Raw genomic sequence first — 55,015 nt, forward strand, 5'->3', positions numbered from 1 at the left:
ACCCGCATCCCCGTCACCGGCGCCAACCCGAAGGCCAAGCGCGTCGAGTTCCGCGTGCCGGACCCGTCCAGCAACCCCTACCTCGCGTTCTCCGCCATGCTCATGGCCGGTCTGGACGGCATCAAGAACAAGACCGAACCGCCCGCCCCGATCGACAAGGACCTCTACGACCTGCCGCCGGAGGAGTGGGGCGACGTCAAGCAGGTCCCCGGCAGCCTGCCCGCCGTCCTCGACGCGCTTGAGGCCGACCACGACTACCTGCTCGACGGCGGCGTGTTCACGCCGGACCTGATCTCCACCTGGGTGGGCTGGAAGCGCGCCAACGAGGTCGACCCGGTGCGCCTGCGCCCGACCCCGCACGAGTTCGCCATGTACTTCGACTGCTGAGCTGACAACCCTTTGGGTTCACCCGACGGGCCGTCGATCGCCGCCGCATGCGAGCGATCGACGGCCCGTCGTGCTCGGTCTGCCGGGCGGCCGCCGTCCTGGCCGTGCGTGGCAGGCCTCAGCCGGCAGTTTTGGCGATGATGCCGGCCATCTCGTCCTGACTGAAGGCCCGCATGGTCGTGGTACGGACGTTGCCCGCCCCGCCGAGCTGCAGGAGCGCCGCAGCGGCGGTCTCCTCGTCGGGCGCCTCGACGACGGCCACGAGGTCGTACGGACCGACGGTCCAGTGAAGGCTCACGAGCTTCGCCCCGACCTTCTGGGTCGCCGCGGCGAAGGCATCGGCGCGCTTCGGGGTGTCCCGGTAGGCACGGATCCCCTGATCGGTCCAGTTCAGCAGCGCGATATACGTCGACATGGCCCTTCACCTCCACGAAGAGACCTCATCGTAAGGTTAATTCCGGGCATAACGGCCGGAATCTGGGTCAAGTGCGCACCGCCAGGGGCTATCGGCTCGGACCGGCGCCGCGACAGCGGGGCCGGTCCGGCCGGTTCGCGTACCCGTCAGCGGGCGAGCAGCGCGTCCAGCTTGGTGAAGGAGCTGCCCCAGCCCTGCTCGGCGCCGGACCGCATCTCCGGCGCGAACGGGCCCTGGCGCAGCACCAGCCGGGTCCGGTCGCCGGGCTCGGCGTGGAACTCCAGCCGCAGCGTGAACCGGGTGCCGTCGGGCACGCCCGGCACGCCGTGTGCCTCCTCGTAGCCCACCAGCAGCTCGTGCTCCACCACCTCGGCGAAGGTGCCGTCGGCCGGCGAGGTCATCGCGGGGTCCTCGTCGTTGACCATGACGAAGCGCTGGTGGCCGCCGACCCGGACGTCCATGTCGACGGTGTCCCGCGGCACGGACCAACCGACCGGGGCGAACCACTCGGCGAACTGGTCCGGGTCGGTGAACGCGCGCCAGACCAGCTCCCGCGGGGCGTCGAAGACCCGGGTCATGACGAGTTCCTGGGTCGCCTGCGTGTCGGTCATGCTGCTGTCCTCTCTCATCGGTCTTTCCGTTCGGTCTGCGCCTGGATCCGCCTGAGGTGGGCGTCGAGCCGGTCGAAGTTGGCGTCCCAGAACTGCCGGTAGCGCTCCATCCAGGCCGTCGCCTCGCGCAGCGGCTCCGGGTTGAGGCTGCTGGACCGCCACTGCGCGCTCCGGCTCCGGGTGATCAGCCCGGCGTGCTCCAGCACCTTCAGGTGCCGGGAGATCGCCGGAAGGCTGATCGCGAACGGCTCGGCGAGCTCCGAGACGGTGGCGTCCCCCTCCGCGAGCCGGGCGAGGATCCCCCGGCGGGTCGGGTCGGCCAGCGCCGCGAAGATGACGCTGAGTCGATCCTCGGCCATTGCTTAACCACCTCGTTAATTAACGGATGCGTTAAACATAGAGGCCGGGCGGGGCGGCGTCAACCACTTCGGGGGAAGTTCAGCGGGCGCGGCGGGCGCGGATGGCCGCCACCACGACGGCCAGCACCAGCGCGGTCATGAGGATCGCCCCCGGCGCCTTGGTGAAGCGGGCCAGGTTGGTGCCGTCCGGCAGGGCGAGGAACGCGGCCACCGCGCAGGGCGCCACGAACCACACGGTGCGCGCCACGGCGACCGTCGCCACCACGAGCAGCGCCAGGGGCCAGGTCGCGTACCAGGGGTGGAAGACCGGGGCGAGCAGCACGGTGGCGGCCAGCGCCAGACCCGCCCCGGCCAGGGTCACCCGGGGCCGGGCGGCAGCCAGCCGGGCCGCCCGCTGCCGGACGTCGCCCAGCCGGCGCAACGCCGTCCACGACCGCCACCAGAGCAGGACCAGCAGCACGGCGAGCACGGCGAGCGCGACCGCCCGGACCACGGGCACCGCTTGCGGGTCCCGGCCGGCCAGGGCGCCCGCGTAGTCGACCACCAGACCGACCGCGGTCGGCGGGGACGTCCACTGCTCGGAGTCGCCGCTGCGGGCCAGGCCGCGTACCCACCCCAGGCCCAGTCCGGTGGCCAGGCTCGTGAGCACCAGCGTGGCCAGCACTCCCCCGGCCAGCCAACCGCCGTCGCGCAGCAGCGCCCGCCACGTGTAGCGGCCGAGCACGGCGGCCAGCGCCGCGAACGGGAGCACGACCACGGCGACCGCCTTCACCGCCACCGCCAGTCCGAGCAGCACCCCGGCCGCGAGCAGCGCCCGCGGCCGGCCGGGCCGGCGGACCAGCACCAGCAGGCCGAGCAGCAGCAGCCCGAGCCCCACGGCATCGTTGTGCGCGCCGGCCACCAGGTGCACCCCGACCAGCGGGCAGGCCAGCGCCAGCCAGGCGGCCCGGCGGGTCGGCACCCCGGCGGCCCGGGCCAGCCCGGGCAGGCAGAGCGCGGCCAGCAGCACCCCGGCCAGGGCCACCACCCGCAGCAGCACGATCGCGCCGACCAGGCCGCCCCCGAGCAGCACGGCCAGGCCGGCGAGCAGCACGAAGAACGGCCCGTACGGTGCCGGGGTGTCCCGCCAGATCGGCGACACGCTCTCCGCCCACGGGCAACCCGCGGACACCACACCGACCCGGTACGGGTCGACGCCGTGCGTCCAGGACCAGCCCTGGCAGGCGTACGAGTAGACGTCCCGGCTGCCCAGCGGCGGCGCGGCCAGCAGGGGGAGCAGCCAGAGCCCGGCGGTCAGGTACGCCCACCGGGCCGACGGCGCGCCCCAGCGCAACGACCACCAGGCACCGACCAGCAGCACCGTGCCGGCCAGCCAGCAGCCGAGCACCGCCGGGCCGTGCGGGGCGCGCCAGGCGGCGCCGAGGCTGGTCACGGCGGGGGTGTCGGGCAGCGCGCCGCCGAGCCAGCCGGCGACGGTCAGCAGCACCGCACCGGCGAGTCCGGCGTACCGGGCGAGCGCGGGCGCCACCGGCCGGACCGGTCCGTCGGGCAGCGCGCCGGGCTCGCTCACCGGCACCTCTCTCAGTCGGCTCCTCGGTCGGCGGGGACCGGCCGGCGGGCCGCCCGAGCCGAACGTACCAACCGGACCACCACCACGATCACCAACAGCGTCATGAGGGGCGCGCCCGGCATCTTGCTCCACCGGGGCAGGCCGGTGCCGTCGGCCAGGACGAGGAACGCGGACACCAGCGCCACCAGCGCGAACCAGCCGGTCCGGCGGGCGGTGGCGGCGAGCACGGTGAGGGGCCACATCCAGTACCAGGGGTGGAACAGCGGCGAGAGCGCGACCGTGGCGGTCAGCGCGAGGCCGGCGTGCCAGAAGGGTTCCCCGCGGCGCAGCGCCCGGAACCAGAGCCAGACCAGCACCGCCACCAGCACCACCACGGCGATGCCCCGGGTGACCGGCAGCGCGTCGATGTGCGCGCCGAAGATCGCCGCGACGTACCCGGCGGTCTGCCCGACCGCGGTGGGCGGTGAGGTCCAGGCCACGACGAGGCCGCCCTGTTCGAGGCCGCTGATGAAGCCGAAGTTGAGGCCCGCGGCGAGGGTCACGGCGACCACCGTGGCCACCGCCGCGCCGACCACCCACGCGCCGTCGCGGACCAGCGACCGGATCCGGTACGGCCCGACGATCGCGGCCAGCGCGGCGAACGGCACCACGACCAGCGCCGTGACCTTGACGGCGGCGGCCAGGCCGAGCAGCAGCCCACCGGCGAGCAGCGGCAGCGGCCGGCCGGGCCGGGCCGCCACCACGGCCAGCCCGGCGATAAGCAGCCCCACCATGAGCGCGTCGTTGTGCGCGCCGGAGACCAGGTGCACGGGCACCAGCGGGCAGGCCAGCGCGAGCCAGAGCGCCCGCTGCGGCGGCACCCCGCAGCGACGCGCCAGCACCGGCAGCGCCCAGGCGGTCAGCGCCACCCCGGCCACCGCGAGCAGCCGGAACAGCGCCACACTGCCGGCCAGCGACCCGGCCGCCGACACCACCGCCCCGGAGAGCACCACGAACAGCGGCCCGTACGGTGCCGGAGTGTCCCGCCAGATGTAGGAGATGGTGTCCAGCCAGGGGCAGGGCAGCGCCGACACGCCCTGCTCGTAGGGGTTGATCCCGGCCGAGTAGCTGGCACCCTGGCAGGCGTAGGCGTACGCGTCCCGGCTGCCCAGCGGCGGCGTGAACAGCATCGGCAGCAGCCAGAGCGCCACCGTGACGAGCACCCAGCGGGTCGACGGCGCCCGGTCGCGCAGCGACCACCAGGCCCCGGCCAGCAGGGCGGTGCCGACCAGCCAGAGACCGATGACCAGGGGCCCGTTCGGGCCCTGCCAGATGCTGACCGGGGTGGGGCGCAGTTCTCCGTGCGGCAGCGCGCCGCCGAGGTAGGCGGCCACGGCGAGCAGCACCGAGCCCGCCAGGCCGATCCAGCGCGAGAGGTGGTGAGGCACGCCGGACATGCTGCCAGTACGGTGGGTCGCGATCAGGAGGTGGGCATGCGGGGCGGTCGGGTGGTGGCGGTGACCGCCGCGTCCGCGCTGGTCCTCGCCGTGCTGTATCTCACCCTTCCGGCCACCGGCTCGGACCTGTCCGCCCAGGTGGCCCGGGCCGGCTTCTTCGCCGCGCACGGGCCCGCCCTGGTCGACCTGCGCTGGTACGGCGGGGTCCACCCGTGGGGCTACAGCCTGGTCTCGCCGCCGCTCATGACCCTGCTCGGGGTCCGCCCCACCGGCGCGCTCACCCTGCTCGCCTCGGCGACCGCGTTCGCCGCCCTGCTGGTCCGGACCCGGGTGCCCCGGCCGCAGCTGGGCAGCCTCGTCGGGGTGCTCACCATCGCCGGCAACCTGGTCTCCGGCCGAGTCACGTACGCCCTCGGGGTCGCCTTCGGCCTCGCCGCACTGCTGGCGCTGACCCTGCCCACCGGCGGTGCCGGACGCGCCCGGTGGTGGCGTCCCGTGCTGGCCGGCCTGGCCGCCCTGCTCGCCTCGGCGGCCAGCCCGGTCGCCGGGCTCTTCGTCGGCCTGGCCGGGGCCGCGCTGCTGCTCACCCGCCGGTACGCCGACGGCCTGCTGCTCGCCGTGCCCGCCGCCGCGCCCCTGGCCGTGAGCGGGCTGCTCTTCGGCGAGGGCGGCTGGATGAACATCAGCCGCACCGACACCGTGCACGCCGTGGTGACCAGCCTGCTGGTGGCCGCGCTGGTGGCCTACCGGCCGGTGCGGGTGGGCGCGCTGCTGTCGGCGGTCGGGGTGCTGGCCGCCGCGCTGCTGCACACCCCGGTCGGCCTGAACGCCACCCGCCTCGTGGTGATGTTCGCGCTGCCCGTGCTGGCCGCCACGGCGACACTCCCCCGCCGCCTGACCGGCCGCCTGCCGAGCCGGTCGGCGGTGCGGCGGCCGGCCGCGGCGGTGGCGCTGGCCGCGCTGCTGGCGGCGGTCTGCGTGTGGCAGCCGCCCGTGGTCACCGCCGACCTGGCCAGCGCGGACGATCCGACGGCCGATGCGGCGTACTTCGCGCCACTGCGGGCCGAACTCGACCGCCGCGGGCTCACCGGGCGGGTGGAGGTGCCGCCCACCCGCAACTACTGGGAGGCCGCCCACCTCGGCGAGGTGCCCCTGGCGCGGGGCTGGCTGCGGCAGGCCGACATCGCCCGCAACCCGCTCTTCTTCACCACCGTTCCCGGCGCGCCCGGCACCGGCGTCCGGCTGACCACCGACACCTACCGCGCCTGGCTGACGGAGAACGCGGTGCAGTACGTCGCCGTGCCCGACGTCGAGCTGTCCTGGGTGGGCCGACCAGAGGCGGACTTGGTGCTGGCCGGCCTGCCATACCTCACCGAGGTCTGGTCGGCCCCGCACTGGCGGCTCTACGCGGTGGCCGACCCGACCCCGCTGGTCGGCGCCCCGGGCGAGCTGGTTCGCCAGGACGCTGCCACCGTGACCTTCCGCACCGCCGGCCCCGGCGCGGTGCCACTGCGGGTACGCCACGACCGCTGGCTGACCGTCTCCGGCGGGGCCACCCTCGCCCCCGACGGCGACTGGACGATCGTGACGGTGCCGCGCGCGGGCACCTACACCGTCAGCAGCTGACCCGGCCCGACCGCGTCCGCCGCCATGATCACGCTGATGGATGCCGCGACGATGCCGCATGCGGGACACTTATCGGCTGATCTGGGCGGGCCACATGTCCGCTACGACCCTGATGACAAACGACCGTGACCATGCCGCGCGGCGGCACATCCGACCCGGGGATCGACCGGGCGTGGAGGCCGCGAGCCGCTACAAACTTGATGACGTGGATGAGTCACCGGCGCCCGTCGCCGCACACGGCTCGGGTGATCCACCTACGTCATCAAGTTCCTAGTCGGCGGCGAGGTAGCGGACGACCCGGCCGGACTCCTGGCGAGCGGCTTTCGAGCTGATGTCGCCGCCGACTCACCGATCCCTACCCCCCGTTAGGCCGGGAGGCCGCCCGGGCGGCACCGCGGCTGAGTCGTTCCCGGCAGTTCGAGCTGAGGTCGCCGCCGGCTCAGCCCGACGCCACCTCTCCGACCGGCAGGCCGCCCCGGGGTGGCGGCCGCCGTTGAGTCGTTTTCGGCATCAGCTCGACAGGTGCGTGTGCGAGGTCAGCCGGCCAAGACGCGAGCGGTGCGGGAGGAGCGGCGACGACCCGAGCCGTGCAGGCCGATGGCCGACGGTCAGGACGGGGCGTCGAGGACCCGTTCCATGGCGGCCCGGGCGCGGCGGCCGGTACGCAGGTACTCGTCGAGGAACTCGCCCGGGTCGTCGCCGCCGAGCAGCCGCACCACGCCGGCCAGTTCCAACCCGTGCCGCGGCAGCTGGTCACCGGCCCGGCCGCGGACCAGCATCAGCGCGTTGCGGACCTGGGCGGCGAGCGTCCAGCCGGCCGCCATCTCGGCCGCGTCCTCGGGGTCGACCAGCCCGGCGTCCCGGGCCGCGGCGAGCGCGGCGAGGGTGCTCGTGCCGCGCAGCGCGGGCAGCCGGCCGGCGTGCCGGAGCTGGAGCAGCTGCACCGCCCACTCCACGTCGGCGAGCCCGCCCCGCCCCAGCTTGGTGTGGGTGGCCGGGTCGGCGCCGCGCGGCAGCCGCTCGGTCTCCACCCGGGCCTTGATCCGGCGGATCTCCACCACCTGCTCGCGGGTCAGGCCGTCGGCCGGGTGGCGCACCGGCTCGATCATCGCCTCGAACTCGGCGCCCAGGTCGGCGTCGCCGCAGACGAACCGGGCCCGCAGCAGTGCCTGCGCCTCCCACACCTTCGACCAGCGGGCGTAGTACTGCGCGTACGCGGCGAGGCTGCGCACCAGCGGGCCCTGCCGGCCCTCGGGGCGCAGGTCGGCGTCGACCCCGAGCGGCGGGTCGGGGGCCGGCGCGGAGAGCAGCCGGCGAAGTTCCTCGGCGACGGCGTGGGCGGCGGCCGCCGCGGCCCGCTCGTCCCCGTCCGGCGGCGGGTCGTAGACGAAGAGCACGTCGGCGTCGGAGAGGTAGTTCGACTCGCGCCCGCCGAGGCGGCCCATGCCGATCACGGCGAAGCGCAGGCCGGGCGGGCCCGGCTGGGCGGCCCGGGCGGTGCGCAGCGCGGCGGCCAGGGTGGCGTCGGCGACGTCGGAGAGGGCGGCACCGACAGCGCTGACGTCCGCGAGGGTGGGCACCCGCCCGCCGCCGTCCGGCGACCGCGGGGTGAGCGGGGCGAGCGCACCGGCCCGGCTGAGCACGTCGGCGCAGGCGAGCCGCACCAGCTCGCGGCGGCGCAGCGCGCGGACGGCGCGGGTGGCCTCGACCGGGTCGTCGTGCCGGGCCGCGGCGGCCGTGAAGCCCTCGCCGAGCACCTCCCGCGGGCGCGGGGTCAGCTCGGTGTCCTCGGCCAGCAGCCGCAGCGCCTCCGGCTCGCGGGCCAGCAGGTCGGCCGCGTACCGGGAGGAGGAGAGGACCCGCGCCAGCCGGCGGGCCACCGGGCCGGAGTCGCGCAGCAGCCGCAGGTACCAGGGGGTGCTGCCGAGCTTGTCGGAGACCTGCCGGTAGTTGAGCAGCCCCCGGTCCGGCTCGGGCGCGTCGGCGAACTCGCTGAGCAGCACCGGCAGCAGGGTGCGCTGGATGGCGGCCGTGCGGCTCACCCCGCCGGTGAGCGCCTGGAGGTGCCGCAGCGCCCCGGCCGGGTCGGCGAAGCCGAGGATCTCCAGCCGGTGCCGGGCCGCCTCCGGGGTGAGCCGCAGCCCCTCGGCCGGCACCCGGGCCACCGACTCCAGCAGGGGGCGGTAGAGCAGCTTGGCGTGCAGCCGGCGTACCTCGGTGGCGTGGGTGACCCACTCGGCGCGGAACTCCTCGACGGCGCTGCGCCCCGGGGTGGCCGCGTGGCCGAGCGCGGCGGCCAGCCAGCGCAGCGCGGCCGGCTCGGTCGGCACGGTGTGGGTGCGGCGCAGGCCTTGGAGCTGGAGGCGGTGCTCGACGCCGCGCAGGAAGCGGTAACCGCGCAGCAGCGCCTCGCCGTCGGCGCGGCCCACGTAGCCGCCGGCGACCAGGGCGCGCAGCGCGGGGATGGTGCCCGGCGCGCGCAGCGACTCGTCGCCGCGGCCGTGCACGAGCTGGAGCAGCTGGACGGCGAACTCGATGTCGCGCAGCCCGCCCGGGCCGCGCTTGATCTCGCGTTCCAGCTCCTTCGGCGGGACGTGGTCGATGATCTTCCGGCGCATCGCGCGGACGTCCTCGACCGCCTCCGGCCGCTCGGCGGCGGTCCAGACCAGCGGGGCGAGCGCGTCGATCCACTCGCGGGCGAGCGCCAGGTCGCCGGCTGCCGGCCGGGCCTTGAGCAGCGCCTGGAACTCCCAGGTGCGGGCCCAGCGGCGGTAGTAGGCCAGGTGGCTGGCGAGGGTGCGGACCAGCGGCCCCCGGTTGCCCTCGGGGCGCAGCGCCGCGTCGACCGGCCAGGCGACCAGCCCGCAGACGTGGATGAGCCGGGTGGCCACCTGGGTGGCGGCCGCCAGGTCGTCGTCGGTGGCGGCGACGAAGATGACGTCCACGTCGGAGACGTAGTTGAGCTCGTCGCCCCCGCACTTGCCCATGGCCACCACGGCCAGCCGGGGCCGGGGAGTGCCTTCGGGCAACTCGCCGACGGCGATGTCGTAGGCGGCGGCCAGGGTGGCGTCGGCGAGCCCGGAGAGTGCCGCCATGGTCTGCTCCAGGCCGCGCCCGCCGGTCAGGTCGGCCGCCGCGATCCGCAGGAGCGCGAGCCGGTACGCCTGCCGCAGCACCGGGATCGGGCCGGTGGCGGCGGTCAGCCGGGCGGCCGCGGCCAGGTCGAGCCGGCCGTCGGCGCTGGGCGCGAGCCCGTCCGGCTCGGTGGCCAGCACGGCCCACTGGTCGGGGTTGGCCACCAGGTGGTCGCCGAGCGCCGAGGAGGCACCCAGGACCGCGACCAGGCGGCGGCGCAGCCCCGGGTCGGCGGCGAGCGCGTCCAGCAGCGCCGGCTTCTCCCCGGTACGCCGTTCCGCCTCCACGATGCGGTGCAGCTGGCGCAGCGCCAGGTCGGGGTCGGCGGCCCGGGACAGCGCGGCGAGCAGCTCGGCGGCCGCCTCGTCGGCGGGTTCCTGCTCCTCGACGCGCCACAGCCCGAGCCCGTCCGGGCCGAGCAGGTCGGCGGCGCGGGGCCCGCCGTCGCCCTCGGCGAAGCCGTAGCGGGCGAGGCGCCCCCGGGCCGGTCGGGTCATCTCAGTGCCCGAGCAGCGGCAGGGTGGGGCGGGTGGCGACGTCGTCCAGCTCGCCCAGCGCGAGGGCGGCGAACCGGATGGCGAACGGCTGCCAGACCTCCTCGACGTCGGCCATCGCCCGGTCGCAGGCGGCCACCACCAGCTCCGGGTCGTAGCCCAGCTCGGCCAACAGGTCGGAGTCGCGGGCCCAGTCGGCGATCATCGCGGTGTCGCACTCGATGTGGAACTGGAGCCCCCAGGCCCGGTCGCCCAGGCGGAACGCCTGGTGCGGGTAGCGGGTCGAGGCGGCCAGCAGGGTGGCCCCGCGCGGCAGCTCGGTGATCTCGTCGGTGTGCCACTGGAGCACGTCCGGCATCAGCGGCACGTAGCGGAAGAGCGGGTCGGTCTCGGCGGCGTCCCGCTTGCCCACCACCGAGGGCCCCACCTCGGGCCCGGACGGGCTGCGCTCGACCTGCCCGGCGTGGGCGGTGGCCAGCAACTGGCCGCCGAGGCAGACCCCGAGGGTGGGGATCCGCTGCCGGACCGCCTTGCGCAGCAGCCCCTCGAGGGCCGGGAACCAGGGTGCGCCGGGGCTGCCGTCGGCCTGCGGGTAGGCCTGCTGCTCGCCGCCGAGCACGACGAGCGCCACGTATCCGTCGAGGTCGGCGGGAAGTTCGTCGCCGGCGTGCGGGCGCAGGACGTACAGGTCCAGGCCCCCCTCGGTGAGCCACTCCCCCAGGCGGCGGAGGTCGTCGGTCGGGTCGTTCTCGATCACCAGCGCGGTCGCCACGACGTCGAGGCTATCCGGTACGCCCGGCGACGGCCGGTCCGGCTCGGCCGCACTAGGCTCCCGTCGTGCCCACCGACGACTGCCTGCGCCCACCGGTCCTGCGCCCCGGGGACCGGGTGATGCTGGTCTCGCCCTCCGGCCCGACCCGCCCGGAGCGCGTGGCCCGGGGCATCGAGCTGCTCACCGGCTGGGGGCTGCGCCCGGTGCCCGCGCCGAACGCGTACGCCCGCCAGGGCTACCTGGCCGGCGCCGACGAGCTGCGGGCCGCCGACCTGAACACCGCGTTCGCCGACCCGGAGATCCGCGGGGTGATCTGCACCCGGGGCGGCTACGGCGCGCAGCGGGTGGTGGACCTCATCGACATGGCGGCCGTCCGCCGGGACCCGAAGGTGGTGGCCGGCTTCTCCGACATCACCGCCCTCCAGTTCGCGCTCTGGCAGGGCGCCCGGCTGGCGGGCGTGCACGGCCCCGGCGCCGCGTGGCGGGACGAGCGCACCCCGCCCCGCTCGGCGGAGTCGCTGCACGCCGCGCTGATGACCACCGAGCCGGTGACCGTCGAGGCGGTGAAGGAGGAGGAGACGTACCCGGTGCGGGTGCCCGGCCGGGCGGAGGGGCGGCTGCTCGGCGGCAACCTGTGCCTCATCACCGCGTCCATCGGCACCCCGGACATGCCGGACCTGACCGGGGCGGTGCTGCTCATCGAAGAGGTGCAGGAGCCGCCGTACAAGGTCGACCGGATGCTCACCCACCTGCGCCGCTGCGGTGCCCTGGACGGGATCGCCGGGGTGGCCGTGGGCCAGTTCACCGAGTGCGCCGACGGCTGGGACACCACGATCACCGACGTGCTCACCGAGCGTCTCGGCGACCTGGGCGTGCCCGTCCTCGGCGGCCTCCCGATCGGCCACGGCCCCGACCAGCTGACGGTCCCGGTCGGCACCCCCGCGGTCCTCGACGCCACCGCCGGCACCCTGACGGTCTCCGCCGCCGTCCGCTGACCCCTGTTACGGGGTGAGGCGGGCGACCGCGCCGGTTTCCAGGGCCGCCCACACCGTCCCGTCGGAGGTGACCGTCAGGCCGTGCGGTTCCGAGGACGGAGTGGGCAGGTCGTGGCCCGTGATGCGGCCCGCACTGTCGATGTGGCCGATGCGGTTGGCCGCCCACTCGGTGAACCAGCAGCCGCCGGCCGGGTCCGCGACGACGGCGTGCGGGCGGGCCGCGCGGTCCGGCAGCGGAAACTCGTCGATCCGGCCGTCGGGCGTGATCCGGCCGAGCTGGCCGGCGGCGATCTCGACGAACCAGAGCGCGCCGTCGCCGCCGAGGGTGATGCCGACCGGGCCGGCCGCCTCCGTCGGCAGGGGATGCAGGGCCACCGCGCCGTCCGGGGCGACCCGGGCGATCGCGTTGCCCTGGTTGAGGGTGAGCCAGAGGGCGCCGTCCGGCCCGGCGGCCAGCATCGACGGGAAGCCCTTGGCGACCGGCAGTCCGAAGGTGGTGACCGCCCCGTCGACGGTGACCCGGCCGACGGTGTCGTCGCCCATGCCGGCGTACCAGAGGGCGTCGTCCGGGCCGACGGCGAGGCCGCACGGCCCGGTCCCCGGCGGGAGCGCCACGGAGCTGGTCTCCCCGTCGACGGTGACCCGGCCCAGCCGGTCGTCACCCGAGCGGGTGTACCAGAGCGCGCCGTCCGGGCCGGCGGTGATGATCAGCGGCCGGCTCTCCGGCGGGTCCGCGTGGTAGGTGCGCACCTCGCCGTCCGGCGTGACCCGGGCGACGCCACCCGTCCCGGCCAGCGTCAGCCAGAGCGCGCCGTCCGGGCCGGCGGTGATCCCGTACGGCCCGGAGCGTGGATCCGGCAGCGCGATCTCGTGGATGGAGGGGTTCGTCATGCGGCCTCGCCTTTCCCGTCGGTGACCGGCCCACCCTCGCGGCCGCCCCGGCCCGTCGCAACTGGTTTGTCCCGGTTCACGGCCGCGATTGCCAGCGCGCTGACAGGTTCGCCACGGGTTGCGCCCAGCTCGGCCGGTCACTGTCGGTGACGTCATCGCACCACCACCGAACAGGAGAATCGCATGATCCGCAGGATGTCGAGGAAGCACCTGCTGGCCGGCCTGGCCGCCGCCGGCGTGCTCGGCGTCGGGATCGCCGCCCCGACGGTGGCGCTCGCCGACGACAAGAGCCCCAGCCCGGCACCGAGCGCCAGCACGAGCACCGACCAGGGCACCGACCGGCAGCAGCAGCGGGCCGACCGGCAGGCCGAGTTCGCCGAGTCGCTCGCCAAGGAACTGGGCGTCTCGACCGACAAGGTCACCGCGGCGCTGGAGAAGCTGCGCGAGCAGCGCCAGGCCGACCGGCCCGAGCGGCCGTCGACCGAGGACCGGCAGGCCGCGCTGAAGGAGCGGCTGGACCAGGCCGTCAAGGACGGCAAGCTCACCCAGGAGCAGGCCGACGCGGTGCTGAAGGCCGCCGAGGCCGGCGTCTTCCCGGGCCCGGGCGGTCACGGTCACCGCGGCGGCGGCGAGCGGTCCGGCAACTGACCCGGGTGGCCCCGCCGACCCCGCACCGGCCGCACCTCCCTCCCGGCCGGCACCGGCGGGGCCGCCCACCGCACGCGGCGCTTCGGGTGCGTGTGTCGTCGTCACGGCGACGGCACACGCACCCGGACGCTCATCCGGCCGCGGGCGGCGTGAAGACGCCGACGCGGTTGCCCGACGGGTCGAGCAGGTGGGCCCAGACCAGGCCGCTCGGCGCGGTGCGCACCGGCACCAGCACCTTGCCCCCGGCCGCCTCGGCCCGCCGGCACGACTCCGCCACGTCGGCGACCTCGGCGTAGAAGATCGCGTAGTTCGGCGAGGTGCCGTCGGTGGCCCGGATCGCGCCCGCGATCCCGCGCTCTCCGCCGGCCGCCGTCTGCCGGTACGACGCCCCCGGGCCGCCCTGCTCGTCGAAGGTCCAGCCGAACAGGTCGGCGTAGAAGCGCTCGACCTCCGCCGGGCCGTCGGAGCCGATCTCGAACCAGGTCACGGGCGTGCTCGACATGCTGCCTCCTGAGGTTCGCGCCGGCCGGTCGGCCGGCGTCGTCAGGAATCAGCCTCGGCGACCGGCGCGACACCGTCCTGTCGGTGTTTCCCGGGAAGCCGGAAATCAGACCAGGCTCAGTGGACGCACCCGCCCGGCGGGAATGTCCAGGTCGTCGGGGCGCAGCTCCCGGGTCACCGGCTCGGCCAGCGGGCGCACCGACACGATCCGGTCGGTGCGGAAGCAGCGCACCCCGTCGCGCAGCCGGCACCAGGCCACCAGGTACCAGTGCGTCCGGTTGCCCAGGTAGGCCAGCGGCTCCACGTCCCGCGCCGACGCGGCGCCGTCGCGGTCCGCGTATCGCAGGCGGAGCACGCGGCGCGCGGCGACCGCGTCGGCGACGGCGGCCGGGACGGGCGTGGCCGGCCCGCCGCCCATCAGGTGCACCCGGCCCGCGAGGCGGTGCGCCTCGGCGGCGTCGGCCGGTGGCATCACGGCGACCAGCTTGCGGAGCGCCGCGGCGGCGGCCGGGGCGAACGGCGCGCCGTCCAGCCGGTGCAGCGCCACGGCCATGGCCACCGCCTCGTTGGGGGTCAGGTTGACCGGGGGCAGGGTGCGGGCGCGGTCGACCACGTAGCCACCGGTGCGGCCCGGCTCGGCCCAGATCGGCACCCCGGCGCCCTGCAAGGCCGTGATGTCCCGCTCGATGGTGCGGGTGCTGACCTCGAAGCGCCCGGCCAGCCACCGGGCGCTGCGCGGCCGCGGCGACACCGCCCGCAACTCCTCCACCAGCGCGTAGAGACGGTCGGTGCGGTTCACGACCGGAGGCTATGCCCCGGGTACGACAGCTCCGGCCGGTGCGCTAGAGCGACAGGTAGCGCTGCCGCTCGTAGGGAGTGACCTCGCGGCGGTACTGCTCCCACTCGGCGCGCTTGTTGCGCAGGAAGAAGTCGAAGACGTGCTCGCCGAGCACCTCGGCGACCAGCTCCGAGCCGGCCATCACGTCGATCGCCTCGGCCAGGTTCTCCGGCAGCGCCTCGTAGCCCATGGCGCGGCGCTCGGCGCTGCTCAGCGACCAGACGTCGTCCTCGGCGCCCGGCGGCAGCTCGTAGCCCTCCTCGATGCCCTTGAGGCCGGCGCCCAGCATGACCGCGAAGGCCAGGTAGGGGTTGGTCGCCGAGTCCAGCGAGCGGACCTCGACCCGGGCCGAGTTCGGCTTGCCGTAGGCGGGGACCCGGACCAGCGCGGACCGGTTCAGGTGACCCCAGCAGACGTACGCCGGGCTCTCGGTGATCCGGTCCGGCAGCGCCTGCGGGAAGAGACGCTTGTAGGAGTTGACCCACTGGTTGGTGACGGCGGTGTACTCCCGGGCGTGGGTGAGCAGCCCGGCGATGAACGACTTGGCCACCTTGGAGAGCTTCATGGGGTCGCCGGCGTCGTGGAACGCGTTGCGCTCCCCCTCGAACAGCGACAGGTGGGTGTGCATGCCGTTGCCCGGCTGGTCGGTGAAGGGCTTCGGCATGAAGCTGGCCTGCACGCCGGTGGAGAGCGCGACCTCCTTCACCACGTGCCGGAAGGTCATGATGTTGTCGGCGGTGGTGAGCGCGTCGGCGTAGCGCAGGTCGATCTCCTGCTGGCCGGGGGCCACCTCGTGGTGGCTGAACTCCACCGAGATGCCGATCCGCTCCAGCGCCAGCACGGCCTGCCGGCGGAAGTCGCGGGCCACCGCGTGGGTGGTGTGCTCGAAGTAGCCGCCGGTGTCGACCGGGATCGGCACCGAGCCGTCCTGCGGCCCGTTCTCCAGCAGGAAGAACTCGATCTCGGGGTGGGTGTAGAAGGTGAAGCCCTTCTCGGCCGCCCGGGAGAGCGCCCGGCGCAGCACGTGCCGCGGGTCGGCCCAGGACGGGGTGCCGTCGGGGAGCAGGATGTCGCAGAACATCCGGGCGCTCTCACCGCTGACCCCGCCCTCGAAGGGGAAGACCTGGAAGGTGGTCGGGTCGGGCATGGCGACCATGTCCGACTCGAAGACCCGGGCGAAGCCCTCGATGGCCGAGCCGTCGAAGCCGATGCCCTCCTCGAAGGCCGCCTCCAGCTCCGCGGGAGCCACCGACACGCTCTTGAGCGTGCCGAGCACGTCGGTGAACCACAGCCGGACGAACCGGATGTCCCGCTCTTCCAGCGTACGGAGGACGAACTCCTGCTGACGGTCCACTTCCACCCCTCGTGACACGTACGTCCGGGCCGCTCGCGCCGGCCGGGCCTGACCGCCCAGTGTCCACCGGGCGCGTTACGCCGACGTTACGCCTATGGCGTCTCCCGCGTCCGGTCGGATTCGGGCCCTTCCGCTGGGGCAAGATGAGGGCATGCCCACCCTGCGTCTCGCCCTGTGCCAGGTCGACCCGACGGTCGGTGACATCACCGGCAACGCCGGCATGGTCCGCGCCTGGGCCCGCAGGGCCGCCGACGCCGGCGCCCAGCTCGCCCTCTTCCCGGAGCTGATGCTGACCGGCTACCCGGTCGAGGATCTGGTGTTCCGCCGGTCGTTCGTCGCCGCCTCGCGGGAGGCGCTGCACCGGCTCGCCGCCGACCTGGCCGCCGACGGTCTCGGTGACCTGCCGGTCCTGGTCGGCTACCTCGACGCGGACGGCCCGCCGCAGGTCAGCGCCGACGCCGAGCCGGGCAAGGGGGCACGCAACGCGGCCGCGCTGCTGCACGGCGGGGCGGTGGTCGCCACCTACTTCAAGCACCACCTGCCCAACTACGGGGTGTTCGACGAGGACCGCTACTTCGTCTCCGGCGACGCGCTGACCGTGGTCCGGATCGGCGGCGTGGACGTCGCGCTGACCATCTGCGAGGACCTCTGGCAGGCCGGCGGCCCGTTCGCGGTGGCCCGGCAGGCGGGCGTCGGGCTGGTGCTCAACATCAACGGCTCGCCCTACGAGCTCAACAAGGACGACATCCGGCTGCCGCTGGTCCGCCGCCGCGCGGCCGAGGCGGGCGCCACGATCGCGTACGTGAACATGGTCGGCGGCCAGGACGAGCTGGTCTACGACGGTGACTCGATGATCGTCGACGCGAACGGCACGCTGCTGGCCCGGGCGCCGCAGTTCGTCGAGCACCTGCTGGTGCACGACGTGGAGCTGCCGCCGGCCAAGGAGCCGGTCGGCGGCAACGAGGTCGCCGACGACATGCGGATCGTCCGGGCCAAGGTCAGCGACATCCTCCCGCCGTCCCCCGGCGACGGGGTCGCGGTCGGCGGGATCATCGAGCCGGTCGCCGACGAGGCGGAGGTCTGGCAGGCGCTGGTGCTGGGCCTGCGCGACTACGTCGACAAGAACCGGTTCCCCTCGGTGGTGCTCGGCCTCTCCGGCGGCATCGACTCGGCGGTGTCGGCGGCGCTGGCCGTCGACGCGCTCGGCCCGGACCGGGTGGTCGGGGTGTCGCTGCCCAGCCAGCACTCCTCCGAGCACTCCCGGGTCGACGCCGAGGAGCTGGCGAAGCGCACCGGCCTCCACTTCCGGATCGAGCCGATCCAGCCCATGGTGGACACCTTCCTGGCCAACATGTCGCTCTCCGGCGTGACCGTGGAGAACCTCCAGGCCCGGGTCCGCGGCGTGATCCTCATGGCGCTGTCGAACCAGGAGGGCCACCTGGTCCTCACCACCGGCAACAAGAGCGAGCTGGCGGTCGGCTACTCCACCCTGTACGGCGACTCGGTGGGCGGCTACAACCCGGTGAAGGACGTCTGGAAGACGCTGATCTGGCGGCTGGCCAAGTGGCGCAACGCCGACGCCGAGCGGCGTGGCGAGACGCCCCCGATCCCGGAGAGCTCGATCGGCAAGCCGCCGTCGGCCGAGCTGAGCCCCGGCCAGCTCGACAGCGACAGCCTCCCGGAATACGACGTGCTCGACCCGATCCTGATCGGCTACGTCGACGGCGACCTGGGGCGGGAGGGCCTGGTGGCGTCCGGCCACGACCCGGCGATCGTCGACCGGGTGCTGCGGATGGTGGATACCGCCGAGTACAAGCGCCGGCAGTCCGCCCCGGGCACCAAGATCTCCATGAAGGCGTTCGGCCGGGACCGGCGGCTGCCGATCACCAACCGCTGGCGCGAGGACGGCTGACGCACGCCCCGCCGGGAGTGAAATCCTCCACTCCGCCCTGCCCCCGGCCGGTGCCCCGGTGCGACGATCGCGGCGGAACCCGGGGACCGCGAACGCGGCCTCGAGGAAGGAGAGAGTCATGGTGGAGTCCACCCCCACCGAGGTGACCGCCCTCTACGGCGGGCCGGCCACCCGGCGGGTCCGCACCCGCGACCTGATCGCCGCCAAGGAGCGCGGCGAGCGCTGGGCGATGCTCACCTCGTACGACCAGTACACCGCCTCGATCTTCGACCAGGCGGGGATTCCGGTGCTGCTGGTCGGCGACTCGGCGGCGAACAACGTCTTCGGCTACGAGACGACCCTGCCGGTGACCGCCGAGGAACTGCTCCCCCTGGTCCGCGCGGTGGTGCGGGCGACCCGGCAGGCGCTGATCGTCGGTGACCTGCCCTTCGGCTCCTACGAGGAGGGGCCGACGCAGGCGCTGCGGACCGCCGTGCGGTTCATGAAGGAGGGCGGCTGCCATGCGGTGAAGCTGGAGGGCGGCCGGCGCTGCGCCGCCCAGATCGAGGCGATCGTCGGGGCGGGCATCCCGGTGATGGCCCACATCGGCTTCACCCCGCAGAGCGAGCACACCCTGGGCGGCTACCGGGTGCAGGGCCGGGGCGACACCGCCGAGGAGGTGATCGCCGACGCCCGCGCGGTGGCCGAGGCGGGCGCGTTCGCGGTGGTGCTGGAGATGGTGCCGGGCGAGGTGGCCAAGCGGATCACCGCCGAGCTGCGCATTCCCACGGTGGGCATCGGCGCCGGCCCGGACACCGACGGGCAGGTGCTGGTGTGGCAGGACATGGCCGGCCTGCGCACCGGCAAGGCCCCGCGCTTCGTCAAGCGCTACGCCGACCTGGCCGGCGCGCTGACCGACGCCACCCGCCGCTACGCCGAGGAGGTGCGCGGCGGCCAGTTCCCCGCCGCCGAGCACACCTTCTGACCGCACGCCGGGCGGCGCGGCTCGCAAGCCGCGCCGCCCGGCCGGCTCAGACCACGCAGAACTCGTTGCCCTCCGGGTCGGCGAGCTGCGCCGAGTAGTAGCCGTTGTCGGGGTCGTCCATCGAGCCGAGGACCCGCGCGCCCAGGGCGGTCAGCCGGGCCACCTCGGCGTCGACGCGGGACCGCCGCTCGACCACCGGCACCCCGCGCCCGCCGCCGACCTTCAGGTCGATGTGCAGCCGGTTCTTGACCGTCTTGGTCTCGGGGACGGGCTGGAACCAGATCCGCGGGCCGGCGCCGGTCGGGTCCTCCAGCCGGTCGGCGCAGTCGCCCTCGCCGAGCTCCTCACCCGGGATGCCGACCGAGAGGTACCAGTCCCGCCAGGTCGGGTGCCCGTCCGGCGGCGGCTGCGGCCGGTAGCGCAGCGCCTCGGCCCAGAACGCGACGAGCCGCGACGGCTCCCGACAGTCGATCACCAGTTGCCACTCCATGCGGCGATGGTGCCGCACGGGTACGACGTCAGAGGTCGGTGACGCGGATGCCGGCGTGCGCCTTGTAGCGCTTGTTGATCGCGATGAGGTTCGCCGTGAACGCCTCGATCTGGTGGGCGTTGCGCAGCCGGCCGGCGTAGATGCCCCGCATCCCGGGGATCCGGGCGGCGAGCGCGGCGACCACGCCGACGAGTTCCCGGTCCTCGGTGCAGATGAGCACGTCCAGATCGATCCGGTCGACCTCCGGGTCGGCCAGCAGGGGCGCGCTGACGTGGTTGAAGGCGGCGCAGACCCGGGAGTCGGGCAGCAGCCCGGCGGCCTGCTGCACGGCGCTGCCCTCGGGGACGGTCAGCGCGTACGGACCCTGCTTGTCGAAGCCGAGCGGGTTGACGCAGTCGACGACGATCTTGCCGGCGAGCGGGCCGGCCAGCGCTCCGACGACGGCGGCGTGCCCGTCCCACGGCACCGCGATGATCACCACGTCGCTGCGCCGGGCGACCTCGTCGTTGTCCGCTCCGGAGACGGCGGCGCCGGCCGGCACGCCGGGCAGTGCGGCGATCTCGGCGGCGGCCTGTGCGGCCCGGTCGGCGGCGCGGGAGCCGATCAGCACGGTCTGCCCGGCCCGCGCGAACCGGTAGGCGAGGCCCCGCCCCTGGTCGCCGGTGCCACCGATGATGCCGACGGTCAGCCCGGAGACGTCGGGCAGCGTGGTCGCGTCGTAAGCCATACGGGTCATCCTCGCAAAGGTCACCGCCCGGCAGCGCGGCCGGGCGCTGTGACAATCCCCGCGCTCGGCGCGCCTCACGCCTTCTCGAAGGCGACCTTGCGCTGCGCCGGGTCGGCGGCGGTCAGGCGCACCCGGACGCGCTCACCGAGCGGCAGGTCGCCCGTGCAGCGGGCGCGCACCGGCGGCTCGTCCAGGGCGACGGTGCCCCCGGGCGGGCGCCCCGGCCGGCCGTTGCCCGCGGGCCGCGGCTCGTCCACGTCGAGCACCGCCGCCTCGAAGGTCTCCCCCACCCGGTGCGCCAGCAGCACCGCCTCGGCCAGTTCCACCGCGCCCCGGGTGGCCGCCGAGGCGGTCCGGTCGGTGGTGGCCATCACCTCGGGCAGCTTCGGCAGCGCGGCGCGGACGTGCTCGGGCACCTCCCGGCCCTCGTGCAGGGCCAGGCAGGCCTCGGTGGCGTACCGGTCGGCGAGCCGGCGCAGCGGCGCCGTCACGTGGGCGTACGCGGCGGCCACCCCGCCGTGTTCCGGCTGCTCGGGCAGCTCGCCGTCGAACGCCGTGTACGCGGCGCCGCGCATCAGCTCGGCGGCCTGGTCGACGAAGGCCGCCGCCCGGGGCTGCGAGGCGTCCAGCCCGGCGAGCACCGCGCCGACCGTGGCGCCGGCCGGCCAGTGCACGCCGAGCGGCCCGGCGGCCAGCCGCAGCCGCTCGACCGCCTCCGGCCGGGGCGGCGGCATGGTGCGCAGCAGGCCGATCCGGCCGGCGAGCATGATGTCGGCGGCGGCCATCCCGGTCAGCAGGGAGATCTGGGCGTTGTGCTCCTCCATCGGGCCGGGGCCGCGCAGCACCAGCCGCCAGCCGTCGCCGTCCGGCTCGACGTCCTGCTCCGGCAGCGGCAGGTTGATCGCCCCCCGGTGCAGCCCGCGCGCGGTGAGCAGGGCCCCGATCTCGGGCAGCAGGGCGATCGGCTCCGGCAGCCGCCCGGCGTCGGCGTCGCGCTGCACCCCGGAGTAGTCGAGCTTGGCCCGGCTGCGCACCCGGGCCCGCTCCAGCGTGACGGCGACCATGGCGCCGTCGGCGTCGAGGTCGATGGTCCACAGCACCGCCGCCCGGTCGGCGTCGGGCAGCAGGCTGGCCGCCCCCTCGCTGAGCGTGTGCGGGTGCAGCGGCACGTTGCCGTCGGGCAGGTAGACGGTCTGCCCCCGGCGCCAGGTCTCCACCTCGAGCGCCCCGCCGGGGCGGACGTGGGTGAACACGTCGGCGATCGCGTACCGGATGCGGAAACCGCCACCGGGACGGCGGGCGAGGTGCATGGCCTGGTCGAGGTCGCGCGAGGTCGCCGGGTCGACAGTGACGAACGGGACGTCGGTCCGGTCGGCGACGGCCGGCAGCGGCGCGGCGGCGGCCGCGTCGGCCTCGCGCTGCGCCGCGGCCGGGAATTCCTCGGGAAGTCCCAGCTCGCGGCGCAGCGCGCCGAAGTCGATGCGGGGCGCCAGTACGCGTCGGATCACCACGGGGTCAATCCTGACAGCGCCCCGCGTGATCCGCTGACCGGCGCGCGCCGGTCAGCGGCGGGCGCCCGCCCTCAGGCGGAGGCCCGGCGGGCCGGCGCCTTGCGTGCGGTGGTCTTCTTCGCGGCCGTGGTCTTCTTGGCCGGGGCCTTCTTCGCCGCCGTGGTCTTCTTCGCGGTGGCCTTCTTGGCGGGGGCCTTCTTCGCCGCCGTCTTGCGCGCCGTGGGGCGCGTCGAGGCGGTGGTCTTCTTGGCGGGCGCCTTCTTGGCGGGCGCCTTCTTGGCGGCGGTGGTCTTCTTCGCGGCCGTGGTCTTCTTGGCCGGGGCCTTCTTGGCCACCGTGGTCCGCGTCGCCGCGGTCGTCGTCTTCCGCGCCGCGGTGGTCTTCTTCGCCGCCGTCGTCTTCTTCGCGGTGGCCTTCTTGGCCGGCGCCTTCTTGGCCGGCGCCTTCTTGGCCGGCGCCTTCTTCGCGGTCGTCTTCGTGGCGGGCGCCTTCTTCGCCGCGGCCTTCTTGGCCGGCGCCTTCTTGGCGGTGGTCTTGGTGGCGGGCGCCTTCTTGGCGGGCGCCTTCCGTGCCGCCGACACAACCTTCCGGGCGGTCGCCTTCTTCGCGGCGGCCTTCTTCGCCGGCACCCGGCCGGCGCCGGCACCCGAGGCGTTCGGGGACGCCTTGGTGACCGTCGTCCTGCCCGCGGTGGTCCTCTTCGCGGTCGTCCGTTTCGCGGCCGGGCGGGTGGCCTGCTGTGCTTCGGCCATCTCGGTTCCCTTTCCTGGGGACGTGCTCTCGCCCTCGCGGAGCACGGATCACCTCGACGCGGGCCGTCCCGCGCCGTCTACCTGTCCTCCCCGGCCCAACGGGCGTCCTCGGCGTCCCACGCTTCGTTGCGCTCCCGCACCTGCTGCAGGGCGTTCTCCGCGTCGGCGGCTGAGGCGTACGGTCCGAGAACGTGCTTCGCGGGGCACACGTCGGCATCGGTCTCGACCCGGTGGTGTCGGGTGCACCAGTAGTAGTGCCCGCCACCACGTCCGTCGTCGCTCATGCGATCACTGTGCACCGCGAACCGCCCGGCCGCCACCGGAACGCCGTAAATAGTCGCCGATGTTCTCCACAGTAGACCTGGTCAGGACGGTTTCGGGCCGGAACGGCGAAAGACGGGGCAGCCGGCCGGCGGGTCGAGGGCGCACAATCCCGGGGTGCGGTTCGGGGGAGGACGGTCGGCACGCCGACGGCGGGGGCTGGTGGCCGGCACGGCGCTGGCGGGCCTCGTGGCGGTCGGCCTGGCGGTGGCGTTGCCGCTGCTGCGCGACCGGTCCCAGCACCGGCTGGAACGCCGGGCCGACCGCGAGGTGACGGCCACCGCGCAACGCACGCGGGCCGTCCTGCTGGCCGAGCAGTCGGCGCGGGAGGCCGACCTGCGGCGCGCCGCCGACACGGTGGACGGCGTCGAGGTCCTCACGGCCGCCGTGGGCGCCGCCGAGGTCCGGCTGGTCTTCCGGGTACGCGTGGCGAAGACCGCCGCGTCGGTGTTCGGCTGGCAGCGGGCCGACGCCACCGCCTGTTTCGCCCAGGTGGTGCGGCGGGGAGCCACGCCCGCCCCGCTGGAACGGCTGCCCTGCCCCCGCTGACCGGCGGCTCCCCCGAACGGCCGGTACCACCGGCGGGCGGGACCCGACAGGATCACGGCTCATGATCACCACGATGGCCGGCACGGGGGCGTGTCCGGAGTGCGGCGCGGCGACCGTGTCGATCCGCGAGGCGCTGCCCTGGTGCGCCGGTTGCGAATGGAACCTCGACGGATACGACCGGGCCCGCCACGAACCCGAGCTGGGCTGGTCCTGGATCGACCGGCGGACCTACCGGCTGGCGGCCCGGCTGACCCGCCAGCAGTACGCGGCCCTCGTCGGCCGGCCGCTGGAGTCGGCCGGATGGGGCCGGGCCGAGACGCTGACCGTCGGCGTCTCGGTGCTCCTCCTGGCCGGGGTGCTGGCCCTCGCGGTGACCGGAGTGTGGCTGCTGTTCGCGTACCCGTTCCCGAACTTCGCGGTCGTCCTCGGGCTGGCGCTGATCGGGCTGGCGGTGGCGCTGCGCCCCCGCTTCGGTCGCGTCCCGCCGGAGGTGGACGTGCTCACCCGCGCCGAGGCGCCCGAACTGCACGCGCTCGTCGAGGAGGTGGCCGGCCGGATCGGCGCGCCGGTGCCGCACGTGCTGGGGGTCGACAGCGACCTCAACGCGTACGCGACAGCGGTGGGCCTGCGCCGGCGGCGACTGCTCTGCCTCGGGCTGCCGCTGTGGGGCGCCCTCGACGGGCCGGCGCGGGTGGCGTTGCTCGGTCACGAGCTGGGCCACTTCGTCAACGGCGACGTGCGGCGGGGGCCGCTGACCCAGCCGGCGCTGACGATGCTCGGCACCGCCGCGGACCTGTTCCGGCCGGCGCCCGGCACGCACGGCGCCGGCATCATCGTGCTGATCGGCGAGTGGCTGGGCCGGATGGTGTCCTGGACGCTGTCCCGGCTGCTCTTCGTCGGCCACCTGGCGCTGGCCGCCACCGCGCTGCGCGGCAGCCAGCGGGCCGAGTACCTGGCCGACGAGATGGCCGCCCGGGCGGCCGGCACGGCGGGGGCGACCCGCCTGCTCGACGTGCTGCTCAGCACCGAGTCGGTGGCGCTGGTCGTGCGCCAGGCCGCGCGGGGCGGGCACGGGCCGGCGGCCTGGCGGGCCGGGACGGCCCGGTCGCTCGCCGCCGGGGCCGACCGCCTGCCGCTGGTACGCCAGCTCTCCGTGCGGGAGGAGATGTCGCTGTTCGCCACCCATCCCCCGGCCGGCCTGCGCCACCGGATGCTCACGGCGCGGTCGTGGCAGGACCCCGCCGTGGTGCTCACCGAGGCCCGGGCCGAGCGGATCGATGCGGAGCTGGCCCGGTACTACGAGCGGGCCGGCCGGATCGTGAGCTGGAACGGCTGACGCCGTACGGGCCCGGCCGTCACGTGGCGGGCCGGCCGGGCGGCGTCGATCCCGGCCCTTCGTCACGCGGCGGCCGGCGGCGTCAGGCGGGTGCCGGCACGGGTTCCGGCGCGGGTTCGGTGGCCGGTGCCGGCCGGGCCGCCGCGACGGCGTACGCCACCGCGTACGGGGTGCAGGCCAGGTAGAAGACGGGCTCGACGAGCACCCGGTCGGTGATGAGGAACCGTTCCCAGGCGGTGGGCCGGGGCAGGCCCAGCGACGAGTCGGTCCAGCAGGTGAGCAGCCACAGCGGGGCGGACACGCGGTCCACGGTGTCCGGGGGCAGCCCGTCGGCGACCGGCCCCACGGGGGGCGCCGGGATGGCGGAGACCACCGCCAGGACGACCGCGGCGTCGGCCGCGACCAGCGCGCCGAGCACTCCGACGGCCCAGGCCAGCCGGGTCCGCCCCCGGCTCGCCAGGGTCCCCGCGCCCCAGAGGGCCGGCACCAGCAGGGCGAGCCAGAGCAGCAGCCCGGGAACGGTGCCCGGCAGGCCCTGCTCGCCCCGGCCCGCGAACGCGGCCAGCACCACGGTCAGGGTCAGCGCGATCGGCAGCACGACGCCGAGCGCGGTGGGAAGCGGCCCGGTCCGTACGGTCCGTCGCGCGGCCCGGGTGACGAGGAGGGCGAGCAGGGCGCCGGCCCCGGCGGTGAGGCCGGACCAGAGTGGCAGTTGCACGGCGGTCGCCCAGGTGAGGCGGACGTCGAGCACGGCGTATGCCAGGTTCATCACCACGGCGGCGAGCACCACGACGGCGACGCACGCCGGCGGGGCGAGCAGCAGCACCCGGGCGGTGTGCCGCAGCCGCCGGTGCAGCACGGTCCGGTCGACCACCGGCCCGCCGGCCCGGCCGGCGGCGAGACTGGCGGCGAAGCGCAGCATCCGCCGCCGCTCCCCGCCCTCGGCCAGCACGTGCAGCTCGGCCTCCCACTCCCGGATCAGCTCGGCGCGCAACTCCACGGGCCAGCGCCGCGCCGCCGTGCGCAGCAGGAGACCGGCCAGCCGCCGCGTCACCACGCCGGGGCTCCCGTCGGCTCGGCGCCACCCCGGGACGTCCCGCCCTCCGGGGCGAGGGCGCGCAGCTCGGCCAGCGCCAGCCGGGCGTCCCGCACCCCCTCGCCGGTGAGCCGGTAGTAGCGGCGCGCGGGCCGCCCCGCGGCCACCGGATCGACCTCCTCCCAGTCGGCGGCGAGCCAACCGGCCGCCCGGAGCCGGTGCAGGACGGGATAGAGGGTGCCGCTGGGCAGGCCGGTGAGCTTCATGAGGTCGAGCCCGTAGCGCGGGGCCTCGGGGTCGGCGAGGAGTGCGGCGAGCACCTTCGCCACGGGGATCGTCAACCGCATGGGAAGGACTGTATCGGAACACTACATAGGGGTGTGCCCCACGACCTGCTGGAGGAAGGCGGCCAGGTTGGCGGTGGTCCGGTCGACCTTCTCGGCCAGCGTGATGGACTCGTCGAGGCGCCGGCCCGCGCTCTTCCGGCCCCGCAGGTAGAGCGAGCAGGCGAGGTCGGCGCAGAGGTAGCTGCCGACCGAGTTGCCCGCCCGCCCGTCCGGCCCGGCCTTGCGGGCGGTCATCAGCGTGACGCCGTCACCGGTGTGCGTGGTCAGGCAGAGCGAGCACATGCTGCGCCGGGCCCGCCCGGCCTGCGACGCCACCCGCAGGGCCACCCCGAGCAGCCCGGTGCCGGACTCGGCGACCAGGTAGGCCCGCTCCGCGCCGGCGGGGTCACGCCAGCCGAGGAAGTCGAGGTCCGCCCACGGCCGCTCGGCCAGATCCCGGGGCAGGGCCAGGCGCTTCGCCTCGCCCTTGGTGCAATTGACGAAGGAGGCCCGGATGGCGGGCTCGGTGAGGGGTGTCATAGGCGCTAGTCTAGACCCCCTAGGTAAAAACCTAGAGCATTGAGATGTGGGGTGGGGCACATGGCCCGTACGGGGTTGACGGTCGAACGGCTGACCCTGGCGGCCGCGGAGATGGCCGACGAGGTCGGCTTCGAGAACGTCACCGTCTCGGCGCTCGCCCGCCGGTTCGGGGTGAAGGACGCAAGCCTGTACTTTCACCTCAAGAGCGCCCACGACCTGCGCGTCCAGGTGGCGATGCTGGCCCTGCGGGAGATGGCCGACGGGGCCGCCGACGCGCTCGCGGGCCGGGCGGGCAAGGACGCGCTGGTGGCCTTTGCCAACGCGTACCGCGACTACGCCCTCCGGCACCCCGGCCGGTACGCCGCGGCGCAGCTGCAACTCGACCGGGAGACGGCCGAGGCGAGCGCGGCCCGCCGGCACGCCGAGATGACCCGGGCGATCCTGCGCGGCTACCAGCTCGCCGAGCCCGACCAGACCGACGCCGTACGCCTGCTGCACGGCACCTTCCACGGCTACGTGTCGCTGGAACGCGCGGGCGGCTTCCGCCACACTCCGCGGACGACGGACGCCAGCTGGTCCCGCACCCTGGACGCCCTCGACGCCCTGCTGCGGAACTGGCCGCCGCAGTGAGGAGGGTCAGCGGGGCAGCCGGCGGACGGCCAGCAGGGCGATGTCGTCGGTCGGGTGCTCGGTGTCCAGGGTGGACATGACGGTCGCGGCCACCGTGTCGACGGGCGCCAGCGGGACGGCCGCGGTCAGCCGGGCCACACCCGCGTCGAACAGCTCCCCCCGTCGCTCGACGAGCCCGTCGGTGTAGGCGACCAGGACCGCGCCGGGCGGGAAGTCGACCGTCGTGGTGTGCCGCGCCGGGCTGCGACGGCCGGTGCCGAGTGGCGGGTCGATGTGCGCGTCGAGCAGGGCGTTCGGGTGGCCGGGCAGCGCCAGCACCGGGCGCGGATGGCCGGCCACGGAGACGAGCACGGTCTCCCGGTCCGGTGAGATCATGGCGTACAAGGCGGTGGTCAGGCTGCCGGCCTCGAAGTGCACCACCTTCCGGTCGAGCAGGGTCAGCGCCTCCGCCGGGTCGTCGGAGACCAGCGCGTAGGCGCGCAGCGCGCTGCGGACCCGGCCCATCACCACGGCGGACTGGAGCCCGTGCCCGGAGACGTCGCCGACGACCACGCCCAACCAGCCGGACGGCAGGCTGAAGACGTCGTACCAGTCGCCGCCGACGCCGGAGGCGTGACCCGGCACGTACCGGCCGGCCAGTTCCAGGTCGGGTAGGTCGGGCAGTTCGGCGGGGATCAGGCTCCGTTGCAGGGCCAGCGCGGCGGCCTGGTCCAGGGTGCTAGCGCGGGCGCTGCTCGCCAGGCTGACCCGGTCGGCGACCAGTTCGAGGAGGCGGACGTCGTCGAGGGTGAACTGCCGGGGCGACAGGGTGCCCACGTGCAGCACGCCGACGAGCGCACCCCGGGCCATGATCGGCACGCCCAGGAGGGACCGCACCCCGGTCTCGATCAGCACCGGGTTGACCACGTTGTCGGGGGTGACGGTCTGGAGGATCACCGGCTGCCGGGTGAGCGCGACCTGGCCGGCGAACCCACGGCCGACGGAGACCCGGAAGCCCTGCCGGACCTCCTCCTCCAGCCCCCGGGCAGCGGTGGCCACCAACTGCTGGGCGCGCACGTCGAGCAGGAGGATCGCGGCCGTGTCGACCCCCAGCAGGTCACGCACCCGATCGAGCAGCTCGTCGAAGAGGTCGGCGACATCGAGTCGGGACAGCGTCGCGTCGGTCACCGCCTCAACCCGGCGCAACCACTGATCGTCCCGCAGGACCTCCGCCCGAACCACCCCACGATCCTAGTTGCGCACCGGCAATTTCTGCTCGTTGCGACCCGTGAGACGGCCGTCCCAGCGGCTGGTCGAACCGGATATCCCGCGCGAAAGACGACGGACGGGTGGACCGGTACGCCGGATTCTAGCGGGAGAGCACCCTCCCCGACCCGGTCTGGCACGCTGGGGGCAGCCGGTCACGGCGACATTACCCGGACATCGAGGCGGGGCGGCGGTCGTCAACCGGCGCGGGGCGCGTACATGATGACGGCGACTCCGACGAGGCAGATCGCCGCGCCGGCCATGTCGTAGCGGTCGGGGCGGAACTTGTCGACGACCATGCCCCAGGCCAGGGAGCCCGCGACGAAGACGCCGCCGTAGGCGGCGAGGATGCGGCCGAAGTTCGGGTCGGGCTGGAAGGTGGCGACGAAGCCGTAGAACCCGAGTGCGACGGCCCCGGCCGCGACCCAGAGCAGTCCTCGATGCTCCCGCCAGCCCTGCCAGACCAGCCACGCCCCGCCGATCTCGGCGAGCGCGGCGAGCAGGAAGAGCAGGATCGAGCGGGCAACCGTCATGCGTCGGACCGTAGCGTGACCACCTGGCTTTCCGCGGTCTTGATGACCCGCAGCAGGGTGACCGTGTCGGACGGGTAGAGCCGGTGCCCGCCCGGCGACCGCCGCGGGGAGGCGAGCAGCCCCCGGCGCTCGTAGTAGCGGAGCGTCTGCACGTTGACCCCGGCGGCGTCGGCCAGCTCGCCGCTGCGCAGCCCCGATCCGGTCATCTCCGGCCCCGCGCGGACGTCGCCCGCTCGGCGAGGGCGTCGAGCACGCCGACGTGTGCCGCCGGCACCCGGACGTCCAGCGTCAGCAGGCCGGGGCCGGGTCGCGCGAGGTCGAACGTGAAGAACGAGCAGCAGGACGATTCGCGGGCGGTCAGCTCCCGTGCGGTCTCCTCGACCTGCTCCGCACCGTCGAGCCGCAACCGCAGGTGCTCCGGCGACAGTCGGTCGGCCCCGCGGACCGCCGCGCGGAAGAACCGGTCGAACTCGGCGAGCCGCAGCGGCCGCTCCGCCGTCGGCAGGGTGCACGCGTCCGGCACCCAGGAAGCGCTCGCCGTGATGTGGTCGTCGCTCATACGTCGACGGTAAGCCCGTACCCGGGTACCGGATGCAAGCCCGCAGGCGCCGCCGGTGCGCCGCCTCACGAAGGCGTCATTTCGTGGGCGCCGGGTCGGGGGGTCGTGCCGTGAAGAAGCGGGTGATGTCCTCCGCTGCGGTGGGAGACAGCATCATCGCCTGGACTCGTGCGGACATTTCGGCGATCGGGTGGGTCCTCGTGAACATCGCCTCCTCGTATGCCCGGATCGCCGAGTCCGGGTCGGCGGGGTTGGCGGCGAGTTCGCCGGCGAGTTCGGCGGCGTCGAGCATGGCCTGATTGGCGCCTTCGCCGACCGGTGGCATGAGGTGCGCGGCGTCGCCGATGAGGGTGATCCCCGGTTGGTGGGCCCAGCGCGTACCGGTGGGCATCGCTTCGATCCGGCGCGGCGTCGGCGCGCTGTCGCCGGCCTCGATGAGTGCGGTGAGGCTCGGGTCCCAGCCGTCGAACATCTCCAGGAGAGCGCGCCTACTGCGGTAGGTGTCGATGTCGCGATCCGCTGCGCGGACGGAGATCCCGACTCGGATGGTGCCGTCGCCGAGGCGTTGGGCCGCCAGGATCTGGTTCACGCCGATGCACCACAGGTTCCCGGGGCCGACCAGCTCGGCGACAGCCGGGTGGCGCCGGTCGGCGTCGCTGATGCTCAGCTCCACCAGGGTGGCCACGTAGGACAGTCCCGCCTCGGTCAGCAGCGACCGGACGACCGAGCGCGCGCCGTCCGCGCCGATGAGGAGGTCGCAGTCGGCGCTGCGGCCACCATCGAACGTCAGCCCGAAGCCTCCGCCGGGTCGGGGCGTCGCCGCGACGAGCCGGTGCTGCCACGCCACCGCGCCGCCCGGGAGCGAGCCGAGCAGGAGATCACGCAGTGCGCTGCGGTCGATCTCGGGGCGGCCGGAGAATGAGCCGGGTTGGGGCCTGTGGTGCACGAGGGTGCGCCCGGCCGGGTCGAGGATGCGATGTTCCTCGCCCTCGGGCCGCGCCTCGGACCGGAACCGGCCGGCGAGACCCGCCTCGGCCAGGGCCCGTTGCCCGGACTCCGGGTGCAGGTCCAGCGATCCGCCCTGCGAACGCGCGGACCGGCTCGCCTCACGTTCGTACACCACGGCGTCGATGCCGTGCCGGTAAAGGATTCGGGCCAGCGTGAGGCCGCCGAGGCCGCCACCGGCGATCGCGATTCGCATCATCACTTCCCTTACCGTACGCTGTATCTCATGGATACGCCGTACGGTAGCGCACCGCTGCCCGTGTGGGAACGGCCGGAACCCCAGCCGCGGGCGGCGCCGGTGCCGTTGAGCCGCGCGAAGATCGCCGCTGCGGCGATCCGCCTTGCCGACGCGGAGAGCCTCGACGGACTGTCGGTACGCAAGATCGCCAAAGAGCTCGGTGTCGGTCCGATGCGGCTCTACGACTACGTGACCAACAGGTCCGAACTGCTCGATCTGATGGTCGACGCCGTCTATGCCGAGATCGCCGAGGCCGGCGAGCAATCCGAGTGGCGCGCCACGCTACTGGCCATCGTGCACCGGACCCGTGACGCCGCCCTCGCGCACGAGTGGTTCGCCGACCTGCTCGGCGCGAGGCCGCACCTCGGACCCCATGCGCTCGCCGTGGGCGAGACGACCGCGGCGGCGCTCACCCAGGCCCCCGGGATACGCACCATCGACGACCTCCAGCGGGCCCTGGGCGCCCTCAACGCCTTCATCATCGGTGCGCTCCGCAGGGAGGTCACCGAGCGGCGTACCGCCCGTTCCACGGGCACCGACGAGGCCGCCTGGCAGGCCAGCCTCGGCCCCTACCTCACCCGCATGCTCGACACGGGCCGCTATCCCACGGTCGCCCGGCTCGTCATCGACGGCGCCCACCTCGACGCCGAGGAAACCTTCCACCACAACCTGACCACCGTCCTCGACGGCATCACCGGCCATCCCGATGGGCGACGGACGAGTCGACCTGTACGCCGGATTCTGTGACCGGCACCGCCCCGGAGGGCGGGCCGGCGGCGGCCATCCATCTCGGCCTACCGTCGCCGGCAGGCTCCAGCGGCCTACCCGCAGACATCGGGCGGGCCGCCCTCAAGCGTCTGCGCGGGCCGTCATCTTGCGGTGACGACCCTTTCTTGGCCTTGCTCCGGGTGGGGTTTACCGAGCCATCCCGGTCACCCGGGATGCTGGTGGGCTCTTACCCCACCGTTTCACCCTTACCGTCCCGTTTCGGGCCGGCGGTTTGTTTTCTGTGGCACTGTCCCGCGGGTCACCCCGGGTTGCCGTTAGCAACCACCCTGCCCTGTGGAGTCCGGACGTTCCTCGGCGACGGGCCGCAGCCCGCCGACGCGACCGCCCGGTCGACTCGTCCGTCGCGCCCTCATCCTAACGACGAGACCCCCGCGCCCATTTCCACCCCGCCATCGGCGTTGACCAAGGGGTTTGCGTCGGGACGGGGCCGGATCCCGGCGCAAACCTCTTGATCAACGCGGGAGCAGCCGCCGAGGGCGGTGGAGGCCGTTCTGCGCGGGGGTGACCGGCGGGCTAGCCTGCGGGATCATGGAGCTCTCCGACGTCGCGCTGCTGATCGCCGCCGGTCTCGCCGCGGGCACGGTGAACGCGGTGGCCGGGGGCGGCTCCCTCATCACCTTCCCGGCCCTGATCGCGATCGGCCTGCCCCCGGTGCCCGCCAACGTCAGCAACTCGGTGTCGGTCTTCCCGGGTTACGTGGCCAGCGTGGCGGGCAGCCGGGCGGACCTGCCCCGCGGGCGGGCGCTCTGGCCGCTGCTGCCCACCGCCGTGGCCGGCACGGTCGTCGGCTGCGTACTCCTGCTGGCCACCCCGGCGCGCGCGTTCGAACTGGTGGTGCCGTTCCTGGTGCTGGGCGCGACCGCCGTGCTGGCCTTCCAGGATCCGCTGCGCCGGCTGGTCGGCCATCCGGCCGACCTCAGCCCGCGCCGCCGTACCGTCACGGTCCAGGCCATGGTCGCGCTCGGCACGGTGTACGGCGGTTACTTCGGCGCGGCGCTCGGGGTGATGCTGGTGGCCGGCCTGGCTCTCGTGCTGGACACCACGCTGGCCCGGGTGTCGGCCATCAAGAACCTGCTCTCGGCCATGGTGGGGCTGACCACGCTGGTGGTGTTCGCGCTCTTCGGTCCGGTCAACTGGGCCGCGGTGGCGGTGGTCGCACCGGCCACGCTGGTCGGCGGGTACGCGGGCGCCCGGCTGGTCCGCCGGCTCCCGCCGGTGGTGCTGAGGACCCTCATCGTGGTCTTCGGCACGGTGATCGGCCTCTACCTGCTCTACCGCGCCCTCGGCTGACCGAGCGGGAGGGGCCCATCAGGAACGGGCCCCTCCGCACCTCAGTACGCCTCGCCGACCGGCTCCTCCGCGGCGTGCTCGTTGCGCCGGGCGGCGGAGTTCCACCGGGACCAGAGCACCCGCTCGCCGTAGCCGGCGGCCATCACGTGCGCGAAGGCGAGGTAGACCAGCACGCCGACGGCGAGGACCCCGAAGCCCACCCAGAAGGGGAGGGCGAGCGAGTGCTCGGCGAGCTTGCCGGAGATGATCGGGGCCGGCGCGGCGGCGCCCCAGCGGACCAGGTTGAACGCGCCGGTGGCGACCCGCCGGTCGCTGGAGCCGAGGCCCAGGGCCAGGTCGGTGAGGTTGGCGTTGGCCAGGCCCATGAAGAGGCCGGCGAGGACCAGGACCACCAGCGACATGGCGGTGCCGGTGGAGGTGGCGAAGAGGACCATGCAGACCAGCAGGCCGGCGATGGCGACGCCGACGGTCTGCACCGCGCCGATCCGGTGCGCCAGCCGGTGGCCGACCAGCAGGATGCCGGCGGCCAGGCCGAGGCCCCAGCCGGTGAAGGCCAGGCCCAGCGGGATGACGTCGAGGTGCAGGTAGAGCGGCGTGTAGCCGAGCACCACGAAGAAGACGAAGTTGTAGGCGGCGGTGACCACGCAGAGGGTGATGAACGCCGGCTTGCGGTAGGTCGAGAAGATGGCGCCGAGGCGTACCGGGGGCTGCTTGTGGGCCGGCTCGCGGAGCTTGCGCGAGGCGACGGCCAGGGCCAGGACCATGAAGACGCCGCAGACGAAGAAGGGCAGCCGCCAGGTCACCTCGCCGAGCAGGCCGCCGATCAGCGGGCCGACCGCGAAGCCGAGACCGAGCGCGGTCTCGAAGAGGCCGACCACCCACTCCCGGTCGTTGGCGAGGTTGACCAGCACCACCATGGCGGTGGCGAAGAACATCGCGTTGCCCAGGCCCCAGACACCGCGCAGCACCGAGAGCTGCACGATGTCGTTGCTGAACGACGCGAGGATGGCGGCCAGGCCGACCACCGAGACGCCGGTGATCAGCACCGGCTTGAAGCCGAACTTCCCGCTGGCCAGGGTCGCCGGGATCATGCCGACCGCCATCACCGCGATGTACGCGGTGAAGAGCAGCTCGACCTGCCAGGCGGTGACCCCGATGGCCTCGCCGATGGCGGGCAGGATCGGGTCCACCACGGCGATGCCGGCGATGGCGAGGAAGGCCACCAGCGTGGTGGCGTAGATGGCACTGCGGTTGGGTTCGGATCGCCGATCCACTCCGCGCCTCCAGACAGATAGCTGTATTGTACAGGTAAATCAGTTGTATCATACAGCTATGAGGGACGACGCCAACACGGATGAAGTCACACTCGGCCGGATCGAGACCGAGGTCGCGCTGCTCATGCGGCTCGGCGAGGCGACCCGCCGGGCCAGCGGCACAGCCGAGCACCGGGTGCTGGACCGGGCGGCGTACGTGATCCTGCGGCACCTGGCCGGCGCCGGCCCGCAGAACGTCTCCGCGCTGGCCGCGAAGCTGAACCTGGACGGCTCCACCGTCACCCGGCAGGTCTCGGCCATGCAGCGGGACGGGCTGATCGCGCGCACGCCGGATCCGGCCGACGGGCGCGGCACGGTCATCTCCCCCACCCCGGCCGGCCTCCAGCGGATGGCCGCGGTGCGGGCGGCCCGCACCCGCCTCTACGGCGACATCCTGGCCGCGTGGTCGCCCGACGACCGGGAGAGCCTCGCCGACCTGCTGCACCGGCTCAACGAGGCCCTCGAGTCGCGTACGCGGCGCCGCTGACCGCACGGCGAGGCCCCGGCCGCCGGCGTGGCGACCGGGGCCTCGGTGTCAGGTCAGGCGACCGGTTCGGGGGCGGCGTCCGCGTCCCGCTCCGCGCCGGGGGTGACCCGCGGGTCGCCCTCGTCGGCGAAGTAGTCGTCCGGAGTGGTGCCGTCCACCCCGTCGGCCACCTTCGCGGCCCGCAGCACCAGGGTGAGCAGCGCGGCCACCGCCAGGTTGACCAGCACCGCCACGATGCCCACGTAGATCGTCTTCGGGGTGTCGAAGCCGAACTTCTCCAGCGGGAAGGCGGACCCGGCGAAGTGCTTCTTGCCGGTGGCGGGGTTGGCGATCTGGTAGAGCATCCACATGCCGAGGCCCATGCCGGCCACCCAGCCGGCGATCAGCGCGCCCCGGTGGAACCAGCGGGTGTAGAGGCCCAGCGCCACCGCCGGCAGCGTCTGGAGGATGATCACGCCGCCGATGAGCTGGAGGTCGATGGAGAACTGCGGGTCGAGGAAGACGATGCAGGCGACCGCGCCGACCTTCACCACCAGCGAGGTGATCTTCGAGACGTTCGCCTCCTGCGCCGGGCTGGCGTCCCGCTTCAGGTACTCCTTGTAGATGTTGCGGGTGAACAGGTTCGCCGCCGCGATCGACATGATCGCCGCCGGCACCAGCGCGCCGATGCCGATGGCCGCGTACGCCACGCCCGCGAACCAGTCCGGGAACTGGCTGTCGAAGAGCAGCGGCACCACCGTGTTGCCGTCGACGCTGCCGGCCTTGGCACCGGGCAGCGGCTTCACGCCCGCCGCGATGGCCATGTAGCCGAGCAGCGCGATGAGCCCGAGCAGCAGGCTGTACGCCGGCAGCGCGGACATGTTCCGCTTGATCACGTCCCGGTTCTTGCTGGCCAGCACGCCGGTGATGCTGTGCGGGTAGAGGAACAGCGCCAGCGCCGAGCCGAACGCCAGGGTGACGTACTGGAGCTGGTTGTTGGCGTTGAGCAGGATGCCGTCCCCGGGCGCCGGTGACGCTTTGAACTTCGCGTCGGCCGCGTCGAAGATGTCGCCCCAGCCCCCCAGCTTGTAGGGCAGGTAGACGACCGCCACCAGGATCACGATGTAGATCAGCGAGTCCTTGACGAAGGCGATCAGCGCCGGCGCGCGCAGCCCGGACTGGTAGGTGTAGGCCGCCAGGATCGCGAAGGCGATGATGATCGGCAGGTGCCGGGCCAGCGCGCTGTCCCCGGTCACGCCCATCGTCTTGAGCACCGCCTCGATGCCCACCAGCTGCAGGGCGATGTACGGCATGGTCGCCACGATGCCGGTGATCGCGATGAGCAGCGCGAGGATCGGCGAGTCGAACCGGTTGCGGACGAAGTCCGCCGGGGTGACGAAGCCGTGCCGGTGCGAGACCGACCAGAGCCGGCACAGCACGAGGAACACCAGCGGGTAGATGACGATCGTGTACGGCACGGCGAAGAAGCCCGCCGCCCCGGCCCCGAAGATCAGCGCCGGCACCGCCACGAACGTGTAGGCGGTGTAGAGGTCACCGCCGACCAGGAACCAGGTGATCCAGCCGCCGAAGCTGCGCCCGCCCAGCCCCCACTCGTCCAGGTGGGCCATGTCGCGCGGCGCCCGCCACCGGGCCGCCACGAAACCCATGGCGCTGACCAGCAGGAAGAGGAGGCTGAAGATGATGATCTCGGTGAGGTGGTCGCGCCACATCAGCGGTCACCTCCCCGCTTCTTCGTCATCTGGTAGACCAGCGTGGTGGTGGCCACGCCGAGGATGATCCAGGCCAGTTGCAGCCAGTAGAAACGCGGGAACCCGAACAGCCGGGGCGAGTCGGCGTTGAAGAAGGCCGGGATCAGCGGCACCACGATCGGTATGAAGAGCAACCAGTTCCAGGGGCTGTGGTCCTTCGCCCTGGATCGCGCCGTTGTCGGCGCCTCCGGTTCTGGTGCTGCCATGTGACACACCTCCGGGAAGTCGTAACTTGCCATGTGACGGCCGGAGGCTACGACCCTGTGAACGCGGTCACGTTCTCCCGGAGGACGGCGATGCGCCGAGCGGCGTCCCGCGTGCGCCGAACGGCGGGCGGCTCCAGGTCGGGGCGCATCGTCAGACGCGCCGAGCCGGAGTCGCCGTAGGTGTCAGAGGTCCGCGAGGTGGGCGGTGTCGTTGACCGAGCGGACCGCGACGCCGCCGTCCGGGTAGAGGTCGAGCACCGAGATGCCGGCGGTGTCCAGGTAGAGCCGGTGCAGGAAGGCGTCGCCGGCCGCGAGGGCGTCGCGCAGCACCAGCTTGATCGGCGAGACGTGGGAGACCACCACGACGGTCTCCCCGGGGTACGCCGTGCGCAGCCGGTCGACCGCCCGGCCGGTCCGCTCGGCGACGGCCACGAACGACTCGCCCTCCGGCGGGGCGATGCTCGTGGAGGCGAGCCAGGCGTCCAGTTCCCCGGCCCAGCCGTCGCGCACCTCGGCGAAGGTGCGCCCCTCCCAGACCCCGAAGTCGCACTCGATCAGGTCGTCGTCGGGGCGTACCGGCGGGTTGCCGACCTGTGCGGCGACCGCCTCGGCGGTGGCCACGCAGCGCGCGAGCGGGGAGCTGACCACGGCCGCGACCGACGGCGCGAGGGCGGCCACCCGGGCGGCCGTGGCGCGGGCCTGGGCCCGCCCCCGGTCGGTCAGCGGCACGTCGCCGCGCCCCGAGTAGCGCTTCTGCACGGTGCGCTCGGTCTCGCCGTGCCGGACCAGGATCAGCCGGGTGCCCTCCTCCGTGGGGCGCGGCTCCCAGGAGGCCGGGGTGGTGGCCGGGTCGGTGCCGGTGGCGCGGGCGGTCGCGGCCCGGGCGGCCACCTCGCGCACGGCGGGCTCGGGGGCGGCGACCGCGCGCGGCGCCTCCGCCACCGGCCCGGCCGGCGCCAGGCCGGCCGCCGCGTCCATGGCCGCGTTGGCCAGCGCGTCGGCGTGCTTGTTGCGCTCCCGGGGGACCCAGCCGAACCGTACGCTGTCGAACCGCCCGACCAGCGCGGCGGCCTGCGCGGCGAGCGGCCGCAGCCCGGGGTTCTTGATCTGCCAGCGGCCGCACATCTGCTCGACCACCAGCTTGGAGTCCATCCGGGCCTCCACCTCGGCCGCGCCCAGCTCGGCGGCGGCCTCCAGCCCGGCGATCAGGCCCCGGTACTCGGCCACGTTGTTGGTGGCCGTCCCGATGGCCTCGGCGCGCTCGGCCAGGACCTCGCCGGTCGCCGGGTCCCGGACCACCGCGCCGTAGCCGGCCGGCCCCGGGTTGCCCCGGGACCCGCCGTCGGCCTCGACCACGACCGCGCGCACCGCCACGACGGCTACAGCCCCGACTCGTTGGTCCGGACCATGATCCGCCGGCACTCCTCGCAGCGCACCACGTCGTCCGGGTCGGCCTTCCGGATCCGGGCCAGGTCGGCGCCGGAGAGTTCGAGGCGGCAGCCACCGCAGCGGGCGCCGGTGAGCAGGGCGGCGCCGAGGCCGGTGTCCGTGCGGATCTTGTCGTAGAGGGCGACCAGGTCGGCGGGCAGGTCGCCGGCCAGCGGCTGGCGGGCGCCGCGCTTGAACTCCTCCTCCTTGGCGATCTCGGCGAGGCTGTCGTCGCGGCGCTGCTCGGCCGCGGCGCGCCGGTCCCGGGCCTCGGCGATCCGCCGCTCGACGCCGTCCAGCACGCCCTGCGCGGTCTCCCGCTGCTCCATGAGCTCCAGCTCGGCGTCCTCCAGGTCGCTCTGCCGGCGGTTGAGCGAGGCCAGCTCGTGCTGGAGCGCCTCCAGCTCGCGGGCCGGGCCGGTGCCCGCGGCCAGCCGGTTCTCGTCCTTGGTCTTGCGGGCCCGCACCTGGTCGACGTCCTTCTCCAGCCGGGCGATGTCCCGGTCGAGGTCGTCCACGGCCACCTGGGCGCGGACCCGCTCGTCCTCCAGCGCGGAGAGCTCGCGCGCCAGGGCCGCCAGCTCGGCCAGCTCGGGCAGCGTCCGGCGGCGGTGGGCGAGCTGGGCGAGCGCGGTGTCGATCGCCTGGAGGTCGAGCAGCCGGCGCTGCACCTTCGGGTCAGCCTTCACGGTCGGGGCTCCTTGTCGTCCGGTCGGGGCGCGGCGGCGTGCACGGTCCACGGGTCGGTGTCCAGGTCGGACACCACGGTCTCGACGCCCAGCTCGTCCCGCAGGTGGGCGGCCAGGTCGTCCAGCCAGGGTCGCTCGGTCGCCCAGTGTGCGGCGTCCAGCAGGGCCGGGCCGCCGGCGGCGAGGTGCTCGCCGGCGGGGTGGTGGCGCAGGTCGGCGGTGAGGAACGCGTCCACCCCGGCGGCGGTCGCCTCGGCGAGGAAGCTGTCCCCCGAGCCGCCGCTGACGGCGAGGGTACGAACCATACGCCCGGGATCCCCGGCGGCGCGAACTCCCCAGGCGGTGACGGGGAGCACGGCGGCGGCCCGCCGGGTCAGCTCGGCCAGGGTCAGCGGCGTGGGCAGCTCGCCGATCCGGCCGATGCCCCGGCCGGGCCCGGCGGCGGGCGAGCCGGGGCGGGGCGGATGCAGCGGGCGCAACCCGGTCAGCCCGAACCGGGCGGCCAGAGCGTCGGACACCCCGGGATCGGCCACGTCGGCGTTGGTGTGTGCCACGTACAGCGCCACGTCGGCCTTGATCAGCCGGTGCACGATCCGCCCCTTGTACGTGGTGGCGGCCACCGAGGAGACCCCGCGCAGGAGCAGCGGGTGGTGCGCGACGATCATGTCGGCCCCGGCCGCGAGCGCCTCGGCCACGGTCTCCGGGACCACGTCGACCACGCAGGCGACCCGCCGGACCGGGGCGCCGGGCTCGCCGAGCACCAGGCCGACCCGGTCCCACTCCTCGGCCCAGGCGGGCGGGTAGCGGCGGTCCAGCGCGGCCACCACGTCGGCGACCGTGGGCGGCGATCCGGTTGTGCTCACGGCCGGCCAGCTTACCGGCGTCGGACGACCGACATGCCCGATGGCGGGCAGGAGGGGCCCCCTGTCCGACGGGACGCGTGGACCGGCGGCCCCTGCCCGCACCTCAGGCGACGGGGGCGACCGCGCTGCGCGTCGCGCCGCGCAGCGCGGCCAGGCCGGCCGCCCAGGGGAAGGCGTCCAGGTGCCGCTCCCCGGTGCCCGGCGGGTGCAGCGGCACCACGTGGTCGCCGAAGACCACCCGGACGCCCCACTCGCGGAGCCGGGCCAGGCTGGCCCGGAACGCCGGGTGCGCGGCCATCGCCACGTTGGTGTACGGCACGGCCGCGATCGGCACCCCCATCCCCTGGCCCTCGATCAGCAGGCCGAGGGCGAGGGTGTCCGCGATGCCGGCGGCCCACTTGTTGACGGTGTTGACCGTCGCGGGGCAGACCAGCATGGCGTCGGCCGCGGGCAGCACGTCCGGATCGCCCGGGTTCTTGTAGTGGGTGCGGACCGGGTGGCCGCTCTGGCGGGCCAGCGCCGTCCGGTCGACGAACTTCGCGCCGTCCGGCGTGGTCACCACGCAGACCTGCCAGCCGTCCTGCTGGGCCAGGTCGACCAGCCGGCCGACGTTACGGGCCAGCGGCGAACCGCAGGCGATGACGTAGAGCACCGGACGGTGCCCGTTGCTGGTGTGCGGGCCGGTCATAAGACCCGACCCACGCTCATACTCCGACTCCCATATGCTCAGCCAACTCCGCGATCGGCGAAGGCGGCGCACCCCGTGTGCGACGGAGTACGTCCGACATCACCTCGTGGGCGATGGGCCGGCAACGGATCTCGGAGGGCGCGAGCCGGTCGCCGCGGAGCAGCATGTCCCCGGCGTTGGCGACGTCACCGATCTGGGCGAAGCCGCGGGCGATGTCGAGCAGGTGGTGCGCGCGCCGCTCGGGCAGCAGCGCGTTGAACGCGGGCTCGGCCAGGCGGTGGTGCGTCTCCACGGCCCGGCCGCCGTCGCCCAGCTCGACGGCCGCGGCGGCCCGGTGCAGCTCCAGGTTGGTCGGGCCGAACGAGGTCCAGTAGTGGTTGTGGTCGCCGCCGAGCAGGGTGGCCGCCTCGCCGGCCCCGGTCAGCAGGTCGTCCACGGTCGCCGAGTCGCCGATGCGGGCGGCGGCCATCGCGCCCTGGAGCAGCAGCATGCCGTAGACGGAGAGTCGTTCCGGCCGGACGTCGTTCTCGCCGCCGGGGGCCAGCCGGTTGGCGATCCGCACGTTGAGTTCGAGCGCGGGGCGGGGGCGGCCCATCGCGACGAGGGCGTTGCAGACCCGGGTGGTGGCGATGCCGGCGAGCAGGGGGTCGTCGGCCCGCTGGGCGACCGCCATCGAGCGGTCGGCGGCCAGCCAGGCCAGATCGCACTCGCCGAGCTTGCGCAGCACCGAGGAGGCGATCTGGTAGACCTGCCCGAGCAGGTGGGCGGCCTCCCGGGCCTGGTCGCCGCCGTAGCCGGCGTCGGCGGCCTGGGCGTCGCGCAGCAGCTTGGGCAGGGCGCGGGTGAGCATGCCGTAGCGGCCGTACTGGTAGGTGAGCCAGGCGTGGTTGACCGCCTTGCGCATGTCGTTCAGCGGCGGGGGGTAGGGCGCCGCGTCGAAGTACGCGCTCATCGAGTCGTAGCGCTCCAGCGCGGCCCGAATCTCCTCGACCTCGACCTGGTCGATGCAGTTGAGGGCGTCGGTGCGCCGCTCCGGGTCCTTGCCGAGAAGCAGCTGCACATCGACCTGGAGGATGTCGGCGATCTCGTAGACGACGGAGAACTTGTCGAGCCGCCGGACGCCGCGCTCCACCTTGTCCACCCAGCTCTTGGACTTGCCGAGCCGGTCGGCGAAGACCTGTTGGGACATCTTGCGCCGGCTCCGCCAGTAGGCCACCCGCCGGCCTATGGGTAGCTCGTCCATCTGACTATCCCTCCCCCTGCTCGCATCCGGCTGATCCCCCCGGTCGACCAATCGCGACGGTCCTTCGGTTTTCAGGTTTTCGCTGGTCGCACAGTCTGTACGTCGGCCGTACGGCCAGTTCTCGTAGTTTTCGTGCAAGTTGCACGGGCCGTTCGTCAGCTCAACGAGCGTGGGTTACGGCAGTGACGGCGTTCGACGTGTGGTGTGTGGACGGTTCCGGCGGGCGAGAGGGGATGGGGCACATGTGGGGGAATGTCGGACCGCGCGTGGCCCACCTGTCGCCGCTGGAACGGGTCCGGCTGCGCCGGGTCGCCGTCCGGTACGCCGCGCACGGCTGGGCCGTGACCCCCGGCGCCTGCCTGGCCAACAGCCGCTTCGTCTGCGGCCGGGCGGGCTGTCCCACGGTCGGCTGCCATCCCGCCCTGGAGAACTGGGAGCACGCGGCCAGCGCCGACCCGGCCCGGGTGGCCACCTGGTGGCGCAGCCGTCCGCACGGGGTGCTGCTGCCCACCGGGCACGCGTTCGACGTGCTGGAGGTGGCGGCCCACCTGGGCCGGCGGGTGCTCGACACGGTCGCCACCCATCCGGCCGGCTTCGGCGTACGCGGGCCGGTGCTGGTCACCCCCACCGGCCGCTGGATGTTCCTGGTCCGGCCCGGCGATCCGCTGCGCCCCGAACTTGAGCACTGTTTCCACGTGGTCCGGCACGGTCCCGGCTCGTGGATCCCCGCCCCGCCGACCCGGCTCCCCGAGGGGACCGTCCGCTGGGCCGTCGCCCCCGAGCAGGCCCGCTGGCGGCTGCCCGACTCGTACCTGGTGCAGAACGCGCTGATCGCGGCGTTACGGGCGGCCGGGATCACGCTCACCTCCGACCTGCTCCCCGGTCAGCTCCCCCTCCCCCGGCGCGGCTGCTGACCGGCGGCCAGCGACCTCCGCGGCGTCGCACTCGTTGTGCCTGATGGAGAGGCGCAGGAAGCGCCGGGAGCGGGGGTGGAGGATGTCCGAGGACGACGCGGCCCGCCACAGTGGCGGCACCGAGCCACCGCCGCACCGGCGCCGCCCGTACCGCTGGGCCTTCACCCGCCCGTGGGGCACCCGGCCGCGGGGCTCGCGTCCCCGCGGCTCCCGCCCCGCCACGACCCACCGCCCGCTCCGCTGACGCCCGCCGGGCGCGGTCAGGGAACCAGCGGGAGGGCACGCGAGTGCAGGAGGCGGGCGTCGTCCGTCACCACCGCGTGCCGCCACGGGCCGGGCAGCCGGTCCAGCCAGCCGATGCCGGCCTCGCCCATGGCCACGGCGGCGGTGGCGTAGGCGTCGGCGACGCCGAGGTCGGGGCCGACCACGGTGACCGAGCGCAGGCCGGTGGCCGGTGCGCCCCGGCGGGGATCCACGACGTGGTGGCCGCGCTCGTAGACGCCGGAGGTGGCGACCGCCAGGTCGGTGCCGGTCAGCACGAGACAGGTGGCGGCCGGGTCCCAGGGGTGCCGGACACCGATCCGCCACGGGTCACCGGTGGCGGCGTGGCCGCGTACCCGGACGTCGCCGCCGGCGTTCACGCAGTGGTTCGGGGCGCCCGCCGCGACCAGCCGGTCCGACGCCACCTGCGCCGCCCAGCCCTTCACGTAGCCCGACGGGTCCAGCCGGCCCGTGGCGTACGCGTCGAAGTAGCCGTCGGTGCCGGTCCACAGGTCGGCGCAGCGCTCGAGCACCGCCCGCAGGTCGGCCGACGCTCCGGCCAGCGGCAGCTCGCCCCGGTCCAGGCGGCACACCTCGCTGTCCGCCCGGTAGGTGCTGAACCGGGCGTCCACCTCGCGCAGCCAGGCGAAGGTGTCCCCGGCCAGCTCGTGCAGGGTGGCGGCGGGCAGGTCGTCGGCCAGGTCCAGGCTGATCGCCGTACCCATGATCTGCTCGACCCGGCGCAGGCCCGGCCGGCGGGCGGCGGCCACCAGGGTCATGCCTTGTCGAGCGCGGCCTGGAGCGACTGCTTGTAGGCCGTGCTCGTGTAGGTGGCCCCCGAAACCGTGTCCAGGTTGGCGCTCTGCTTGGCGACCACCTCGCCCGAGCTGCCGCTGTAGCGGGCCTGCACGTCGTCGGCGCGCAGGCCCTCCTGCCCGCCGACCGGCATGTCCAGGCCGGTGGCGTCGACGATCCGGCTGCCGCTCAGGGTGATCTGCACGCGCAGGGAGCCGTAGCGGTAGGCGACGGTGGGGCCGGTCACCGTGCGGGTGCTGACCTTCGGCGCGCTGGTGGTGGCCCGGGGCGCTGCGGTGGTGGCCCGGGTGGTGGTGCCGCCGCGGGCGCCGGGGGTGCGGCCGGCGCCCGCCCGGGCGCTCGGCTTCGCCGACGCGCTCGGCCGGGCCGAGGGGGTGACGCCGCTCGGGGCCGGCGCGGGGGCCGCCGAGCCGCCGGCGGCGACGGGGGCCTGCGCCACCGGGCGGTCCGGGGCGGCCTGGCCGGTGCCCGGGGTGCCCTTGAGGACCACCAGCGCGGTGGTGCCGGCGGCCAGGCCGGTGATCGCGAGGAGCGCGCGACGCATGGGCGGGGCCTTTCTACAGCTCGAAGGTGGCGAGGTGGATCTGCCGGCGCGGCACCCCGGCCCGGCGCAGCGCCCGGACGGACTCCTCGACCAGGCCGCCCGGGCCGCACAGGTAGACGTCGCGCCGGGTCAGGTCGGGCACCAGCCGGCGCAGCCCCTCGGGACTCATCACCTGGCGGGGGCCGGGGTCGTCGCGGGAGCCGACCACGTACCAGACCGAGGTGTGCCGGGCCTGGGCGAGCCAGTCCAGCTCGTTGTGCAGCAGCACGTCGGCGGGGGTGCGGGCGCGGTAGATCAGCGCCGCCCCGGGCGGCAACTCCTCCAGCATGGCCCGCAGCGGGGCGATGCCGCTGCCCCCGGCGATCAGCAGGGCACGTTCCCGGCTCCGGTGCGCCGCCGTGAACGTGCCGGACGGGCCCTCCGCCCAGACCCGGGTGCCCGGGGTGAGGTCCCGCAGGTCGGCGGTGTGCCGGCCGACGACCTTCACGGTGAGCCGCAGCCAGCGGCCGTTGCCCGCCGCGGAGAGCGAGAACGGGTGCGACTGCCACCAGCCGACCGGGTTGAGGAAGCGCCAGCGGAAGTACTGGCCGCCGAGCAGGTCGATCTGGTTGAGCCGGTGCCCGGTCAGGTAGATCGAGACGGTGTCCGGGTTCTCCGCGACCACGTCGGCGACGCGCAGCCGGTGCCGCAGGTTGAAGCGCAGCGGGGCGATCAGCCGCCCCCACACCAGCGCGGCCACCACCAGCAGGTACGCGGCGATCCAGCCGGTGCGTACCGGGCCCGGCTCGTAGAGTTCGGCGCCGTTGCTGAACTGGTGCCCGTAGCCGAGCAGCAGGACGAGGTAGCTGGTCAGGTGCAGGTGGTACCAGAGTTCGTAGGGCAGCCGCCGCCGGACGGCCCGGATCGCGGTGCAGCCGACCGCCACGAGGATGCCCGTCGCCACGAAGGCGGACACCATGTCCTCGTACTGGGTCAGCAGGGCGCCGACCTCACCGACGACGGAGTTCCGCTCCAGCCCGGCGTAGCCGACCACCAGCAGCGCCAGGTGGGCGAGGACGGCCACCAGCAGGGTGGCCCCGACGTCCCGGTGCACCCGGGACAGCCGCTCGCCGCCCAGCCAGCGTTCCAGCACGCCGAGCCGGCTCATCATGAGCACCTGGACCAGCAGCAGGTAGCCGGCGACCAGCCCGGTGATCCGGCCCGCCGCCGTGAGCACGTGGGCGGTGTCGGCCAGCGAGCCGGGCGGGGTGGCGAGCCACCAGGGCAGGACCGCGGCGACCAGGCCGACCCAGAAGGCGGCGGCCAGCGCCCGCCGCCCACCGGGCCCGCGACGCGGCCGGCCGGGGGGTACGGGGGCAGGCGGACGGCCGCCGTACGGGGCGGATGCCCCGGTGCGGCGGCCGGCGGCCCAGGTGTCCTGGTATGTCACGCGTACAGCTTCACGGGAGTGTATTTCTGCCGGGGGAAGACCTTGTCCACCTGCGCGGTCGTCAGTCCGAACCGTCCCTGCGCGACCGACCCGTAGACGTTGAACATGTTGTTGTACTCGGGTACGTCTCCGCTGTCGAGATCGTTCAACCCGTTCCAGGTGCCGAGGAGCGAGCCGGCGAGCTTGCGCCCGGACAGGATGGTGACCACCCCGCCGTGCCCGTGGTCGGTGCCGCCCTGGTTCGAGGCGACCCGCCTGCCGAACTCGCTGGACACCATGACCGTCACGTCGGCGGCCCGGTCGCCGAGGTCGGTGAAGAACGCCGCCATGGCGTTCGCCAGCTCGTTGAGCCGGCGCCAGAGCTGGCCGCCCTCGCGGGTGCCCTGGTTCTCGTGGGTGTCGTAGCCGCCCATGCCGACCGTCGCCACCCGGACGTTCGCCCCGCCCTTGATGAGCTGGGCGAGCTGCTGGAAGGCGTACCCGACGCCCTCGTACTTCACCCCGGCGGCGGCCGCGTACGGCTTCGCGGCCAGCTTCTGCGCGGTGGCCAGCGCGCCCATGCCCTCGATCACCGCCTCCTCCACCGGGTGGTTGATCCCGGTGAAGAGGCCGCGGATCGCCTTCTCGGTGGCGGCGCGGAACCGGTCGTCGCCGTTGAGCCGCAGCTCCCCCACGCTGTTGAGGGAGATCGCGCCGTTCACGCCGACCAGCGAGCGGGGCAGCGTGCTGCCGATGCCGACGCTGCGGAACGCGGTGCCCTTGCCGAGGGTGTCGACCAGGCTGTCCAGCCAGCCCCGGCCGCCGGTCTCGCCGGGCAGGCCGCCCAGGTTGCAGGCGTCGGCGGCCTGGAAGTGGCTGCGGGACAGCCGCGGGTCGGAGACGGCCGGCACGAAGCCGAGCTGGCCGGCCTTGAGCCACCTGTCCAGCGGGGCGAACGCGCTGGTCAGCTTGAAACCCCGGCCGAGGGCCAGCGAGTCGTTGCCGAGCAGCAGGTCGGGGCGGGTCCGGCTGAGCACCGGGTCGTCGGCCGGGGCGACCAGGCTCAGCCCGTCCAGCCCGCCGTAGAGGAAGACGTGGATCAGCGTGCCGGTCTTCGTCGCCGCGAACGACGCCGAGGTGGTCACGAACTGGGCGGTGGCCAGGGCGGTCGCGGTGGCCGCGGCGCCGGCCACGAAGGTGCGCCGGGTGACGCCCCGGCCGTCCTGCTGGGCCTCCTCCAGCTCCTCCAGCCGGCGGTACCGGTCCGCCTCGGCGGCGCTCTCCGCCGCGACGATGTCGGCCTCCGCGCGCAGCAGCGCCTCGGCCGGGTTGTCGGCCAGCCGCCGCAGGTCGGGGCATTCGGGGTGCAGGGGGTACGGGTTCACGGTCATCTCCATCGAATGCCTCACCGGAGGTGGTGCTGGGGGGACGCGAGGATCGTCCGCGCGACCGCGGCGATGGCCCCGTTGAAGGTGGCGTCGACCTTGGTGCCGGCCGACACCCCGGCGACGCCGAGCACGAGGGCCTTCTCCTTGGCGCTCAGCTTCTGGTGCACCAGCCGCTGGGCCAGCGCGTCCACGTACGCCCCGGCGGTCGCCGGCGGCTTCGCCACCAGCCTCTCCGGCCGGACGTAGGTGAACTGCTTGCGGTAGGCGCCCACCAGGTCGCCGGCCTCGTTCCAGCCGTCGACCATCGTGCCGGCCGACGTCCAGGCCACGTAGACGTCGGCGTAGCCGTCCGGGGTGGGCTTGCCCATCGGATACTGGCCCAGCTCGCGCAGCTTGTCCTGGATCTGCCGCAGCCCCTGGGCGAACGGGGTTCGCCGCTTGTCGCCCTCGAAGCCGGCGGACGCCTCCGGCCCCACGCCCAGCGAGCGGTAGGTGGCGACCAGGTACTCCAGGGGGCGGCGGACCTTCTGGCCGACCGAGGCCCAGAACTCCGAGGAGCTGAACAGCGTGGCCAGCACCGGCCGGATCTGGCCCTTGTTGGTCGTGTACGACTTGGCCAGCCGGTCCACGAGCGACTTCGGCGGGGTGTCCGAGACGAACCGGGTGGCGAGGCTGCTCGCCACGTACCGCGCGGTCGACGGGTGCAGCGCGATGTAGGTGATGTACTGGTCGATCACCTTGTCGGCGGCCTTCGGGTCGGCCGAGTTGTTGGCGTGGCTGAACCCGAGGATCTTCACCTTGCCGAGGTAGTGCCGCTCCGGGAAGAACCGGTACTTCCCGTCGGCGACGCCCCGCCCGGTCTGCAGCATGGCGGCCTGGCGGACGTCCTTCTCGGTGTAGCCACCGTCGACGCCGACCGAGTAGAGCTCCAGGTTCTCCCGCGCCAGGTTCTCGTTGACCGCGTCCTTGCGAGAGTCGGTCTGGTTGAGGTAGATGAGCAGCGCCGGATGCTTGTTGGCGGCCACCAGCATCTCCGGGTAGCTGCCCAGCGCGTGCTTGCGGATGACGTCCTGGTCGAACGAGTTCCGGTAGATCTCGCCGCCGTCGAAGTCGGCCGCCACGTGCAGGAAGTCGTTCCAGAAGTCGACCATCACCTCGAAGAGCTGGCGGTCCGACCAGATCTGCCGGGCGATGGTCGCGTCCACGGTCTCCCGCTCCGGCTGGGCGCCCCGCTCGTTGAGCTGGTCCCGCTGGTCCCGCAGCTGGGTGGGGCTCAGCTTGAGGGTGGGCAGCTCGGCCAGCTTCAGCTCGGCCTTCGTCGGGGCGATCTTCTCCGGCTGGAGCTGCTGGCGCAGCCAGTCGTCGATGCCGAGCCGCTTGATGTCGGCGAGCACCTTCGGCGTCGGGCCGAAGGTGGTCCGGCTGGCGAGGTGGCGGATCGGGTCCTTCGCGAGAACCGTCTTGACGGTCACCTGGGTGGCCGCCGCGGCGGCCGCCGGGCTGGCGAAGAGCCGGCCGCCCGCCGGGGCGTTGCGCTTGAGCGCCGCGCCGGCCCGGGAGCCCATGTAGCTCTCGTTCTGCTCGGTGTAGGTCCGCACCGTGCTGGGCTGCTGTCCGCTCGGGCGGGCGGCGGTGCCGTCGGTGACCACCGTGCCGGTCGCGTCGCCGGCCACCGGATCGTCGGAGAACAGGCCCCGGATCTGCGGGGACAGGCCCAGGGCGGCGCCACCGGCGACCACCGCGGCGCCGCCGAGCGCCACGAGCGCCCGCCGCCGGCCACGGCTCGGCTCGTCGCGGTCGTCGTCGTCCAGGTTGGGCAGTCCGGGGCCGGGCGGCGGGGCGTACCCGCCGGACGGCTGGGGGTAGCCGCCGGCGAAGCCGTCGGGCCCGACCCACTGCGGGCCGGACGCCGGGGGCGCCGAGGTGGCGTAGCCGCCGGCGTACGGCATGGCGTTGTCGCGGTACCCGTCCGGATGGGGGTGCTGGAATCCGTCCCAGCCGCGGTCGTCCCGGGGTCGACGCGGTGGCACGTTCAGGTCGGCCATGTAGCTGTCCCGTTTTCTTCGAGCGCCGGCACGCCTGCCGCCCAGGGGGTGGGCGGAGGGGCGGCGACGGTTGCCGGAGGAGTTGCTACGGGAAAGTAGCCACGCGCTCCCGGGTGCTCAAGGCACGCCGTCGGCACCCGTGAGGGCACTTAAGACGGTGCTCAGGCCGGCTGCCCGGCGGCCGGTGCGAGCGGCCCGGGCCGGCGGCCCCCGGAGCAGGGCCGACCCGGGCGGTCCCCGCCCGGGCGTAACGTTTTGGCCGGTCCCGGCGCTGTTCGCGGCGTTCAACCCCTCAGGGAAACTTAAGGCACGGATAAGCCCGTGCTGAGGTCACCGACCGGAGCGTCCGGGCCCGTCCCGCTCGCGGAAACCAGCAGCGGCGGGGCGCGTGACCCGCCCCCGATCCGGGTATGCCGCCGAACCGCTGAAGCCGTGAGGGGAAGGCACCGCCATGCTCAGCAAAGAGGATCAGCGCAGGTTCGAACAGATCACCCGCCAGCTGCGGGAAAGCGACCCGCAGTTCTTCGCCCGGCTCGACCACCGGGCCCGGGGCCGCCGAGGCCGGTACCTGATGCTGCTGACGATCGTGCTGTGGGCCTCGCTGCCGGCGATGACCGTACTGGCCGGGCGGATGGCCGGCGCGATCTGCGCCGTGGTGCTGATCGCCAACGCCGGCCTCATGTGGCGCTTCCGCCGCCGCTGGCTATGACCGGGGCGCCGCTCAGCGCGGGTCGTCCGACCCCGCCGCTTCGCGACCGAACTCCCGGTACGCCCGGCGGAGCCGTTCGACGAGGCCCGGGCCGCCGATCGCGGCCCCGGGCGGGCCGAGCTGGCGCAGCAGCAGCTCCGGTCCGGTGGCCAGGGTGGGTGGCCGGTCCGGCAACGCCACCGGGTGCACCCAGAACCGGTCGACCTCGTCGTCCGGCGGGACCGCCGGCAGGCCCACCAGCACCCGTCCCGCACCGGCCACGGGCCGCCCCGCCGGCCCGGACCCCGCGTCCGCCGGCGCGACCGGCCCGTCCGGGACCGCCGCCGGCTCGGCCGGCGCACCGCCGGGTGCGGCGGCGCCGCGCAGCGTACGCAGCCGGTCGAGCAGCTCGCCCCGGGCCCGCCCACGCCAGTGCAGGAGCTGGAACGGGTCGGCGTCGAACGCCTCCGCGAGCAGGTAGAAGGTGGCCGCGAGGTGCTTGCACGGCACCGCGAAGTCGGGGCAGCCGCAGTGCTGGTCCAGCTCGCCGACGGCCGCCGGGAACAGCGGCGCCTCCGCCGCGGCGAACAGCTCCTCCAGCTCCGCCGGGAGGTCACCGGCGAGCAGGCGGGCGCTGAAGAACGCCTGCCCGGCCAGGTCCGCCTCGATCCGCTCCCACACCTCGTCCGGGTACGCGGCCAGCCCGATCCGCACCGGGTAGGGATCCGGCCGCGAGCCCTGCACGCTGGCCGTGACCAGCCCGGGGGCCACGTCGAGCCGGAGCACCTGCCCCCGGCGCGCGTACGCCCGCCCGCGGGTGAGCCGGGTGCCGAGCGCGAAGGACTCCAGCACCTCCAGAAAACGACGGGACCACCAGGAGCGCCCGATCGCGCCCCGGGTGCTGCGCGCCCTCAGCCCGCCCTCCACCCGCCGGGGCGGCCCGAACTCGGCGAAGCGCGATCCGCCGTCCGGTGTGGTCACTCGACCACCGCCCCGGACTCCAGCGCGAACAGCTCGCGCAGCGTGTCGGTGGAGAGTTCGGTGACCCACTGCTCGCCGCTGCCCACCACCCGCTGGGCCAGGCTCCGCTTGTCGGCGATCATCGCGGCCACCTTCTCCTCGACCGTGCCGGCGCAGACGAACTTGCGGACCTGCACCCGGCGGCGCTGGCCGATGCGGAACGCCCGGTCGGTGGCCTGGTCCTCGACGGCCGGGTTCCACCAGCGGTCCACGTGCACCACGTGGTTGGCCGCCGTCAGGGTGAGCCCGGTGCCGCCGGCCTTGAGCGAGAGCACGAACAGCGGCGGGCCCGCCGGGGACTGGAAGCGGGTCACCATGGCGTCCCGTTCGGCCTTGCCCACCCCGCCGTGCAGGAGCAGCACCTCCCGGCCGGTACGCGCCGAGAGGTGGCCGCGCAGCATCCCGCCGAACTCGGCGTACTGGGTGAAGAGCAGGGCCTTCTCCCCCGCCGCCAGCACCTCGTCGACGATCTCCTCCAGGCGTTCCAGCTTGCCGGAGCGGCCCGGCAGGGCGGAGCCGTCGTGCAGCAGCTGGGCGGGGTGGTTGCAGACCTGCTTGAGCCGGGTCATGGTGGCCAGCACCAGCCCGCGGCGCTCGATCCCGTCGCTGGACTCGATCTTCGCCATCATGTCGTCGACCACCGCCCGGTAGAGCGCCGCCTGCTCGGCGGTGAGGTTGCAGAGCACCTCCATCTCCAGCTTCTCCGGCAGGTCGGTGATGATCGTGGGGTCGGTCTTGAGCCGGCGCAGCACGAACGGCCCGGTGATCCGGCGCAGCCGCTCGGCCACCTCGGCGTCGCCGTGCCGCTCGATCGGCTCGGCGAACTTCTTCCGGAACGTGGCGGCCGGGCCGAGCAGGCCCGGGTTGGCGAACTGCATGATGGACCACAGGTCGGCGAGCCGGTTCTCCACCGGCGTACCGGTGACCGCGATCCGGTGCCGCGCGGGCAGCGACCGCACCGCCTCGGCCTGCCGGGTGGAGGCGTTCTTGATCGCCTGCGCCTCGTCCACGACCACCCGGTGCCAGTCGATACCGGCCAGCTCGTACGCGTCCCGCGCGGCCACCGAGTAGGTGGTCAGCACCAGGTCCGCGCCGTGCACGGCGGCGGCGAACGCCTCGCCCCGGGCCCGTTCGGCGCCGTGGTGCACGTGGATCCGCAGGTCGGGGGCGAACTTCGCGGCCTCCCGCTGCCAGTTGCCGACCAGCGACATCGGACAGACGAGCAGCGTCGCCCCGGCGGCCGGCGGGTCACCGGCGAGCAGCGCGAGCAGCTGCACGGTCTTGCCCAGCCCCATGTCGTCGGCGAGGATGCCGCCCAGCCCGAGGGACTGGAGGAAGGCCAGCCAGGCCAGCCCGCGCCGCTGGTACGGCCGCAGCGTCCCGGTGAACCCGGGCGGCGGGTCGGCCGGGGTGAGCCGCCGCTCCGCCTCACCGGCCAGCAACTCGCCCAGCGCGCCGTCGGCGACCACCTCCAGCACCGGCAGCTCGCCGGGGCGGCCGGACCCGTCCAACCCCATCCGCAGCAGGTCGGCCACGGTCAGCTCGCCGGAGGAGCGGAGCAGCCGCAGCCCGGCCTCGAGCCGCTGCGGGTCCAGCTCGACCCAGCGCCCGCGCAGGCGTACCAGCGGCGACTTCAGGTCGGCCAGCGAGGCCAGCTCCTCGGCGGTCAGCGGCTGGTCGCCGAGCGCCACCTCCCAGCGGTAGTCGACCAGGGCGTCCAGCCCGAGCCCGCCGGCGGCGACGGCCACCGTGCCGGGCGCGGTCCGGCCGCGCGCCCGCAGCCGGGCGCCGAGGCGGGACGAGGAGCGCCGCCACCAGGAGGGCAGCAGCACCCCGAAGCCGGCCGCGTGCAGCACCGGCGCGCCCTCCCGGAGGAACCGGTGCGCCCCGTCGGCGTCCAGCTCCATCCCCTCCGGCGCGGCGGTGCGCAGCGCGGCGTCCAGCTCCGGCCAGAGCCGGCTGGCCCGGCCCAGCTCGGCCAGCAGGGTCTCCTGCGGGTCGACGCCGCGCGCGGCGAGCGCGGGCGCGGGCCGCTGCCAGATGTGCGCGGCGTCGATCACCAGCCCCGGCTCGTCGGTCGGGTGCAGGCCGAACTCGACCCGCCAGGCGCCGCCCTCGACCAGCTCGGCCACCGGGTCGACGGCCGGCTCGACCAGGCGGAACGCCGCCCGCACCGGGCCGCCCGCGGCGTCGCGCTGCCAGGCGTCCAGCTCGGCCCGGAGGGTGGCCAGGGCGGCCGGCTCGGCGGCGAAGACGGGCTCCGGGCCGGTGAGCGCGGCCAGCCAGGCCGGCACCGGCCCGTTCGGGCGCATGCCCCGGGGCAGCCGGGTGTCGGCGAGCACGGCCCGGGCGGCGGCGTCGACCAGCGCGTCCAGCGCCTCGGCCACCAGCTCCCCGGGTGCGGTCCCGCTCACGGTCATGCCTCCCGGCTCCGCCCCTTCCTCGTGCCACTCGCGGGCGGCACGGGCGGCCGGAGGCAGGGCGAGGGCCAGCGAGCGGGCCCAGGCCGCGTCCGTGCCGGTGAGCAGCGGACGCCAGAGAGCGGACGCCGTCACCAGGTCCGAGTCGTCGACCACGCGCAGGCGCCGTGATTCCCCATCGGCGCGGACGGCGTCGACACCGGGGGCAGGATCGGACACGCCGGGCAGGACCCGGCCCCGGGTGACCAGGTCGGCGGCGAAGTCGGCCAGCTCGGCCAGGTGGCGCAGGCTCGCCCCGGCCACCGCCTCCCCCGGCTCCAGCGCCCGGAGCAGGGCGAATGCGGCGTCCGGCGCGTACACCAGGGCGGGAGCCCGCCACCCGGCGCGGGTGACCCGGCCGCGGACCGGCTCCCCGACGGTGGTCCGGACCAGCTCGGGTGAGTCCAGCGGCGCGCCGGCCCGGGTGGGCAGGTCGAGCAGGACGGAGGCCGGCGCGCCCGGCGGACCGCCGAGCGCGGCCGCCAGGGCGGCGTGGCCGGCGGCGAAGGGGTGTGGCCGCTCGCGCGGGGCGCGGCCGGGCCGGCGGGACGCGTGGGCCGGCAGCCGGCTGTCCTCGGCCCAGACGGCGAGCCCGCGCCCGGACAGCCACAGCCCGTGGATGACCAGCACGCACTCCCCCTCGACGACGCCCGGGGCCAGGATAGGCGGCCGGCGCGGACTACTGTCGGCGCCATGGTCGATCTGCTCGTGATCGGCGGGTTGGGCGTGGACATCCGCGCCCGGGTGCCCGCCCTGCCGCTGCCGGCCGCCGACTCGCTGGCGGTGCCCCCGATCGAGTTGCGGATCGGCAACACCGGTGCCGGGGTGGCGCTGGCCGCGCACGCGCTCGGCCTGCGGGTGGCGCTGGTCGACGTGCTGGGCGCCGACCCGGCCGGTGACGTGGTCCGGGCGGCGCTGGCCCGCACCTCGGTACGCGCCGTGCTGGCCGACGCGCCGGCCGGCACCCGCCGCTCGGTGAACCTGGTCGACCCGGGCGGCCGGCGGATGTCGCTCTACGACCCGCGCCCGTGGTCGGGCCCGGCGCCGTTCGCGGAGGCCGAGCTGGCCGGGCTGGTGCGCGGGGCCGCGCACGTGCACGTGTCGATCATGGACTGGGCCCGGGACGCGCTGCCGGCCCTGCGGGCGGCCCTCGGCGCCGGGGTGACGCTCTCCACCGACCTGCACGACTGGGACGGCGAGAACGACTACCACCGGCCCTTCGCCGAGGCGGCCGACCTGGTCTTCGTCAGCGACGTCCGGCTGGGTGACCGGGCCGGGAAGGTGGCGGCCGGGCTGGCGCCGAGGACGGTGCTGGTCACCGGCGGGGCGGCGGGCGCCACCCTGCACGGCCCGGACACCCCGCCGGTCCACGTGCCCGCGACCACGCCGCCGGCAGCCGTGGTCGACACCAACGGCGCGGGCGACGCGTTCGCCGCCGGCCTGATCGCCGCCCGGCTGCGCGGCGCCACCGCGCTGGACGCGGCCCGGCACGCCGCCCGGGTGGCCGCGGCGGCCTGCACCCACGACGGCATGGAGTATCCGGCCGGGCTGCTGCCCCGGGACTGAGCCGGGTCAGATCGCCCCGGTCTCGCCGTCGGTCAGCTCGCGCAGGATGTCGGCGTGCCCGGCGTGCCGGGCGGTCTCCTCGATGAGGTGCACGAGCACCCAGCGCAGCGACACCTCGCCGAGCTGCGGGTGCGGCACCACGTGGTCGAGGTCGAACCGGGCGGCCACGGCGCGGGACCGGTCGCAGGCGGCCCGGTAGCCGGCGGCCAGCCCCTCGACGGTCTCGCCCGGGTCGAGGGTGAAGCTGGCCTCGGCGTCGGCCTCGCTGGTGAGATAGACGTCGCCCGGCTCGGGGGCGAACAGGCAGGGCAGCCAGTTCCGCTCCACCAGGGCGAGGTGCTTGAGCAGCCCGGCGAGGGTGGTGCGGGTGGGCACGAGGCGCCGGGTCGCCTCGGCGTCGGAGAGGCCGCGGACCTTGCGCAGCACCGTGGCCCGGTGGAAGTCGAGGAACGATTC

53 protein-coding genes, 1 other RNA gene and 2 pseudogenes (1 of these 56 cut by a window edge) are annotated in these 55,015 nt (G+C 74.6%); 15 read left to right on the forward strand and 41 right to left on the reverse strand.

Annotation, left to right across the window (positions count from 1 at the left end):
• Positions 1 to 387: pseudogene (locus GA0070214_RS25580) on the forward strand (type I glutamate--ammonia ligase); the annotation flags it as partial.
• A 118-nt stretch (positions 388 to 505) separates the two neighbouring features.
• Here GA0070214_RS25580 and GA0070214_RS25585 read toward each other — a convergent pair.
• From GA0070214_RS25585 to mptB (GA0070214_RS25605), 5 genes are all read right to left on the reverse strand, one after another.
• Positions 506 to 802, reverse strand: a complete 297-nt coding sequence (locus tag GA0070214_RS25585; RefSeq protein WP_091269055.1) for a GYD domain-containing protein — start codon at positions 800 to 802, stop codon at positions 506 to 508.
• A gap of 146 nt (positions 803 to 948) precedes the next feature.
• Entirely contained in the window at positions 949 to 1,413 is a 465-nt protein-coding gene (locus GA0070214_RS25590) for an SRPBCC family protein (RefSeq protein WP_167364335.1), read from the reverse strand.
• A gap of 14 nt (positions 1,414 to 1,427) precedes the next feature.
• On the reverse strand, positions 1,428 to 1,772 hold the full coding sequence (locus GA0070214_RS25595; protein WP_091269059.1) for an ArsR/SmtB family transcription factor: 345 nt from the start codon (positions 1,770 to 1,772) through the stop codon (positions 1,428 to 1,430).
• Positions 1,773 to 1,851: 79 nt separating this feature from the next.
• Complete coding sequence (gene mptB, locus GA0070214_RS25600; protein ID WP_091269260.1) at positions 1,852 to 3,342, reverse strand: polyprenol phosphomannose-dependent alpha 1,6 mannosyltransferase MptB; 1,491 nt, start codon at positions 3,340 to 3,342, stop codon at positions 1,852 to 1,854.
• 11 nt (positions 3,343 to 3,353) lie between these two features.
• Positions 3,354 to 4,769, reverse strand: coding sequence for a polyprenol phosphomannose-dependent alpha 1,6 mannosyltransferase MptB (gene mptB, locus GA0070214_RS25605; protein WP_208602901.1), 1,416 nt, complete (start codon positions 4,767 to 4,769; stop codon positions 3,354 to 3,356).
• A gap of 45 nt (positions 4,770 to 4,814) precedes the next feature.
• Here mptB (GA0070214_RS25605) and GA0070214_RS25610 point away from each other — a divergent pair, with 45 nt between their 5' ends.
• Entirely contained in the window at positions 4,815 to 6,404 is a 1,590-nt protein-coding gene (locus GA0070214_RS25610; protein ID WP_091269064.1) for a hypothetical protein, read from the forward strand.
• A 608-nt stretch (positions 6,405 to 7,012) separates the two neighbouring features.
• Here GA0070214_RS25610 and GA0070214_RS25615 read toward each other — a convergent pair.
• Entirely contained in the window at positions 7,013 to 10,036 is a 3,024-nt protein-coding gene (locus tag GA0070214_RS25615) for a bifunctional [glutamine synthetase] adenylyltransferase/[glutamine synthetase]-adenylyl-L-tyrosine phosphorylase (RefSeq protein WP_091269066.1), read from the reverse strand.
• A gap of 1 nt (position 10,037) precedes the next feature.
• Entirely contained in the window at positions 10,038 to 10,805 is a 768-nt protein-coding gene (locus GA0070214_RS25620) for a type 1 glutamine amidotransferase (RefSeq protein WP_091269068.1), read from the reverse strand.
• A gap of 65 nt (positions 10,806 to 10,870) precedes the next feature.
• Here GA0070214_RS25620 and GA0070214_RS25625 point away from each other — a divergent pair, with 65 nt between their 5' ends.
• Entirely contained in the window at positions 10,871 to 11,800 is a 930-nt protein-coding gene (locus GA0070214_RS25625; RefSeq protein ID WP_091269071.1) for a S66 peptidase family protein, read from the forward strand.
• Positions 11,801 to 11,806: 6 nt separating this feature from the next.
• Here GA0070214_RS25625 and GA0070214_RS25630 read toward each other — a convergent pair whose 3' ends face one another.
• Positions 11,807 to 12,691, reverse strand: a complete 885-nt coding sequence (locus tag GA0070214_RS25630) for a Vgb family protein (protein ID WP_091269073.1) — start codon at positions 12,689 to 12,691, stop codon at positions 11,807 to 11,809.
• A 183-nt stretch (positions 12,692 to 12,874) separates the two neighbouring features.
• Between GA0070214_RS25630 and GA0070214_RS25635 the strand changes: the two genes are divergently transcribed.
• The gene (locus GA0070214_RS25635; RefSeq protein ID WP_091269074.1) at positions 12,875 to 13,339 is read left to right on the forward strand and encodes a hypothetical protein; all 465 of its coding nucleotides are present in this window, start codon (positions 12,875 to 12,877) and stop codon (positions 13,337 to 13,339) included.
• A gap of 130 nt (positions 13,340 to 13,469) precedes the next feature.
• Here GA0070214_RS25635 and GA0070214_RS25640 read toward each other — a convergent pair whose 3' ends face one another.
• The 3 genes from GA0070214_RS25640 to glnA all read right to left on the reverse strand — a co-directional run bounded on the left by GA0070214_RS25640 (position 13,470) and on the right by glnA (position 16,032).
• Entirely contained in the window at positions 13,470 to 13,841 is a 372-nt protein-coding gene (locus GA0070214_RS25640) for a VOC family protein (RefSeq protein ID WP_091269075.1), read from the reverse strand.
• 105 nt (positions 13,842 to 13,946) lie between these two features.
• The gene (locus tag GA0070214_RS25645) at positions 13,947 to 14,639 is read right to left on the reverse strand and encodes a helix-turn-helix transcriptional regulator (RefSeq protein ID WP_091269076.1); all 693 of its coding nucleotides are present in this window, start codon (positions 14,637 to 14,639) and stop codon (positions 13,947 to 13,949) included.
• 43 nt (positions 14,640 to 14,682) lie between these two features.
• Positions 14,683 to 16,032: a type I glutamate--ammonia ligase gene (glnA, locus tag GA0070214_RS25650; RefSeq protein WP_091269077.1), complete on the reverse strand. Its 1,350-nt coding sequence runs from the start codon at positions 16,030 to 16,032 to the stop codon at positions 14,683 to 14,685.
• 151 nt (positions 16,033 to 16,183) lie between these two features.
• On the opposite strand from glnA, the gene GA0070214_RS25655 reads away from it, so the two are divergent.
• Together GA0070214_RS25655 and panB are read left to right on the forward strand one after the other, a co-directional pair.
• Positions 16,184 to 17,944 carry an NAD+ synthase gene (locus GA0070214_RS25655; RefSeq protein WP_091269078.1) on the forward strand — a complete coding sequence of 587 codons (1,761 nt, stop codon included), beginning with the start codon at positions 16,184 to 16,186 and terminating at the stop codon, positions 17,942 to 17,944.
• Positions 17,945 to 18,062: 118 nt separating this feature from the next.
• Positions 18,063 to 18,908, forward strand: a complete 846-nt coding sequence (gene panB / locus GA0070214_RS25660; protein WP_091269079.1) for a 3-methyl-2-oxobutanoate hydroxymethyltransferase — start codon at positions 18,063 to 18,065, stop codon at positions 18,906 to 18,908.
• Positions 18,909 to 18,954: 46 nt separating this feature from the next.
• Here panB and GA0070214_RS25665 read toward each other — a convergent pair whose 3' ends face one another.
• The 5 genes from GA0070214_RS25665 to GA0070214_RS25685 all read right to left on the reverse strand — a co-directional run bounded on the left by GA0070214_RS25665 (position 18,955) and on the right by GA0070214_RS25685 (position 22,672).
• Complete coding sequence (locus GA0070214_RS25665; RefSeq protein ID WP_091269080.1) at positions 18,955 to 19,398, reverse strand: VOC family protein; 444 nt, start codon at positions 19,396 to 19,398, stop codon at positions 18,955 to 18,957.
• Between the two features lie 28 nt (positions 19,399 to 19,426).
• The gene (npdG, locus tag GA0070214_RS25670; RefSeq protein WP_091269081.1) at positions 19,427 to 20,125 is read right to left on the reverse strand and encodes an NADPH-dependent F420 reductase; all 699 of its coding nucleotides are present in this window, start codon (positions 20,123 to 20,125) and stop codon (positions 19,427 to 19,429) included.
• 74 nt (positions 20,126 to 20,199) lie between these two features.
• Entirely contained in the window at positions 20,200 to 21,636 is a 1,437-nt protein-coding gene (locus tag GA0070214_RS25675; protein ID WP_091269082.1) for an RNB domain-containing ribonuclease, read from the reverse strand.
• A gap of 71 nt (positions 21,637 to 21,707) precedes the next feature.
• A complete protein-coding gene (locus GA0070214_RS25680) occupies positions 21,708 to 22,388 on the reverse strand; it encodes a histone (protein WP_244167851.1) in 681 nt (226 codons plus the stop codon).
• 77 nt (positions 22,389 to 22,465) lie between these two features.
• Positions 22,466 to 22,672, reverse strand: coding sequence for a hypothetical protein (locus GA0070214_RS25685; RefSeq protein ID WP_091269261.1), 207 nt, complete (start codon positions 22,670 to 22,672; stop codon positions 22,466 to 22,468).
• A gap of 154 nt (positions 22,673 to 22,826) precedes the next feature.
• On the opposite strand from GA0070214_RS25685, the gene GA0070214_RS25690 reads away from it, so the two are divergent.
• Together GA0070214_RS25690 and GA0070214_RS25695 are read left to right on the forward strand one after the other, a co-directional pair.
• On the forward strand, positions 22,827 to 23,258 hold the full coding sequence (locus tag GA0070214_RS25690) for a hypothetical protein (protein ID WP_139141905.1): 432 nt from the start codon (positions 22,827 to 22,829) through the stop codon (positions 23,256 to 23,258).
• Between the two features lie 61 nt (positions 23,259 to 23,319).
• Complete coding sequence (locus GA0070214_RS25695) at positions 23,320 to 24,594, forward strand: M48 family metalloprotease (protein WP_091269085.1); 1,275 nt, start codon at positions 23,320 to 23,322, stop codon at positions 24,592 to 24,594.
• Between the two features lie 82 nt (positions 24,595 to 24,676).
• On the opposite strand, the gene GA0070214_RS25700 is transcribed toward GA0070214_RS25695, so the two are convergent.
• Genes GA0070214_RS25700 through GA0070214_RS25710 form a run of 3 tightly spaced genes read right to left on the reverse strand, consistent with a single transcriptional unit; the run spans position 24,677 to position 26,496 of the window.
• Complete coding sequence (locus GA0070214_RS25700) at positions 24,677 to 25,651, reverse strand: hypothetical protein (protein WP_244167852.1); 975 nt, start codon at positions 25,649 to 25,651, stop codon at positions 24,677 to 24,679.
• Positions 25,645 to 25,977, reverse strand: coding sequence for a PadR family transcriptional regulator (locus GA0070214_RS25705; protein ID WP_091269086.1), 333 nt, complete (start codon positions 25,975 to 25,977; stop codon positions 25,645 to 25,647). The genes GA0070214_RS25700 and GA0070214_RS25705 overlap by 7 nt, the downstream gene beginning before the upstream one ends.
• Before the next feature lie 21 nt (positions 25,978 to 25,998).
• Positions 25,999 to 26,496 (reverse strand): FBP domain-containing protein, encoded by a 498-nt coding sequence (locus GA0070214_RS25710; RefSeq protein ID WP_091269087.1) that lies wholly within the window; start codon positions 26,494 to 26,496, stop codon positions 25,999 to 26,001.
• Between the two features lie 60 nt (positions 26,497 to 26,556).
• Here GA0070214_RS25710 and GA0070214_RS25715 point away from each other — a divergent pair, with 60 nt between their 5' ends.
• A complete protein-coding gene (locus tag GA0070214_RS25715) occupies positions 26,557 to 27,126 on the forward strand; it encodes a TetR/AcrR family transcriptional regulator (RefSeq protein ID WP_091269088.1) in 570 nt (189 codons plus the stop codon).
• A 6-nt stretch (positions 27,127 to 27,132) separates the two neighbouring features.
• Here the strand turns inward: GA0070214_RS25715 and GA0070214_RS25720 are convergent, their stop codons facing one another.
• From GA0070214_RS25720 to GA0070214_RS25740, 5 genes are all read right to left on the reverse strand, one after another.
• A complete protein-coding gene (locus GA0070214_RS25720) occupies positions 27,133 to 28,347 on the reverse strand; it encodes a PP2C family protein-serine/threonine phosphatase (protein WP_091269089.1) in 1,215 nt (404 codons plus the stop codon).
• Positions 28,348 to 28,568: 221 nt separating this feature from the next.
• Positions 28,569 to 28,904 (reverse strand): YnfA family protein, encoded by a 336-nt coding sequence (locus tag GA0070214_RS25725; protein WP_091269090.1) that lies wholly within the window; start codon positions 28,902 to 28,904, stop codon positions 28,569 to 28,571.
• Positions 28,901 to 29,110 carry a MerR family DNA-binding transcriptional regulator gene (locus GA0070214_RS25730; protein ID WP_244167853.1) on the reverse strand — a complete coding sequence of 70 codons (210 nt, stop codon included), beginning with the start codon at positions 29,108 to 29,110 and terminating at the stop codon, positions 28,901 to 28,903. The genes GA0070214_RS25725 and GA0070214_RS25730 overlap by 4 nt, the downstream gene beginning before the upstream one ends.
• Positions 29,107 to 29,463, reverse strand: coding sequence for a hypothetical protein (locus tag GA0070214_RS25735; protein WP_091269091.1), 357 nt, complete (start codon positions 29,461 to 29,463; stop codon positions 29,107 to 29,109). Before GA0070214_RS25735 ends, GA0070214_RS25730 begins: the two co-directional genes overlap by 4 nt.
• Positions 29,464 to 29,539: 76 nt before the next feature.
• Positions 29,540 to 30,970, reverse strand: a complete 1,431-nt coding sequence (locus GA0070214_RS25740) for an FAD-dependent oxidoreductase (RefSeq protein ID WP_341845094.1) — start codon at positions 30,968 to 30,970, stop codon at positions 29,540 to 29,542.
• Between GA0070214_RS25740 and GA0070214_RS32960 the strand changes: the two are divergent.
• Positions 30,926 to 31,342 (forward strand): annotated as a pseudogene (locus GA0070214_RS32960) (TetR/AcrR family transcriptional regulator C-terminal domain-containing protein); the annotation flags it as partial. The gene GA0070214_RS25740 and the pseudogene GA0070214_RS32960 sit on opposite strands and share 45 nt — an antisense overlap.
• A gap of 78 nt (positions 31,343 to 31,420) precedes the next feature.
• On the opposite strand, the gene rnpB reads toward GA0070214_RS32960, so the two are convergent.
• Positions 31,421 to 31,832: RNase P RNA component class A (gene rnpB / locus GA0070214_RS25750), an RNA gene on the reverse strand.
• A gap of 191 nt (positions 31,833 to 32,023) precedes the next feature.
• On the opposite strand from rnpB, the gene GA0070214_RS25755 reads away from it, so the two are divergent.
• On the forward strand, positions 32,024 to 32,785 hold the full coding sequence (locus GA0070214_RS25755) for a sulfite exporter TauE/SafE family protein (RefSeq protein ID WP_091269092.1): 762 nt from the start codon (positions 32,024 to 32,026) through the stop codon (positions 32,783 to 32,785).
• 41 nt (positions 32,786 to 32,826) lie between these two features.
• Here GA0070214_RS25755 and GA0070214_RS25760 read toward each other — a convergent pair whose 3' ends face one another.
• Positions 32,827 to 34,059, reverse strand: coding sequence for an MFS transporter (locus GA0070214_RS25760; protein ID WP_091269093.1), 1,233 nt, complete (start codon positions 34,057 to 34,059; stop codon positions 32,827 to 32,829).
• A 58-nt stretch (positions 34,060 to 34,117) separates the two neighbouring features.
• Between GA0070214_RS25760 and GA0070214_RS25765 the strand changes: the two genes are divergently transcribed.
• Positions 34,118 to 34,585, forward strand: coding sequence for a MarR family winged helix-turn-helix transcriptional regulator (locus GA0070214_RS25765; RefSeq protein ID WP_091269094.1), 468 nt, complete (start codon positions 34,118 to 34,120; stop codon positions 34,583 to 34,585).
• 53 nt (positions 34,586 to 34,638) lie between these two features.
• On the opposite strand, the gene mctP is transcribed toward GA0070214_RS25765, so the two are convergent.
• The 7 genes from mctP to GA0070214_RS25800 form a co-directional block, all read right to left on the reverse strand.
• Complete coding sequence (gene mctP / locus GA0070214_RS25770; RefSeq protein WP_091269095.1) at positions 34,639 to 36,294, reverse strand: monocarboxylate uptake permease MctP; 1,656 nt, start codon at positions 36,292 to 36,294, stop codon at positions 34,639 to 34,641.
• Positions 36,294 to 36,539 carry a DUF3311 domain-containing protein gene (locus GA0070214_RS25775; RefSeq protein ID WP_091269096.1) on the reverse strand — a complete coding sequence of 82 codons (246 nt, stop codon included), beginning with the start codon at positions 36,537 to 36,539 and terminating at the stop codon, positions 36,294 to 36,296. Before GA0070214_RS25775 ends, mctP begins: the two co-directional genes overlap by 1 nt.
• Before the next feature lie 183 nt (positions 36,540 to 36,722).
• A complete protein-coding gene (locus GA0070214_RS25780; RefSeq protein WP_091269097.1) occupies positions 36,723 to 37,913 on the reverse strand; it encodes a bifunctional RNase H/acid phosphatase in 1,191 nt (396 codons plus the stop codon).
• Between the two features lie 5 nt (positions 37,914 to 37,918).
• A complete protein-coding gene (locus tag GA0070214_RS25785; RefSeq protein WP_091269098.1) occupies positions 37,919 to 38,656 on the reverse strand; it encodes a zinc ribbon domain-containing protein in 738 nt (245 codons plus the stop codon).
• Complete coding sequence (locus tag GA0070214_RS25790) at positions 38,653 to 39,483, reverse strand: Nif3-like dinuclear metal center hexameric protein (RefSeq protein ID WP_208602918.1); 831 nt, start codon at positions 39,481 to 39,483, stop codon at positions 38,653 to 38,655. The genes GA0070214_RS25785 and GA0070214_RS25790 overlap by 4 nt, the downstream gene beginning before the upstream one ends.
• A 139-nt stretch (positions 39,484 to 39,622) precedes the next feature.
• Positions 39,623 to 40,207, reverse strand: a complete 585-nt coding sequence (locus GA0070214_RS25795; protein ID WP_091269100.1) for a flavoprotein — start codon at positions 40,205 to 40,207, stop codon at positions 39,623 to 39,625.
• 16 nt (positions 40,208 to 40,223) lie between these two features.
• Positions 40,224 to 41,450 carry a helix-turn-helix domain-containing protein gene (locus tag GA0070214_RS25800; protein ID WP_091269101.1) on the reverse strand — a complete coding sequence of 409 codons (1,227 nt, stop codon included), beginning with the start codon at positions 41,448 to 41,450 and terminating at the stop codon, positions 40,224 to 40,226.
• Between the two features lie 233 nt (positions 41,451 to 41,683).
• On the opposite strand from GA0070214_RS25800, the gene GA0070214_RS25805 reads away from it, so the two are divergent.
• Positions 41,684 to 42,364, forward strand: a complete 681-nt coding sequence (locus tag GA0070214_RS25805) for a bifunctional DNA primase/polymerase (protein WP_208602903.1) — start codon at positions 41,684 to 41,686, stop codon at positions 42,362 to 42,364.
• A gap of 260 nt (positions 42,365 to 42,624) precedes the next feature.
• On the opposite strand, the gene GA0070214_RS25810 is transcribed toward GA0070214_RS25805, so the two are convergent.
• From GA0070214_RS25810 to GA0070214_RS25830, 5 genes are read right to left on the reverse strand one after another with little or no spacing between them, the layout of a single operon-like run.
• The gene (locus GA0070214_RS25810) at positions 42,625 to 43,350 is read right to left on the reverse strand and encodes an FAD:protein FMN transferase (RefSeq protein WP_091269264.1); all 726 of its coding nucleotides are present in this window, start codon (positions 43,348 to 43,350) and stop codon (positions 42,625 to 42,627) included.
• Positions 43,351 to 43,400: 50 nt separating this feature from the next.
• A complete protein-coding gene (locus GA0070214_RS25815) occupies positions 43,401 to 43,985 on the reverse strand; it encodes an FMN-binding protein (protein WP_091269103.1) in 585 nt (194 codons plus the stop codon).
• Between the two features lie 13 nt (positions 43,986 to 43,998).
• A complete protein-coding gene (locus GA0070214_RS25820; protein WP_091269104.1) occupies positions 43,999 to 45,414 on the reverse strand; it encodes a ferredoxin reductase family protein in 1,416 nt (471 codons plus the stop codon).
• On the reverse strand, positions 45,411 to 46,784 hold the full coding sequence (locus GA0070214_RS25825; RefSeq protein ID WP_244167863.1) for a DUF1501 domain-containing protein: 1,374 nt from the start codon (positions 46,782 to 46,784) through the stop codon (positions 45,411 to 45,413). Before GA0070214_RS25825 ends, GA0070214_RS25820 begins: the two co-directional genes overlap by 4 nt.
• Before the next feature lie 14 nt (positions 46,785 to 46,798).
• A complete protein-coding gene (locus GA0070214_RS25830; RefSeq protein ID WP_091269106.1) occupies positions 46,799 to 48,826 on the reverse strand; it encodes a DUF1800 domain-containing protein in 2,028 nt (675 codons plus the stop codon).
• Positions 48,827 to 49,277: 451 nt separating this feature from the next.
• Here GA0070214_RS25830 and GA0070214_RS25835 point away from each other — a divergent pair, with 451 nt between their 5' ends.
• Positions 49,278 to 49,535, forward strand: a complete 258-nt coding sequence (locus GA0070214_RS25835; RefSeq protein WP_091269107.1) for a DUF3040 domain-containing protein — start codon at positions 49,278 to 49,280, stop codon at positions 49,533 to 49,535.
• Between the two features lie 12 nt (positions 49,536 to 49,547).
• On the opposite strand, the gene GA0070214_RS25840 is transcribed toward GA0070214_RS25835, so the two are convergent.
• Together GA0070214_RS25840 and GA0070214_RS25845 are read right to left on the reverse strand one after the other, a co-directional pair.
• Positions 49,548 to 50,495, reverse strand: coding sequence for an SWIM zinc finger family protein (locus GA0070214_RS25840; RefSeq protein WP_244167854.1), 948 nt, complete (start codon positions 50,493 to 50,495; stop codon positions 49,548 to 49,550).
• Positions 50,492 to 53,623 carry a DEAD/DEAH box helicase gene (locus tag GA0070214_RS25845; RefSeq protein WP_091269108.1) on the reverse strand — a complete coding sequence of 1,044 codons (3,132 nt, stop codon included), beginning with the start codon at positions 53,621 to 53,623 and terminating at the stop codon, positions 50,492 to 50,494. Before GA0070214_RS25845 ends, GA0070214_RS25840 begins: the two co-directional genes overlap by 4 nt.
• 63 nt (positions 53,624 to 53,686) lie before the next feature.
• On the opposite strand from GA0070214_RS25845, the gene GA0070214_RS25850 reads away from it, so the two are divergent.
• Complete coding sequence (locus GA0070214_RS25850) at positions 53,687 to 54,559, forward strand: carbohydrate kinase family protein (RefSeq protein ID WP_091269109.1); 873 nt, start codon at positions 53,687 to 53,689, stop codon at positions 54,557 to 54,559.
• A 6-nt stretch (positions 54,560 to 54,565) separates the two neighbouring features.
• Here the strand turns inward: GA0070214_RS25850 and GA0070214_RS25855 are convergent, their stop codons facing one another.
• Positions 54,566 to 55,015, reverse strand: the 3' portion of a protein-coding gene (locus GA0070214_RS25855) for a DinB family protein (RefSeq protein ID WP_091269110.1). Its footprint extends 72 nt past the window's final position; only the last 450 of its 522 coding nucleotides appear in the window; its start codon lies beyond the right edge, outside the window; its stop codon occupies positions 54,566 to 54,568.

Source organism: Micromonospora chaiyaphumensis (assembly GCF_900091435.1).
GTDB lineage: Bacteria > Actinomycetota > Actinomycetes > Mycobacteriales > Micromonosporaceae > Micromonospora > Micromonospora chaiyaphumensis.

Excerpts from the sequence above, each read along its gene's own strand:
- GA0070214_RS25825 (WP_244167863.1), bottom strand. The coding sequence starts at position 46,784 with ATGACCGTGAACCCGTACCCCCTGCACCCCGAATGCCCCGACCTGCGG.
- GA0070214_RS25815 (WP_091269103.1), bottom strand. The coding sequence starts at position 43,985 with ATGCGTCGCGCGCTCCTCGCGATCACCGGCCTGGCCGCCGGCACCACC.
- GA0070214_RS25705 (WP_091269086.1), bottom strand. The coding sequence starts at position 25,977 with ATGCGGTTGACGATCCCCGTGGCGAAGGTGCTCGCCGCACTCCTCGCC.
- GA0070214_RS25610 (WP_091269064.1), top strand. The coding sequence starts at position 4,815 with ATGCGGGGCGGTCGGGTGGTGGCGGTGACCGCCGCGTCCGCGCTGGTC.
- GA0070214_RS25615 (WP_091269066.1), bottom strand. The coding sequence starts at position 10,036 with ATGACCCGACCGGCCCGGGGGCGCCTCGCCCGCTACGGCTTCGCCGAG.
- GA0070214_RS25730 (WP_244167853.1), bottom strand. The coding sequence starts at position 29,110 with ATGACCGGATCGGGGCTGCGCAGCGGCGAGCTGGCCGACGCCGCCGGG.
- GA0070214_RS25585 (WP_091269055.1), bottom strand. The coding sequence starts at position 802 with ATGTCGACGTATATCGCGCTGCTGAACTGGACCGATCAGGGGATCCGT.
- GA0070214_RS25665 (WP_091269080.1), bottom strand. The coding sequence starts at position 19,398 with ATGGAGTGGCAACTGGTGATCGACTGTCGGGAGCCGTCGCGGCTCGTC.
- GA0070214_RS25775 (WP_091269096.1), bottom strand. The coding sequence starts at position 36,539 with ATGGCAGCACCAGAACCGGAGGCGCCGACAACGGCGCGATCCAGGGCG.
- GA0070214_RS25805 (WP_208602903.1), top strand. The coding sequence starts at position 41,684 with ATGGGGCACATGTGGGGGAATGTCGGACCGCGCGTGGCCCACCTGTCG.
- GA0070214_RS25710 (WP_091269087.1), bottom strand. The coding sequence starts at position 26,496 with ATGACACCCCTCACCGAGCCCGCCATCCGGGCCTCCTTCGTCAATTGC.
- panB (WP_091269079.1), top strand. The coding sequence starts at position 18,063 with ATGGTGGAGTCCACCCCCACCGAGGTGACCGCCCTCTACGGCGGGCCG.
- mctP (WP_091269095.1), bottom strand. The coding sequence starts at position 36,294 with ATGTGGCGCGACCACCTCACCGAGATCATCATCTTCAGCCTCCTCTTC.
- GA0070214_RS25835 (WP_091269107.1), top strand. The coding sequence starts at position 49,278 with ATGCTCAGCAAAGAGGATCAGCGCAGGTTCGAACAGATCACCCGCCAG.
- GA0070214_RS25630 (WP_091269073.1), bottom strand. The coding sequence starts at position 12,691 with ATGACGAACCCCTCCATCCACGAGATCGCGCTGCCGGATCCACGCTCC.
- GA0070214_RS25715 (WP_091269088.1), top strand. The coding sequence starts at position 26,557 with ATGGCCCGTACGGGGTTGACGGTCGAACGGCTGACCCTGGCGGCCGCG.
- GA0070214_RS25595 (WP_091269059.1), bottom strand. The coding sequence starts at position 1,772 with ATGGCCGAGGATCGACTCAGCGTCATCTTCGCGGCGCTGGCCGACCCG.
- GA0070214_RS25850 (WP_091269109.1), top strand. The coding sequence starts at position 53,687 with ATGGTCGATCTGCTCGTGATCGGCGGGTTGGGCGTGGACATCCGCGCC.
- GA0070214_RS25735 (WP_091269091.1), bottom strand. The coding sequence starts at position 29,463 with ATGAGCGACGACCACATCACGGCGAGCGCTTCCTGGGTGCCGGACGCG.
- GA0070214_RS25635 (WP_091269074.1), top strand. The coding sequence starts at position 12,875 with ATGATCCGCAGGATGTCGAGGAAGCACCTGCTGGCCGGCCTGGCCGCC.
- GA0070214_RS25640 (WP_091269075.1), bottom strand. The coding sequence starts at position 13,841 with ATGTCGAGCACGCCCGTGACCTGGTTCGAGATCGGCTCCGACGGCCCG.
- npdG (WP_091269081.1), bottom strand. The coding sequence starts at position 20,125 with ATGGCTTACGACGCGACCACGCTGCCCGACGTCTCCGGGCTGACCGTC.
- GA0070214_RS25590 (WP_167364335.1), bottom strand. The coding sequence starts at position 1,413 with ATGACCGACACGCAGGCGACCCAGGAACTCGTCATGACCCGGGTCTTC.
- GA0070214_RS25800 (WP_091269101.1), bottom strand. The coding sequence starts at position 41,450 with ATGGACGAGCTACCCATAGGCCGGCGGGTGGCCTACTGGCGGAGCCGG.
- GA0070214_RS25810 (WP_091269264.1), bottom strand. The coding sequence starts at position 43,350 with ATGGGTACGGCGATCAGCCTGGACCTGGCCGACGACCTGCCCGCCGCC.
- GA0070214_RS25680 (WP_244167851.1), bottom strand. The coding sequence starts at position 22,388 with ATGGCCGAAGCACAGCAGGCCACCCGCCCGGCCGCGAAACGGACGACC.
- GA0070214_RS25755 (WP_091269092.1), top strand. The coding sequence starts at position 32,024 with ATGGAGCTCTCCGACGTCGCGCTGCTGATCGCCGCCGGTCTCGCCGCG.
- GA0070214_RS25655 (WP_091269078.1), top strand. The coding sequence starts at position 16,184 with ATGCCCACCCTGCGTCTCGCCCTGTGCCAGGTCGACCCGACGGTCGGT.
- GA0070214_RS25685 (WP_091269261.1), bottom strand. The coding sequence starts at position 22,672 with ATGAGCGACGACGGACGTGGTGGCGGGCACTACTACTGGTGCACCCGA.
- GA0070214_RS25765 (WP_091269094.1), top strand. The coding sequence starts at position 34,118 with ATGAGGGACGACGCCAACACGGATGAAGTCACACTCGGCCGGATCGAG.
- GA0070214_RS25795 (WP_091269100.1), bottom strand. The coding sequence starts at position 40,207 with ATGACCGGCCCGCACACCAGCAACGGGCACCGTCCGGTGCTCTACGTC.
- GA0070214_RS25695 (WP_091269085.1), top strand. The coding sequence starts at position 23,320 with ATGATCACCACGATGGCCGGCACGGGGGCGTGTCCGGAGTGCGGCGCG.
- GA0070214_RS25725 (WP_091269090.1), bottom strand. The coding sequence starts at position 28,904 with ATGACGGTTGCCCGCTCGATCCTGCTCTTCCTGCTCGCCGCGCTCGCC.
- GA0070214_RS25830 (WP_091269106.1), bottom strand. The coding sequence starts at position 48,826 with ATGGCCGACCTGAACGTGCCACCGCGTCGACCCCGGGACGACCGCGGC.